This is a genomic window from Vibrio sp. dhg (assembly GCF_003443775.1).
Taxonomy (GTDB): domain Bacteria; phylum Pseudomonadota; class Gammaproteobacteria; order Enterobacterales; family Vibrionaceae; genus Vibrio; species Vibrio natriegens.
On record NZ_CP028944.1, the window covers coordinates 115,343 to 173,013 of the forward strand.

51 protein-coding genes (2 of these 51 running past the window's edge) are annotated in these 57,671 nt (G+C 43.8%); 22 read left to right on the plus strand and 29 right to left on the minus strand.

All coding sequences use genetic code 11. The features are described from left to right. Positions 1 to 65, minus strand: partial view of a branched-chain amino acid aminotransferase gene (locus DBX26_RS16200; RefSeq protein WP_014234314.1) — the beginning only. 934 nt of this gene lie to the left of the window's left edge; only the first 65 of its 999 coding nucleotides appear in the window; it begins with the start codon at positions 63 to 65; its stop codon lies off the left edge, out of view. Between the two features lie 455 nt (positions 66 to 520). On the opposite strand from DBX26_RS16200, the gene DBX26_RS16205 reads away from it, so the two are divergent. Continuing rightward, positions 521 to 2,092, plus strand: a complete 1,572-nt coding sequence (locus DBX26_RS16205; protein ID WP_118119979.1) for a DUF2235 domain-containing protein — start codon at positions 521 to 523, stop codon at positions 2,090 to 2,092. Positions 2,093 to 2,504: 412 nt separating this feature from the next. Then, positions 2,505 to 3,248, plus strand: a complete 744-nt coding sequence (locus DBX26_RS16210; protein ID WP_118119981.1) for a peptidoglycan-binding protein — start codon at positions 2,505 to 2,507, stop codon at positions 3,246 to 3,248. A gap of 95 nt (positions 3,249 to 3,343) precedes the next feature. Here the strand turns inward: DBX26_RS16210 and DBX26_RS16215 are convergent, their stop codons facing one another. Together DBX26_RS16215 and DBX26_RS16220 are read right to left on the minus strand one after the other, a co-directional pair. Then, the gene (locus DBX26_RS16215) at positions 3,344 to 3,754 is read right to left on the minus strand and encodes a PPC domain-containing DNA-binding protein (protein WP_118119983.1); all 411 of its coding nucleotides are present in this window, start codon (positions 3,752 to 3,754) and stop codon (positions 3,344 to 3,346) included. 1 nt (position 3,755) lies between these two features. Further along, positions 3,756 to 4,331, minus strand: a complete 576-nt coding sequence (locus DBX26_RS16220) for a TetR/AcrR family transcriptional regulator (RefSeq protein WP_065301213.1) — start codon at positions 4,329 to 4,331, stop codon at positions 3,756 to 3,758. A 142-nt stretch (positions 4,332 to 4,473) separates the two neighbouring features. Here DBX26_RS16220 and DBX26_RS16225 point away from each other — a divergent pair, with 142 nt between their 5' ends. Then, positions 4,474 to 5,088 carry a glutathione S-transferase gene (locus DBX26_RS16225; RefSeq protein WP_014234309.1) on the plus strand — a complete coding sequence of 205 codons (615 nt, stop codon included), beginning with the start codon at positions 4,474 to 4,476 and terminating at the stop codon, positions 5,086 to 5,088. Positions 5,089 to 5,329: 241 nt separating this feature from the next. Next, positions 5,330 to 5,593: a hypothetical protein gene (locus DBX26_RS16230; protein ID WP_014234308.1), complete on the plus strand. Its 264-nt coding sequence runs from the start codon at positions 5,330 to 5,332 to the stop codon at positions 5,591 to 5,593. A 168-nt stretch (positions 5,594 to 5,761) separates the two neighbouring features. Here DBX26_RS16230 and DBX26_RS16235 read toward each other — a convergent pair whose 3' ends face one another. The 6 genes from DBX26_RS16235 to DBX26_RS16260 all read right to left on the minus strand — a co-directional run bounded on the left by DBX26_RS16235 (position 5,762) and on the right by DBX26_RS16260 (position 11,914). After that, entirely contained in the window at positions 5,762 to 5,953 is a 192-nt protein-coding gene (locus DBX26_RS16235; RefSeq protein WP_014234307.1) for a hypothetical protein, read from the minus strand. A 25-nt stretch (positions 5,954 to 5,978) separates the two neighbouring features. Further along, the gene (locus DBX26_RS16240; protein ID WP_014234306.1) at positions 5,979 to 6,326 is read right to left on the minus strand and encodes an Hpt domain-containing protein; all 348 of its coding nucleotides are present in this window, start codon (positions 6,324 to 6,326) and stop codon (positions 5,979 to 5,981) included. Positions 6,327 to 6,356: 30 nt separating this feature from the next. After that, positions 6,357 to 6,878 (minus strand): hypothetical protein, encoded by a 522-nt coding sequence (locus DBX26_RS16245; RefSeq protein WP_254063598.1) that lies wholly within the window; start codon positions 6,876 to 6,878, stop codon positions 6,357 to 6,359. Between the two features lie 346 nt (positions 6,879 to 7,224). After that, positions 7,225 to 10,089: an aminomethyl-transferring glycine dehydrogenase gene (gcvP, locus tag DBX26_RS16250; RefSeq protein ID WP_118119985.1), complete on the minus strand. Its 2,865-nt coding sequence runs from the start codon at positions 10,087 to 10,089 to the stop codon at positions 7,225 to 7,227. Positions 10,090 to 10,201: 112 nt separating this feature from the next. Further along, positions 10,202 to 10,582, minus strand: a complete 381-nt coding sequence (gene gcvH / locus DBX26_RS16255; protein WP_014234303.1) for a glycine cleavage system protein GcvH — start codon at positions 10,580 to 10,582, stop codon at positions 10,202 to 10,204. 36 nt (positions 10,583 to 10,618) lie between these two features. Next, positions 10,619 to 11,914, minus strand: a complete 1,296-nt coding sequence (locus tag DBX26_RS16260) for a serine hydroxymethyltransferase (RefSeq protein WP_020334946.1) — start codon at positions 11,912 to 11,914, stop codon at positions 10,619 to 10,621. Positions 11,915 to 12,305: 391 nt separating this feature from the next. Here DBX26_RS16260 and DBX26_RS16265 point away from each other — a divergent pair, with 391 nt between their 5' ends. After that, positions 12,306 to 12,929: a helix-turn-helix domain-containing protein gene (locus DBX26_RS16265; protein ID WP_014234301.1), complete on the plus strand. Its 624-nt coding sequence runs from the start codon at positions 12,306 to 12,308 to the stop codon at positions 12,927 to 12,929. 263 nt (positions 12,930 to 13,192) lie between these two features. Continuing rightward, the gene (gcvT, locus tag DBX26_RS16270; protein ID WP_020334943.1) at positions 13,193 to 14,311 is read left to right on the plus strand and encodes a glycine cleavage system aminomethyltransferase GcvT; all 1,119 of its coding nucleotides are present in this window, start codon (positions 13,193 to 13,195) and stop codon (positions 14,309 to 14,311) included. 105 nt (positions 14,312 to 14,416) lie between these two features. Here gcvT and DBX26_RS16275 read toward each other — a convergent pair whose 3' ends face one another. Next, complete coding sequence (locus DBX26_RS16275; RefSeq protein WP_118119987.1) at positions 14,417 to 15,154, minus strand: TetR/AcrR family transcriptional regulator; 738 nt, start codon at positions 15,152 to 15,154, stop codon at positions 14,417 to 14,419. Positions 15,155 to 15,313: 159 nt separating this feature from the next. Between DBX26_RS16275 and DBX26_RS16280 the strand changes: the two genes are divergently transcribed. The 3 genes from DBX26_RS16280 to DBX26_RS16290 are packed head-to-tail and all read left to right on the plus strand — an operon-like array spanning position 15,314 to position 20,507. Next, entirely contained in the window at positions 15,314 to 16,387 is a 1,074-nt protein-coding gene (locus DBX26_RS16280) for an efflux RND transporter periplasmic adaptor subunit (RefSeq protein WP_065303650.1), read from the plus strand. After that, positions 16,387 to 17,448, plus strand: coding sequence for an efflux RND transporter periplasmic adaptor subunit (locus DBX26_RS16285; protein WP_118119989.1), 1,062 nt, complete (start codon positions 16,387 to 16,389; stop codon positions 17,446 to 17,448). The genes DBX26_RS16280 and DBX26_RS16285 overlap by 1 nt, the downstream gene beginning before the upstream one ends. After that, a complete protein-coding gene (locus DBX26_RS16290) occupies positions 17,448 to 20,507 on the plus strand; it encodes an efflux RND transporter permease subunit (protein ID WP_118119991.1) in 3,060 nt (1,019 codons plus the stop codon). Before DBX26_RS16285 ends, DBX26_RS16290 begins: the two co-directional genes overlap by 1 nt. 147 nt (positions 20,508 to 20,654) lie before the next feature. Here the strand turns inward: DBX26_RS16290 and fruA are convergent, their stop codons facing one another. From fruA to fruB, 3 genes are read right to left on the minus strand one after another with little or no spacing between them, the layout of a single operon-like run. Beyond that, positions 20,655 to 22,388: a PTS fructose transporter subunit IIBC gene (fruA, locus tag DBX26_RS16295; RefSeq protein ID WP_118119993.1), complete on the minus strand. Its 1,734-nt coding sequence runs from the start codon at positions 22,386 to 22,388 to the stop codon at positions 20,655 to 20,657. A gap of 19 nt (positions 22,389 to 22,407) precedes the next feature. Beyond that, entirely contained in the window at positions 22,408 to 23,382 is a 975-nt protein-coding gene (gene pfkB, locus DBX26_RS16300; RefSeq protein WP_014234294.1) for a 1-phosphofructokinase, read from the minus strand. Positions 23,383 to 23,391: 9 nt separating this feature from the next. Further along, entirely contained in the window at positions 23,392 to 24,525 is a 1,134-nt protein-coding gene (gene fruB / locus DBX26_RS16305) for a fused PTS fructose transporter subunit IIA/HPr protein (protein ID WP_065298543.1), read from the minus strand. A gap of 377 nt (positions 24,526 to 24,902) precedes the next feature. On the opposite strand from fruB, the gene cra reads away from it, so the two are divergent. Further along, on the plus strand, positions 24,903 to 25,883 hold the full coding sequence (gene cra, locus DBX26_RS16310; RefSeq protein WP_014234292.1) for a catabolite repressor/activator: 981 nt from the start codon (positions 24,903 to 24,905) through the stop codon (positions 25,881 to 25,883). A 15-nt stretch (positions 25,884 to 25,898) separates the two neighbouring features. Here the strand turns inward: cra and DBX26_RS16315 are convergent, their stop codons facing one another. Continuing rightward, positions 25,899 to 26,852 carry an endonuclease/exonuclease/phosphatase family protein gene (locus tag DBX26_RS16315; protein ID WP_118119995.1) on the minus strand — a complete coding sequence of 318 codons (954 nt, stop codon included), beginning with the start codon at positions 26,850 to 26,852 and terminating at the stop codon, positions 25,899 to 25,901. A gap of 192 nt (positions 26,853 to 27,044) precedes the next feature. Here DBX26_RS16315 and DBX26_RS16320 point away from each other — a divergent pair, with 192 nt between their 5' ends. Beyond that, positions 27,045 to 27,566, plus strand: coding sequence for an RNA-binding S4 domain-containing protein (locus DBX26_RS16320; protein WP_020334935.1), 522 nt, complete (start codon positions 27,045 to 27,047; stop codon positions 27,564 to 27,566). A gap of 64 nt (positions 27,567 to 27,630) precedes the next feature. Here the strand turns inward: DBX26_RS16320 and DBX26_RS16325 are convergent, their stop codons facing one another. The 6 genes from DBX26_RS16325 to DBX26_RS16350 all read right to left on the minus strand — a co-directional run bounded on the left by DBX26_RS16325 (position 27,631) and on the right by DBX26_RS16350 (position 33,220). Then, positions 27,631 to 28,551 carry an amino acid ABC transporter permease gene (locus tag DBX26_RS16325; RefSeq protein ID WP_118119997.1) on the minus strand — a complete coding sequence of 307 codons (921 nt, stop codon included), beginning with the start codon at positions 28,549 to 28,551 and terminating at the stop codon, positions 27,631 to 27,633. Positions 28,552 to 28,627: 76 nt separating this feature from the next. Continuing rightward, the gene (locus DBX26_RS16330) at positions 28,628 to 29,446 is read right to left on the minus strand and encodes a transporter substrate-binding domain-containing protein (protein WP_020334933.1); all 819 of its coding nucleotides are present in this window, start codon (positions 29,444 to 29,446) and stop codon (positions 28,628 to 28,630) included. Positions 29,447 to 29,455: 9 nt separating this feature from the next. Further along, positions 29,456 to 30,253: an amino acid ABC transporter permease gene (locus tag DBX26_RS16335; RefSeq protein WP_065301197.1), complete on the minus strand. Its 798-nt coding sequence runs from the start codon at positions 30,251 to 30,253 to the stop codon at positions 29,456 to 29,458. After that, positions 30,253 to 30,987, minus strand: a complete 735-nt coding sequence (locus DBX26_RS16340; RefSeq protein WP_118119999.1) for an amino acid ABC transporter ATP-binding protein — start codon at positions 30,985 to 30,987, stop codon at positions 30,253 to 30,255. The genes DBX26_RS16335 and DBX26_RS16340 overlap by 1 nt, the downstream gene beginning before the upstream one ends. A gap of 131 nt (positions 30,988 to 31,118) precedes the next feature. Continuing rightward, positions 31,119 to 31,778 (minus strand): lysoplasmalogenase, encoded by a 660-nt coding sequence (locus DBX26_RS16345; RefSeq protein WP_014234285.1) that lies wholly within the window; start codon positions 31,776 to 31,778, stop codon positions 31,119 to 31,121. A 293-nt stretch (positions 31,779 to 32,071) separates the two neighbouring features. Further along, entirely contained in the window at positions 32,072 to 33,220 is a 1,149-nt protein-coding gene (locus tag DBX26_RS16350) for an iron-containing alcohol dehydrogenase (protein WP_118120001.1), read from the minus strand. Between the two features lie 206 nt (positions 33,221 to 33,426). Here DBX26_RS16350 and DBX26_RS16355 point away from each other — a divergent pair, with 206 nt between their 5' ends. Both DBX26_RS16355 and DBX26_RS16360 read left to right on the plus strand, forming a co-directional pair. Further along, positions 33,427 to 34,308: an AraC family transcriptional regulator gene (locus DBX26_RS16355; RefSeq protein WP_118120003.1), complete on the plus strand. Its 882-nt coding sequence runs from the start codon at positions 33,427 to 33,429 to the stop codon at positions 34,306 to 34,308. A 276-nt stretch (positions 34,309 to 34,584) separates the two neighbouring features. Further along, positions 34,585 to 37,752, plus strand: coding sequence for a glycosyl hydrolase family 18 protein (locus DBX26_RS16360; RefSeq protein ID WP_118120005.1), 3,168 nt, complete (start codon positions 34,585 to 34,587; stop codon positions 37,750 to 37,752). Positions 37,753 to 37,831: 79 nt separating this feature from the next. Here DBX26_RS16360 and glgC read toward each other — a convergent pair whose 3' ends face one another. The 4 genes from glgC to DBX26_RS16380 form a co-directional block, all read right to left on the minus strand. Continuing rightward, entirely contained in the window at positions 37,832 to 39,046 is a 1,215-nt protein-coding gene (gene glgC / locus DBX26_RS16365) for a glucose-1-phosphate adenylyltransferase (RefSeq protein WP_020334926.1), read from the minus strand. Between the two features lie 359 nt (positions 39,047 to 39,405). Beyond that, positions 39,406 to 41,154 carry a formate--tetrahydrofolate ligase gene (locus tag DBX26_RS16370; protein WP_118120007.1) on the minus strand — a complete coding sequence of 583 codons (1,749 nt, stop codon included), beginning with the start codon at positions 41,152 to 41,154 and terminating at the stop codon, positions 39,406 to 39,408. 221 nt (positions 41,155 to 41,375) lie between these two features. Further along, positions 41,376 to 42,680 carry an inosine/guanosine kinase gene (locus DBX26_RS16375; protein ID WP_014234279.1) on the minus strand — a complete coding sequence of 435 codons (1,305 nt, stop codon included), beginning with the start codon at positions 42,678 to 42,680 and terminating at the stop codon, positions 41,376 to 41,378. A gap of 130 nt (positions 42,681 to 42,810) precedes the next feature. Then, positions 42,811 to 43,284: a CreA family protein gene (locus tag DBX26_RS16380; protein ID WP_014234278.1), complete on the minus strand. Its 474-nt coding sequence runs from the start codon at positions 43,282 to 43,284 to the stop codon at positions 42,811 to 42,813. 260 nt (positions 43,285 to 43,544) lie between these two features. Here DBX26_RS16380 and DBX26_RS16385 point away from each other — a divergent pair, with 260 nt between their 5' ends. Together DBX26_RS16385 and DBX26_RS16390 are read left to right on the plus strand one after the other, a co-directional pair. Continuing rightward, entirely contained in the window at positions 43,545 to 44,054 is a 510-nt protein-coding gene (locus tag DBX26_RS16385; RefSeq protein WP_118120009.1) for a flavodoxin, read from the plus strand. 355 nt (positions 44,055 to 44,409) lie between these two features. Then, the gene (locus tag DBX26_RS16390) at positions 44,410 to 45,078 is read left to right on the plus strand and encodes an HAD-IA family hydrolase (RefSeq protein ID WP_118120010.1); all 669 of its coding nucleotides are present in this window, start codon (positions 44,410 to 44,412) and stop codon (positions 45,076 to 45,078) included. A 452-nt stretch (positions 45,079 to 45,530) separates the two neighbouring features. Here the strand turns inward: DBX26_RS16390 and DBX26_RS16400 are convergent, their stop codons facing one another. After that, complete coding sequence (locus tag DBX26_RS16400) at positions 45,531 to 46,961, minus strand: methyl-accepting chemotaxis protein (RefSeq protein ID WP_118120014.1); 1,431 nt, start codon at positions 46,959 to 46,961, stop codon at positions 45,531 to 45,533. Positions 46,962 to 47,511: 550 nt separating this feature from the next. Between DBX26_RS16400 and DBX26_RS16410 the strand changes: the two genes are divergently transcribed. Then, positions 47,512 to 48,108 carry an ACP phosphodiesterase gene (locus DBX26_RS16410; RefSeq protein ID WP_118120016.1) on the plus strand — a complete coding sequence of 199 codons (597 nt, stop codon included), beginning with the start codon at positions 47,512 to 47,514 and terminating at the stop codon, positions 48,106 to 48,108. Positions 48,109 to 48,175: 67 nt separating this feature from the next. Further along, positions 48,176 to 49,429, plus strand: a complete 1,254-nt coding sequence (locus DBX26_RS16415; RefSeq protein WP_162889734.1) for a DEAD/DEAH box helicase — start codon at positions 48,176 to 48,178, stop codon at positions 49,427 to 49,429. A gap of 87 nt (positions 49,430 to 49,516) precedes the next feature. On the opposite strand, the gene DBX26_RS16420 is transcribed toward DBX26_RS16415, so the two are convergent. Both DBX26_RS16420 and DBX26_RS16425 read right to left on the minus strand, forming a co-directional pair. Further along, positions 49,517 to 50,305 carry an EAL domain-containing protein gene (locus tag DBX26_RS16420; RefSeq protein WP_065301188.1) on the minus strand — a complete coding sequence of 263 codons (789 nt, stop codon included), beginning with the start codon at positions 50,303 to 50,305 and terminating at the stop codon, positions 49,517 to 49,519. Positions 50,306 to 50,485: 180 nt separating this feature from the next. Continuing rightward, positions 50,486 to 51,118, minus strand: coding sequence for a hypothetical protein (locus tag DBX26_RS16425; RefSeq protein ID WP_014234270.1), 633 nt, complete (start codon positions 51,116 to 51,118; stop codon positions 50,486 to 50,488). A 207-nt stretch (positions 51,119 to 51,325) separates the two neighbouring features. On the opposite strand from DBX26_RS16425, the gene DBX26_RS16430 reads away from it, so the two are divergent. From DBX26_RS16430 to DBX26_RS16440, 3 genes are all read left to right on the plus strand, one after another. After that, positions 51,326 to 51,568 (plus strand): DUF2164 domain-containing protein, encoded by a 243-nt coding sequence (locus DBX26_RS16430; RefSeq protein WP_014234269.1) that lies wholly within the window; start codon positions 51,326 to 51,328, stop codon positions 51,566 to 51,568. A gap of 169 nt (positions 51,569 to 51,737) precedes the next feature. Then, positions 51,738 to 52,277: a cytochrome b gene (locus DBX26_RS16435; protein WP_118120020.1), complete on the plus strand. Its 540-nt coding sequence runs from the start codon at positions 51,738 to 51,740 to the stop codon at positions 52,275 to 52,277. Further along, positions 52,274 to 52,843 (plus strand): YceI family protein, encoded by a 570-nt coding sequence (locus tag DBX26_RS16440; RefSeq protein WP_014234267.1) that lies wholly within the window; start codon positions 52,274 to 52,276, stop codon positions 52,841 to 52,843. The genes DBX26_RS16435 and DBX26_RS16440 overlap by 4 nt, the downstream gene beginning before the upstream one ends. Positions 52,844 to 52,932: 89 nt before the next feature. Here DBX26_RS16440 and focA read toward each other — a convergent pair whose 3' ends face one another. Continuing rightward, positions 52,933 to 54,384, minus strand: coding sequence for a formate transporter FocA (focA, locus tag DBX26_RS16445; protein WP_118120022.1), 1,452 nt, complete (start codon positions 54,382 to 54,384; stop codon positions 52,933 to 52,935). Between the two features lie 257 nt (positions 54,385 to 54,641). Between focA and DBX26_RS16450 the strand changes: the two genes are divergently transcribed. Together DBX26_RS16450 and DBX26_RS16455 are read left to right on the plus strand one after the other, a co-directional pair. After that, positions 54,642 to 55,547 carry a LysR substrate-binding domain-containing protein gene (locus tag DBX26_RS16450; protein WP_014234265.1) on the plus strand — a complete coding sequence of 302 codons (906 nt, stop codon included), beginning with the start codon at positions 54,642 to 54,644 and terminating at the stop codon, positions 55,545 to 55,547. A gap of 226 nt (positions 55,548 to 55,773) precedes the next feature. After that, entirely contained in the window at positions 55,774 to 56,259 is a 486-nt protein-coding gene (locus DBX26_RS16455; protein ID WP_020334913.1) for a DUF1097 domain-containing protein, read from the plus strand. 126 nt (positions 56,260 to 56,385) lie between these two features. Here the strand turns inward: DBX26_RS16455 and DBX26_RS16460 are convergent, their stop codons facing one another. Beyond that, on the minus strand, positions 56,386 to 57,671 hold the 3' portion of the coding sequence (locus DBX26_RS16460) for an ATP-dependent endonuclease (protein WP_014234263.1). 349 nt of this gene lie beyond the right edge of the window; 1,286 of the gene's 1,635 nt are visible here — the last part of the coding sequence; the start codon falls outside the window, past its right edge; it ends in the stop codon at positions 56,386 to 56,388.

Here is a 57,671-nt window from a genome sequence, read left to right on the forward strand (position 1 = left end):
CATTGATTATTTTCAAATGTTGCTAATGCCATCCTAGGCATAAACTCAGTACCAAAAGCCGCCATTATGACTCCTTTCTTATTCAAATTATCAAGCAGATAGCTCTGCCTTGTTCAATATGCGTGTTTGCATTATATGTTTTTCAACTTTGTGCGTTAACAAACAAGTAACGATTGTATGCGTTCTGGAGTGCTAAGACTTAGAGCAGAGTGGCATAAATTAGCATAAAGATAGTTTCAATCAGAATGTTATCTGTATCGCACAAAGTTAGTTTGTAAAACCATGATGAATGGAAAATGTGATAACAGCAAGCAGAATGTCGCATGCGATACGGATAGATATTAAATTACCTCGATCTCGGGTTAATCAAAGCTGAACCACCCAAAATTCATATTCTGGTATTGCTTCCTTATCACCCATTCAGGTGATTTTTGAGTGATTGAATTCCTCGTCGCAAGATAAGCTTATTAATAGATCTATAGTTAAGTCGGTTCCCCTATAAAAAGTAAGGAGAAGGCTTATGGGATCGTTTCTCATTTTTAATTTCGACGGAACAGGCAATGAACCGGAAGATGCGAAGCAAGAGGTAAAATATAAAGCGAAACAAGAAGATGACAACATCAGTAATGTTCTCAAGCTTCATTTGATGATGGGAGGTAATCTTTTCCTGAGCGGAGAGCAATATGGACAATGTGATCAAAACACCGTCGATCATTGCTTTTATTATCAGGGTGTTGGTACAAATGGTAGTTGGGTCAAACGCGCAATAAATCAAGGGTTAGCGTTGGAGAGCTGCGATGTGGCTTCGATACTTAACAAAGCCAAAGCCGATTTTAATAAACACTATAAACAAGGCGATATTGTGCTAGCCACTGGGTTTTCTCGCGGGGCGGCATTGGCACGCCGTTTCGTTGGTCTGATAGCGAAAGAGCATCCTAGCGTGACCGATAACACCAAGCCATTCGTTTTTCTCTGCGTGTTTGATACGGTCGCAAGCATTGGGTTACCCAACTTGAGTACCGCAAGCAGACCTGACTATGATGTTGTATTTGAATATGGATGCACCTTATCACACATCGTCAAACAAGCGATCCATATGGTTAGCCTGGATGATAAACGTCGGGCATTTCAGCCAACTTTAATGAACCACGATCCGAAGAGGATCCATGAAATTTGGTTTGCTGGTGCACATTCGGACGTTGGTGGTGGCTATTACCGCGACGGTCTGTCGGACATTACGCTAAGTCACGCGATGAAATGGCTTGAGTATATGACCAGATATCATTCTCTCCCTGCAATTCAGTTTAAATTTCCGAGCCAAGCCGATATCGACAGGGCTTGTCCAAAGAGACTAAAAGGGATGATCGGCCTTGATGATTTACAGCGAAATCCAAATTCTTTAGGAAAAAACCACCAGCAAGATAGGTGGCCAATCATTGATTGGGTGACTTTAGATGATCGACGTTGTTGCGTGATCGATAGAGATAAAATCAATGATGATTTGTATCCTGTCATTCATTACGCTGTTGCGGAGCGCTTACATCGGGATGACGACTACCGTCCTAAGTCTCTAATGAATAAACGCCATTATCTTTGGTATGACTTTATCAATCCTCCTGTGGACTGCCCTAGCTATACACAGCACATTCATTATGCAGCGGTGAACTGGGAAGAGTTGAGCGTCTCTCAATCGGTTGAGCGTATGATCGACGCTGACCGATTTTACAACTTTACCGGCATAGTGGTTAAACAAGGAGAGGAGTACGAGATTTCGGTTCGAGAAGGAGATAGCTGGCATGATGGAAAAGAGATCAGTTGTGACGGAGATGGTTGGAACTTAAACCATGTACAACTGGGATTAGCTGAGCTGCCGATTCGAGCGATGAAAGGATTACGTAGAGTGCCGAGTTCTGACTGGTTTACGCTTTGTGCAGTGGTTGATAGTGATGACGATAGCGCAAGAGCGGTTGGACAGAGGGGCGTTTATCGAGTTACCAAAACAGGGGAGTTGCAGTTCTTTGCAAACGATCTGAAGTTTAAGTACGGCAATAACAGTGGCAGCCTTCGAGTTCGAATAGAAAGAATTAAATAAATTATCTGAATTTATACGCGAAAACGCCATAGGGCTCAGATGCTTATATTTGATTGGTGGTAAATGAGTCCTATTGCTGATTTTTTAGATAAAAGTATTCAAGTTTGAACAGTTAACATTAACATTAATTTTTTAAATGTTTCATCCCTCTTTATTTATCAGTATGTTGTTACTTATTTCATGGTAATTACATAGCCGCACAATTAACAATGCGTACTACCAGGTCAGGCATTTTTCTTAAATGAGTTATTAATCATCACTGGTCAATGCGTTATTTATATGCATTTTTATTTATATAAATATCAACAATTGATCTAGAATAGTAGATACCATTTCCTTATTACTTAGTTAAATATATTTAAGCTGTTTACTTTTAAATACATTTCTAGTTAGGTACTAGAGGGTTAATACAATGAAAATTACAGAGTTGTTAACCATTAAAACGCCACTTCCCGTCAGTGAATTAGTTGAAAAACAAGTAGAAGAGTTACAAAAGGCGCTATGTATTCTCGGCTACCCGGTAGGTACAGTCGATGGACTCATAGGGCCTAAAACTCGCAACGCATGGGCCGAGTTCAAAACCGATGAACTACCAGGAAACCCTGGCCTAATCGGCAAGGAGTCGATTGAGCGTTTACAAGTGAGGTTAGATGGCATTACCGCAAATGATACTTATGACTTTACTTGTAGAGAAGGCGTGATAGACGCAATCAAACATGAATGTGTAGAGCAAGGCTTAGTACTCGACACACAGAAAGCATACGTACTCGCGACAACTCAGTGGGAAACCAATCAAACGTTCATGCCTGTTCGTGAAGCCTATTGGCTTAGCGAAAACTGGCGAAAGAAAAATCTCAGATATTTTCCGTTTTACGGTAGGGGATTTGTACAACTTACTTGGAAGAATAACTACGAGAAGTATTCACAGTTACTGGATATAGATATGACTAATCAACCAGATATTGCCATGCAGCCTAATATTGCTTTATTTGTTCTTATACATGGTTTTAAAACCGGCACCTTCACTGGTAGAAAAATATCTGATTATATTAATGATAATAATACAGACTTCATTGGTGCAAGACGGTGTATTAATGGCTCTGATAGAGCTCATGAAATATCCGAGATTGCAAAGGGCTTTCTAAGGAAGTTTTAATTAAACAAATCAAATCGGCAACTTATTGATTGGGCGATGAAATTATTAAAATAAATATTATCGTCCCATTATACTTACTTTGTCAGGTATATTACTTAATTAGTTGAAGTAGTGTTTACCTGTAATTCTGTATATCCGGTGCTTTCATCCATCTCACGGCTAAAGGTGAGTTTAGGGTAACTATGGATGATTAACTCAGCTGTCGTATCTATGATTGTGCCTTCCATTAAGTGTCCACCCCAAACGTGCCCGTGCTCATCGGAAAGCGAAATATGTACATGTTGATGCTCGGGTGTCAACGTACCCATTACCGATACAATTTCTAAAGATTCTTGTTTGATTAAAGTTGATTTGGCACCCGCGAGACGAAGCTGGAGTTGTGACACACAGCCGACGCAAGAAGCGATTGAGCCTGCTTTAATGCCTTGTTCCAGCACAATCTGCGCGAGGCATTGTTTAAGATCCATGCCTTTGGTTAGCCTAACTACGATGATGTTTAATGACATATTATTTCCTTATTAAGGTGAGTAAACACGATAACGCTGTGTCTAAATCGTCATAACGCTTGGCCTTACCAAGTACCCGCATTCCTTGCATATTGTTGAGAATAAAACAGGCTAGTTCTTTTGGTTTGAGCGTTTTAGGAATTAATGTTTCCCTTTGTGCGTTTTTTATTGCTTCAGTCATGATTTCGATGAGATGGTCAAACAAAAAGTGCCCCATACGTAATACATCGTTATCTTCACCAGCGTGTTCTACCAACGCATTTTGAACAAAACATCCGTAGCTACTTTTGCGCTGTAGTTTGGCAAAAGACGTCAAAAACGCTTCGATTTCACGCAGGGAAGCGTCATCTTTACTCAAATTCTCCAGAGAGGGTAACGAGACTTTTTTCAGGTATGCGTCTAACGCCTCGTAATAAAGCTGCTGTTTGTCGCCATAGGTATTGTAAAGGCTGAAACGGTTAATGTTCAGCTCGTCTGTGAGATCGGAGATAGAGGTATTTGAAAAACCTTTGCGCCAGAACAGGTTCATGGCGACCAAGAGCTTCTCATCTCGGTCAAAGTTAGCTTTTCTTGCCATATAGGTACCCACTTAAAAATCGTTGCTTTGATAGATTTTTCAATCTTATGAAGTGACGAGTAATTATATTCTTGACTGATCGTTTATAAACTGGCTACAGTATAACCTAACCGAACAGTTAGATAAAGGAATAGGGTGTTACATGAAGCTATATGAAACCGCGATGACGCCAAGTTGCAAGCGCGTTAACATTTTTCTTAAAGAAATCGGTGGAGATGTCGAACGAGTCGCAATAAATGTACGTGACGGCGATAACCTTACGGATTCTTTCAAACAAAAGAGTGTGAATGGAAAAGTTCCGGTTTTAGAGTTCGATGACGGCACCACAATTTGTGAAAGTGTGGCGATTTGTCGCTATTTCGATGAAGAGTTCAGTAACGATCTCAACTTATTTGGTGGAAATCAACGTGAACGTGCTCAGGTTGAAATGTGGCATCGTGTTGTTGAGTTTCAGGGGCTATACGCAGCATTTCAGGCATTCCGTAACATCAGCGCTATCTATAAGGATCGCGAAAACTGCGTAAAAGAGTGGGGCGAGGAGTCAAAATCTCGCGTATTGGAATTTTTACCGGTTTTGGATAAACGTTTAGCGGAAAGTGAGTTTATCGCGACTGATCGATTTACTATTGTAGATATTACTGGTTACCTGTTCGTTGGATTTGCAATTAATGCACTTCAGATTGATGTGCTTTCAACGGCTCCAAATATCGCTCGTTGGTTTGAGAAAATCTCAGCTCGAGAAGCCTTTCAAAGCTAAAATACGCTGATCGTCATCGGGTCATAGAAAGCAGTAAGGATAAAGTGGATCTTGCTGCTTTTGACTTCTATGGTATGAAACACGTTCAAATTGTTGAGTATTTCTCTTCTTTTGTAGTCACTCACCTATAATTAAATGTGTCACTGCTAGATTCGCTTTCTGAACGTATAGAATCCCTTGTTCAGGGGGCGTTGAGCATGGGCTTTAATTGGTAAAGTGCGATAGAGACAAGGAGAGGTTTATGCATATTCAACCTAAAACCATCAATAATGTCCTGATTGCAATGTTGATGATTTCTATCTTCGGATTGATTGCAATGTATAACAACAATACCCAGCAGAATCAGGAGATTGAACAGCTGCGTGGTCAACTGATTGAGAAAGAAAATCAGATTGTTGTCTCTAACGAAGCGTTATCGTATACGCGTTACCAACATCAGTTATTAGCAGAAGATTACAATCGCTATAGAGATGAGCAATCAATGAGTAACGTGTTAAGCCAGTAAACCAAAGGTTCTATTGAGGGGAAGGGGAATCACTTTGGATTGCTGTGGGAGCGTATAACACTTAACTCGTTCTATTGTTTCGCACAAACATGTCTAACCTGATAAAAAATCTAAAAACCAAGTAAAGCGTTTCTGCTCTACCTGGTTCCTAGCGCTGACGAGCTGTCACTATTTTGATTCTGTTGTTTGTGTTGGAGTAAGCAAAGCTGCCAACTCTTCTTGTGTAAGTAAATCATCAGTTCTGAACATACCGTTTTCGTCATCTAACGACATTTTTGTTCGGCTAATGAGGTACCTTTTCTGAGTTGGCGTTAAATCTTTGAGTGAATCAATAAGCTCTCTAAAGTTGCTGCTGTTCATTGCCATATATCCCCCCGCTTTAAGCCTATACAGATTTGCCATTCATATTGTCTAAGTAAGCAAAAATCTGCTGATTAATCGTTAATAGCTCCCTATTAACTATAGTGATATCTGACACATCTGGTGCAATATTGTTGCGTGTATCCTCTTCAATTTCTTGTAATGCTGTGACGGCGGTGTCTTCGCCGAAGCTTTCTAGTACTCCTTTTAAGCTTTGCGCTAACAAGTGTAGTTCCGGCCAATTTTCATTGGCATATAACTCATTAATGCGTTCCAACCCATTAACGTGTTCTTCTAAGTAGGTCGAAAACACGGTGATAATGATCTCTACATCGTTATCCATAGCTTTGTTTAACACGTCAAAATTGATCATTTATTAATCCCTGTAAAGAATACGTTGGTTCTATGATGCAGGCAGTCGATTGGTGTAAAAATCCGCGAGATAGCTTTCTAACCAATGAGAACAGTTAGGAGGTATTGCTCGTTGTACTAAGTGTTTGACTCTATGATCGTTTGATGCGTTTGTTACTTCGGCGGTATCAATTGAACTCAGTTTGGGTGTTTGCCCAACTGAATACGTGTGCTTTTTCAGAGTAAAAAGAAGTTTCTGACGCCGATTCCACGATGCTGATTGTTGTTGTGGAATGCTTTGAGCCAGTTTAACTGAGGGGTGTTCAAGTATCTTAGCGTCAGAAGATTGGAATAAAATACAGTATAAACAGGGTAATGCAGAGTCGAGATGAAAAGAGAAGAAAACGAAGCTCCCTTGTGCACTTATTTCACAAGTTGGATTTGATGCCTTTGCACCTAATGGGATGAGTTGGTTAACCATCAAAATTGAAGTCGTTAAACATTGATCAACGACTAACACATTCATCCCATCAAGTGCGACTTCACCCTCAGTCAATGTACGTTTTCCTTGCATAGTATTACTTTTAAACTAGTAACCTGAATAGATAAATTCAAGGTGGCAAGGGTAAAACAAGATATCGCCCAAACTTTAAGGTCTTTCGTATGGTTAAGCGTAGTTGCTTAATGTGATCTAATAGAAAATTCTAGATTTGGTTTGAATATTCTACGCAACAAGCAGATTTGAGGTGATAAGTCGTCGGTCGTTAAATTGGGTGGAAGGCGTAGATCAGAAAGATTAGTCTAAGCGCTTTTTAAGCATTTCGAAGAGCAACGTGGTTTCGAAACACAAAAAAATAGACAAACCGAAGTTTGTCTATTTTGTAGTTTTTTCCAAGTTTTAACTCAGAGATACAACGAAATTAGTCTTCGTAGTTCTCAATGCTTGGGCACGAGCAGATTAGGTTACGGTCGCCGTAAACATTATCTACGCGGTTCACTGTTGGCCAGTATTTCCAAGACTTAGTCGCTTTCGATGGGAAACAGCCTAGCTCACGAGAGTAAGGGCGATCCCATTCTGCTGCTGAAAGATCAACTTGAGTGTGTGGAGCGTTAACTAGAGGGTTGTTCTCTAGTGGCCACTCACCATTTTTCACTTTTGTCATCTCTTCGCGGATTGCGATCATTGCCTCACAGAAGCGGTCTAGCTCTTCCAAATCTTCTGATTCAGTTGGTTCAACCATCAGTGTACCAGCAACTGGGAATGACATTGTAGGCGCGTGGAAACCGTAGTCCATTAGACGCTTCGCGATGTCTTCTTCGCTGATGCCTGTTTCTTCTTTAAGCGGACGAATATCAACGATACATTCGTGCGCTACACGGCCGTTTTTACCACGGTAAAGAATAGGGTAGTGTGGACGCAAACGCTCCATCACGTAGTTGGCGTTAAGAATGGCAACTTTAGTCGCTTCTTGTAGGCCAGCTTCACCCATCATCGCGATGTAAGCCCAAGAAATAGGTAGAATAGATGCGCTACCCATATCTGCTGCAGAAACCGCTAGCTCTTTACCTTCAACACCGTTCTCGATGTGACCTGGTAGGAAAGGTGCCAGGTGAGATTTAACACCGATAGGACCCATACCTGGACCACCACCACCGTGAGGGATACAGAAGGTTTTGTGTAGGTTCAAGTGAGAAACGTCAGAGCCGATGAAACCTGGAGAGGTTAGGGCAACCTGTGCGTTCATGTTAGCGCCGTCCAGGTAAACCTGACCACCTGCTGCATGAACCATTTCACATACTTCTTTCACGTGCTCTTCGTATACGCCGTGCGTAGAAGGGTAAGTGATCATGATGCTTGATAGGTTGTCTTTGTGTTTCTCAATTTTCGCTGCTAGGTCAGTCATGTCGATGTTGCCATCTTCATCACATTTAACCACAACGACTTTCATTGATACCATTGACGCTGTCGCTGGGTTAGTACCGTGCGCAGAGCTTGGGATCAAACATACGTTACGGTGACCTTCGCCACGGCTGTCGTGGTAGCGTTGAATCGCGATAAGGCCAGCGTATTCACCAGACGCACCAGAGTTTGGCTGTAGAGAGAAATCATCGTAACCAGTGATTTCACATAGCTTCTCTTTCAGATCTTTCGCTAGCGCAGAGTAACCTGCCGCTTGCTCTATAGGAGCGAATGGGTGGATAGAACCAAACTCAGGCCAAGTAACAGGGATCATCTCTGCTGCTGCGTTCAGTTTCATCGTACAGCTGCCCAGCGGGATCATACCGTGAGTCAGTGAGAAGTCTTTGTTCTCTAGCTGTTTCAGGTAACGCATCATTTGCGTTTCGCTGTGGTGCGTGTTGAATACTGGGTGAGTCAGGAACTTAGACGTACGACGTAGCGCTTCAGGAATAGCAGCAAACTCGTTGGTTGCGATTTCAGAAGACAGAGCGTTAACATCTTGTTGAACACCAAACACGTCAAATAGAGCGTTGATGTCGTCAGTAGTTGTTGTTTCGTCGAAGCTGATACCTAGTTTGCCGTCAAGCTTACGTAGGTTGATGTCTGCCGCTTGTGCTTTCGCGAAAAGCTCTTCAGTTTTGCCATCAGTATTGATAGTGATGGTGTCAAAGAAGCTATTATGAGCAAGCTCGTAGCCAGACTTAGTCAGACCAGCAGCCAGAATCGCAGTCATGTGGTGAGTGCGACGAGCGATAGTGCGTAGACCTTCTGCGCCGTGGAATACCGCGTAGAAAGATGCCATGTTCGCTAGTAGTGCTTGCGCAGTACAGATGTTTGATGTCGCTTTTTCACGGCGGATGTGCTGTTCACGCGTTTGCATCGCCATACGCAGTGCTTGGTTGCCGTTTACATCGATAGAAACACCGATTACACGACCAGGCATTGTACGCTTATGCTTATCACGAGTTGCCATGAATGCTGCGTGTGGACCGCCGTAACCCATAGGTACGCCGAAACGCTGAGCTGAACCAATAACCACGTCTGCACCCATTTCACCTGCTGGTTTCAGCAGAGTAGAAGCAAGTAGGTCAGTAGCAACCGTTACTAATGTTTTGTTAGCTTGTGCTTTCGCGATGATGTCCGTTAGATCTCGTACTTCACCTGTTGTACCTGGGTACTGAACTAGCGCACCAAATACGTCTTGTTCTGGTAGTGATTCAAGTGAACCAACGAGTACTTCAAAGCCAATGTATTTAGCACGAGTTTTTACAACTTCTAGAGTTTGTGGGTGAACATCGTCAGCCACGAAGAATACGTTACTTTTGCTCTTACCTGCACGCTTACATAGCGTCATCGCTTCAGCTGCTGCTGTTGCTTCGTCAAGAAGAGAAGCGTTCGCGATTTCCATACCAGTTAGGTCCATGACCATTTGTTGGTAGTTAAGAAGCGCTTCCAGACGACCTTGAGAGATCTCTGGTTGGTAAGGAGTGTAAGCTGTGTACCAGCCTGGGTTTTCTAGTACGTTACGTAGAATGACATTTGGCGTGAAGGTGTTGTAGTAACCTTGGCCGATGAACGTACGTTTAATTTGGTTTTGGTCAGCGAATTTACGCATCGCAACCAGCATGTCTGCTTCGCTTTTCGCTTCTGCTAGTGCTAGTGGCTTTTCTAGGCGAATTTGTGCTGGAACCGTTTCTTCGATAAGTGCGTCAAGGTTAGCAACATTGATCGCATCCAACATTTTTTGTTGGTCAGATTTGTTTGGGCCGTTGTGGCGAGCAACGAACTCATTTTGTGTGCTGAGGCTTTGAAGTAATTCAGTCATTGTCCTTTACCTACTCCATCGTTCGGGTAACGTATCGGGTCGTTACTGATATGGTCCGAACATTGAAAAAAAGCTGCCTTCCAGGCGGGGGCAGCTTTGCAAATCTTCCTAATTACTCTTCTTCAATTGAGTTTAGGTATTCTTCTGCGTCTTTTAGGTTGTCTAGTTCTGATGGATCAGACATCTTAACTTTAACAATCCAGCCGCCTTCATATGGTTCTTCGTTGATTAGCTCTGGGCTATCTTCAAGCTCTTCGTTGATTTCTACAACTTCACCGCTGATAGGTGCGTAGATATCTGAAGCTGCTTTTACAGACTCAACAAGAGAGAAGCTATCGCCAGCTTCAATTTCGTCTTCCACGTCTGGTAGGTCAACGAATACTACGTCACCAAGCATTTCTTGTGCGTGCTCAGAAATACCGATAGTTACTGTGCCATCGCCATTATCACGTACCCACTCGTGGCTATCTGCAAACTTCAATGTGTTGTCCATTGCTTAATCTCCAAAAAATAACTGCGTTTAAATTGTTTATTGGTAAAGAGGGAATCGGCCGCACAGTGCTTTCACTTCTTTGCGAACGCGCTGTTCTACTTCTGCGTTACCTTCAGGGCTTTCTACTAACCCATCCAATACATCGCCAATCCAATTACCGATGAGCTTGAATTCTTCTGCGCCAAAGCCGCGGCTTGTGCCAGCTGGTGTACCCAAACGGATACCCGATGTAATCATAGGCTTCTCTGAGTCAAATGGGATGCCATTTTTATTACATGTGATTCCCGCACGCTCGAGAGCTTCTTCTGCTTTGTTACCTTTCAAACCCTTAGGACGAAGGTCAACCAGCATTAGGTGAGTATCGGTTCCGCCAGTCACAATGTCGCAACCGCGAGTCTGCAATACTTCAGCTAATACTTTTGCGTTATTGATCACTGAATTGATATAAGTTTTGAACTCAGGGCCAAGCGCTTCACCAAATGCGACGGCTTTTGCAGCAATAACGTGCATTAGCGGGCCACCTTGAAGGCCAGGGAATACCGCTGAGTTGATTTTCTTAATAATGTCTTCGTGGTTGGTTAAGATCATGCCGCCACGTGGACCACGCAATGTTTTGTGCGTTGTTGTCGTTACAACGTGTGCGTGTGGTAGTGGGCTTGGGTGAGCACCAGTCGCGATAAGACCTGCGATGTGCGCCATATCAACCATTAGAATCGCTTCAACTTCGTCTGCAATTTCGCGGAACTTAGCGAAGTCGATAGTACGTGGAATAGCACTGCCACCAGCGATGATCATTTTTGGTTTGTGCTCAAGCGCAAGAGCACGAACATCTTCGTAATTAATTTCTAGTGTTTCGCGGTCAACACCGTACTGAACGGCATTGAACCATTTACCTGATAGAGCAGGGCGTGCACCGTGAGTAAGATGGCCACCCGCGTCTAATGACATACCTAAAATGGTGTCGCCTGGCTGAAGAAGAGCCAGTTTTACTGCGCCGTTCGCCTGAGCACCTGAGTGAGGTTGAACGTTTGCGTATTCGCAACTAAAAAGTTTTTTCGCACGTTCGATAGCGATTGCCTCAACCGTATCAACGTGTTCACAACCACCGTAGTAACGACGGCCAGGGTAACCTTCAGCGTATTTATTTGTTAGGCAAGTGCCTTGAGCTTGCATTACCGCTTTAGACACAATGTTCTCAGAAGCGATAAGTTCGATTTGTTCGTTTTGGCGAGCGAATTCCGCCTGAATTCCAGCAAAGACAGCATCATCTGTCGCAGAGAGGTTGGTAGAGAAAAAGTTTTCCAAGCTGTGGTTAGGGTAACTCTTGTTCATGGTAGTTGACCTTCCAAATCTGAAAATGAACCCGCATAGATTGAATTATTGGTTTGCGGTTAGGTTCATTTGTCCTCAAAACAGCTGAACTGCATAGCAGAACAGAGCGAACATCCAGCCCTAAAAGTGGGCAAAAACTCCGTCGAATCGTGCGTTACTAATCCAATCTCTCACGCCTAATCGTTTACGGAAAAGTGCATCTCTACATCTAACAAGGCTGTAACATAACGCTTGGGGCGGGAACAATCAACAAAAAATTTCCTATAGGAAACACGTTTGCGATTTTTGTTAACGAGAGCACACTTTAATTAACCTGGTGGACTTTTATCCATTATACGGTTCATGCACAATGCATATAGGGAGAGAGATAAGAACAATTACAGAGGGAATTATGGCAGGAAGTATTTATGATGAGTACCCATCGATGACGCTTGCGAAAGACAATCATGATGAGAGTATCGAGCCTTTAAAGCTTGGGCAGCGTATTAAAGATATTCGCTCAAAGCTGGGTATTACACTTGAAGAGGCGAGCCAAAGAACCGGTCTGGCACGTTCTACACTTAGTAAAATAGAGAACGAGCAGATTTCTCCTACCTTTCAGGCGATGCAAAAATTGGCGCTTGGTTTGCAAATAGATATGCCTCAACTGTTTGAACCACCAAGAAAAAAAGTCGCAACAGGGCGTAGGGATGTTACTCGTAAGAATGAAGGTAAACCTCACCCGACTCAAACCTATGAGCACGAACTACTTGCTACTCAACTTTCCAATAAGAAAATGATGCCCTTCAAAAGCCAGATCCGCGCCCGACACTTTGATGAGTACAAAGACTGGGTTCGTCATGACGGTGAAGAGTTCCTGCTTATCTTATCTGGCGAAGTAAAGTTCTACTCTGAGTTCTATGAACCTGTGGTTCTGTGTGAAGGCGACAGTGTTTACTATGATGCGAACATGGGACACATGTTGACCAGTGTTAGTGAAGAAGATGCACAAATATTGTGGGTCACCGCTAAGTAGTGATAAAAAATTGTAAATTTCCTATAGTGAAAGCAAACGATTGCTATCGGTTGTAAATTCGTTAAAATGGCGCTCAGTTGATGATCTATCACTCAATTGAGCGCCTTTTTTAGCCTTTTGTTGTGATTAAAATGTTAAAAGTCACACTTTTGAAAGCCAACAGTCGTCTTGTTCGTGCAAAATTGGATCAAGCGTGTTTATTATTGGAAACATAGAAAGCGAATGCTGACAGCATTCTCGGGTCTATCTAAATGGAGACGAAAATGACTCAAGAACTTCTGAAAACACCACTGCATGCACTTCATATTGAAGTTGGCGCAAAAATGGTCCCGTTCGCGGGTTACGATATGCCTGTCCAGTACCCACTAGGCGTTAAGAAGGAACACTTACATACGCGTGATGCCGCCGGTCTGTTTGATGTTTCTCACATGGGACAACTTCGTTTGATTGGTGAGGGTGCAGCAGCATTCCTAGAGACATTGGTTCCTGTAGATATCATTGACTTGCCGCAAGGTAACCAACGCTATGCTTTCTTTACCAATGAGCAAGGCGGAATCATGGATGACCTAATGGTAGCAAACCAGGGTGATCATCTGTTCGTTGTGGTTAACGCTGCTTGTAAAGAGCAAGATATTGCTCACCTTAAAGCTCACCTTCCTGCTGATGTTGAACTTGAAATCATCGAAGATCGCGCTCTACTAGCACTTCAAGGTCCAAAAGCGGCTGAAGTACTTAAACGCTTTAATGCTGAAGTAGCAGATATGCTGTTTATGGACGTGAAGAAACTCGAAATCCTTGGCGTTGAATGTATCGTAAGCCGTAGCGGTTACACGGGCGAAGATGGTTATGAAATCTCAGTACCAAACTCTCACGCTGAAGAGCTAGCTCGTAAACTTACAGCGGAAGCTGAAGTTGAGTGGATTGGTCTTGGCGCACGTGATTCACTGCGTTTGGAATGTGGCCTATGTCTATACGGTCACGACCTAGATACAACGACAACTCCTGTAGAAGCAAGCCTACTTTGGGGTATTCAAAAAGTTCGTCGTACTGGTGGTGAACGTGAAGGTGGTTTCCCTGGCGCAGACATCATTCTTAAGCAAATTGAGACCAAAGATGTCGCACGCAAACGTGTTGGCCTAGTTGGTCAAACTAAAGCACCAGTTCGTGAAGGCGCGGAGCTATTTGATGCTGATGGAAATCAAATCGGTGTAGTGACCAGCGGTACAGCAGGCCCTAACGCGGGTAAACCAGTTTCAATGGGCTATGTGCGTGCAGATTTATCTGCTATTGGTACAGAGTTGTTCGCTGAAGTTCGTGGCAAAATGCTACCGATGACGGTAGAAAAAATGCCGTTTGTTCCTCAGCGTTACTACCGTGGCTAATTAGATTAGATAAAAAAATGCCGGGCTGTTTAGTCCGGCATTTTTTTAACTATTAACGAAGGTTTGAGTTTAATCGCCAGCCAGGGCTGAATTCATTCTTATTCGTCAGCAAATTGTTTCGCTCGCGGCTTCATCAATGTTACAACACATGTCGATAACGATATCTTCCAATCTAGTCGGGTGAAGCATGTCTTCTTTCTTAATGCTGAACTGGCTTGCGATGATCGTGTTGAATAGTTCCCAGTGCTTTAACACCATTTTTTCTCTGTCATCAGCAATTTCTGGCCATGTTTGCTGCATCATTGGTGCTAGTGAAGTGGCACCATGAGCAAACAAGAGCATTTGCCATTTAGATTCCCAGTGATCGACCTGCGCGTCAGGGTATTCGCGGTTGTACTCTTCAAAAATGCCAGAGAAAATCGCGCCAAACTCTTCCTTTGATCGCAAGAAATAATCAAACAGCGCATTGTCATCTTGACGGATAGCATCCGCGATCATTTGTATAGGATGTGGGTTGACTAACGTAAACGCCAACATACGCACCGTAAATAGGTAAATCTTTTTGTTAGAAGGGGTGTCTTCGGGCATTTGGTTGAGCAGTTCGGCCATGTAGTCTTGCAAGTACTCATCCATCGCATCACTAACTGCTTGCCAGATTTTTTCTTTACTGCCGAAATGATGTCGGATCAAGCTATGTGAGACCCCCGCTTTTTCACTGATGTTTCTTAGCGAAACTCGCGAGTAACCAAGTTCGCAAAACATATCTGCAGCAACCTTCAGAATGACACATTTCGTGTGTTCCGCTGCTTCAGCACTTCGTCTGCCTTGCTTTCTCTCATTCATAGTTCGACATTTCCCGAATAATAATCAACGCGTTACTTTTACCAGAAACTTGCCTATTTGACTAATTTATTTACTGCACAAATGGAAAATATGTTGATCTATATCTAAATGAGAATATACTGCACAACTGTGTAGTAAATTTGAATTTGGAGATAACGGGTGCGTAAACAATATCTAAAACGCATTTTGGTTGGCGCAGTAATGACTATAAGTCTTTCTGGACTGCTGACTGGATGCAATAAAGCCATATCAGAGCCGTCAGAACCTTTGATTAAACCCGTGAAGTTGCTGGCGGTTAAGGATTTGTCTGTGGCTGATTCCGATGCTTTTCTCGCTCAAATAGATGCAACACATCGTGCACAGTTGTCGTTTCAGGTCGGTGGTGAAGTTGAACAGTTGCTAGTCAGAATGGGTCACGATGTCAAAAAAGGCGACGTGTTAGCAACGTTGGATCCGAAAGACCTTCAATTGGCGCTGAATTCCGCCCAAGCACAATTCTCACTTGCACAAACGCAGTGGCAACGCGCTAAGAGTCTATATAAGAAAAAGCTGATCAGTACTGACGAGTACGACCAAAAAGAAACGCAATATAAAGCGGCTTTAGCGAACTTCGAACAGGCAAAAACCGATTTAAGCTATACAAAGATTCATGCACCGTTCGATGGTGTTGTCTCTTATACGTATGTGAAACCTTTTCAGGTTGTAGGTGAGAAACAGGAAATTCTGAACCTGATTGACAACAGTACCTTGGATGTCTCTTTTACATTACCGGTAACTTACGCAGAGTCTGTATCGCTTGCTTCTTTAAAGGAAGCACACATGTGGGTGACGATGGATAGCGAACCGAACAAACGCATTCCGGGTAAATTCAAAGAAATTTCAACGCAACCAAATTCCGATACCAATAGCTATGAAGCGATTGTGACCATCACTCGTCCTTCTGAGCGCAACTTGCTTACAGGTATGACAGGCCAAGTGCATATCGCGAAACAGAATGTCTCTGACTCAGTGATATTACCTCAGTCAGCATGGGTGAGTAAGGGCATTGACCAAGGTGAGGTTTGGGTAATGGACGGTGAAACACAACAAGTAAGCAAGGTGACATTGTCACTTGGCGACAGTGGTAGCGTTGAATCCGGACTAAAAAGTGATGATTACGTTGTTATTGCTGGTGTTGAACACTTAGTCGAAGGTCAGGTAGTTAAAGCTTGGGTTCGAGAGGGAGGTATTTAATGAAAGGTAAGTTGTTTACGGTTTCTGCTATCGCGCTTGCGGTCCTAACTGGTTGCCAACGCGATACCCAAAAGGCTTCTGAACATTCGCTGTATGTTTCATCCGTATCAGTCGGTGCGCCAGTGAAAAGCCAATTCAGAGCTTTTAAAGGGATTGTGGTTCCGGCCGAACAGACTCCAATTGCGTTCCGGCTCGCGGGTGAAATTCAGCATGTTCTCGTAAAAGCGGGTGATGTGGTTAAACAAGGCCAAATGCTCGCCAAGCTCGATGACAGTCAAGAAAAGCAAGCAATCAACGATGCGGAAGCTCAATACACGTTGGCCATTCGCCAATTGAAGCGTGGTACAGATTTATATGATCGCCAAATGATTTCAAAAGCGGAACTGGACGAACTGACCGCGAATAAAGAATTAGCAGAAGCCAATTTCTATAGTGCGACCAACCAGTTGAACTACACGCGTCTTTTTGCGCCGTTTTCGGGCAAGGTATCTGACGTTTATAAAGAACGTTTCGAGCAAGTTGGTGCGGGAGAAACAGTACTTAATCTTTATCAATACAACATGGTGTATGTACGCATAGAACTCTCTGACAACGTTCTGGCGCTTGTAAATCCGAACACTGAGAATGTGAATTACAAACCTAGTGCGACATTCTCTGGCGATACGAAATCTTACTTGTTGGATTACCTGGAGTACACGAGTGAGCCGAACGCCAATACTCAGACTTATGAAATGTATCTCACGATGCCTCAACCAGAAAAAGAAATCTTACCAGGTACAAGCGTTAGCGTAATGGTTGATATGGTCGAAGCGGGCATCACGTCGATTGATGGTTACAGTATTCCCGTTACGGCGCTGCAAGCAGGCAGTCACAGCAATGAGTTTTTTGTGTGGAAAATGAAGGAAGGCAACGTCACTAAGGTGCCTGTTGCTGTTTCACAAGTAAACGGTCAAGGAGCCATTGTCTCATCCGGCGTCAGCAGCGGTGATGTATTGGTTAACTCAAACTTACGTAAATTACGTGAAGGCAAACATGTGGAAGTGGTGGAGAAGGGACAATAATGAACATTGCTGAGTATTCCATAAAAAATAAAGTCATCAGTTGGCTGTTCATTGTTATTCTCGCCATTGGTGGCATCACCTCATTCCTTGAGCTTGGCCGACTGGAAGATCCAGCGTTCACCATCAAAGAAGCGATGATCATCTCCACTTATCCAGGGGCAACATCTAAGGAAGTGGAAGAAGAACTCACTTATCCGCTGGAAAAAGAGATTCGCAAACTCCCGTATATCGACTTTATTACCTCAACGTCGTCGGATGGCATGTCACAAATAATGGTCAGCATGAAGATGGACTATGGTCCAGACGAGCTGCCACAAATTTGGGACGAAATGCGCCGTAAGATTAATGATCTGCAACCAAATTTACCGCAAGGGGTGCAATCTCTTCAGATCATTGATGACTTCGGTGACGTGTACGGTGTGATGCTGATGTTAACGGGTGACGACTATAACTATGTCGAACTCAAACGCTATGCTGACCACCTAACCCGTGAATTAGAGTTGATCGAAGGGGTCGGTAAAGTTGATATTAGTGGCGACCAACAGGAGATGTTTTTTGTCGAGATTTCGTTAGATCGCCTTGCGTCTTTAAACATTGATATGAACGTGGTCGCGAACTTGCTGAACCAGCAAAATAGTGTGGTGTCTGCAGGTGAGGTGATGGTTAATGGCGAAAGCCTTATTATCCGTCCGAGCGGTGCACTAAATACCGTAGAAGCTCTGGGAAATCTGATTATTCATGGCCGAGATACTGGCAACCTGATCCGCTTAAAGGATGTCGCGACGATTTCACGTGGCATTCAGGAAAAACCAAGCAACGTGATCTTGTTTAACGGGAAGAAAGCGATAAACATCGCTATCTCTTTTGCGTCCGGTGTCAATGTGGTCGAAGTCGGAGAGCGTATTGATGCTGAGCTAAGCAACCTAGAGACCATTAAGCCGGCTGGCATTGATTTGAGCTACTTCTACAATCAGGCACAAGAGGTGGATCAGTCCGTTAAAGCTTTCGTCATTAGTTTGGCCGAAGCGGTTGCGATCGTCATCATCGTTCTGCTGTTTACCATGGGGTTACGTAGCGGTGTCATCATCGGTGCCGTACTTCTATTGACGGTGTTTGGTACGTTTATCCTTATGAATTACTACAACATCGAGCTTCATCGGATTTCTCTCGGTGCTTTGATCATTGCGTTGGGTATGCTGGTTGATAATGCGATTGTTGTTGTTGAAGGTATTCTCGTTGGTCTAAAGAAAGGGCGCTCAAAGGTTCAGTCTGCCGTAGATATTGTAAAGCAGACTCAGTGGCCGCTGTTAGGGGCAACCGTAATCGCCATTACGGCATTCGCACCAATCGGGCTTTCGCAAGATGCGACGGGTGAGTTCATGGGCTCGTTGTTTTGGGTGCTTTGCTTCTCGTTGTTCCTGAGCTGGGTAACGGCTATTACGCTGACTCCGTTTTTAGCCAACCTTTTATTAAAAGAAGAAGATAAAGAAGTCGGTGATGAAGACCAAGACCCTTACAAAGGTTGGTTGTTTGTCGCATTCGGAGCGTTACTCAAAGTTGCTCTGCGTTTTAGATGGTTGACCGTAGCCGCTATGGTGGCATTACTCGTTGGTGCAGTTTTGGCGTTTGGCAATGTTAAACAGCAATTCTTCCCGCCATCTAACACGCCGATGTTTTACGTGGATATGTGGATGCCTGAAGGCACTGATATTCGCGAAACAACGAAAAAAGCAGAAATAGTTGAAAGTTACATTCGAGAACAAGACGATATAGATTTTGTGTCGGTATCAATTGGTCAAGGTATGCAGCGCTTTGTGTTGACTTACCAGCCCGAGAGAAGCTACGAAGCTTATGCTCAGTTCCAGGTTAGGGCAACGGATCGCGAGAATATGTTCAAGCTTTTGGATACGTTGGATGCCAACTTAGCCAAGAAGTTTAACGAGCCGACATTCCAGTTTAAGTTGATGGAGTTTGGTCCATCGCCAGCGTCTAAAATTGAGGCGAGAATTACTGGCCCAGATCCACAGGTACTTAGAGATTTGGCGGTCAAAGTAGAAGACATTTTACATACCGACCCTGGTGCGAGAAACATTCGTCATGACTGGCGTGAGCGCACTAAAGAGCTCGTTCCGGCATTTAATGAGTCGAAGGCGCGTCGATTGGGTATTTCGAAAGAAGATCTGTCAGGCACATTACAGATGGCATTTGGTGGTCGCGCATTAGGTTATTTACGAGACGGAACACACACTCTGCCAATTCTAACCCGACTTCCGGAAGAAGAGCGTGTGGATTTCGAATCTCTGCAAAATGTGAACATTTGGAGCCCATCGCTGCAAACTTACATCCCCGTTGACCAAATCATCGACGGCGTGAAGTTAGATTGGAATGAGCCATTGATTCAACGTCGTGACCGCAAACGTACTCTAACGGTATTGGCTGACCATGATGTGCTGAGTGAAGATACCGCAGCAAGTTTGTTTGCTCGTGTACAACCTAAAGTGATGGCTTTACATCTGCCTGATGGCTACGAAATTACATGGGGTGGGGAATACGAGTCATCGAAAGATGCACAAGATGCCTTGTTCGGCTCACTGCCGATGGGTTATTTGCTGATGTTCATCATTACCATCTTACTGTTTAACTCGGTCAAAAAGCCGCTGGTTATTTGGTTTACGGTGCCGTTATCCATTATTGGTGTGTCATTCGGCTTGTTGGCGACAAATATGCCTTTCAGCTTCACCGCTTTCTTGGGCTTATTAAGTTTGAGCGGGATGATACTGAAAAACGGTATTGTATTGCTTGACCAAATTAACCTTGAATTGGCATCAGGAAAAGATCCTTATCTCGCTATTGTAGATAGTGCGATCAGCCGTGTACGCCCGGTAAGCATGGCGGCGGTGACGACCATTTTAGGTATGATTCCCCTCGTCTTTGATGCCTTCTTTGGCTCAATGGCGATAACGATTATGGCAGGGCTTGGTTTTGCTACTGTACTGACACTGATAGTAGTGCCAGTGATGTTTGCAATTCTTTTTAGGATAAACTCGACCGCTGCATAAGGACTCCTGACTAATATTTAGTCAGACTCCTGCCTAGCCCTGAGAGATTTTCTCAGGGCTTTTTTTGTATCAAAGCCAGATAAAAAAACGCCTCTCTCAACCGGAACATGAGAGAGGCGTAAGATGCCGGGGGGCTTTAAAAGAATATTAAGCAGTAACTTCTTGCTTTGCTTCTGCTTTGTTTTTTAGGAATGCGTATGTGAAACCTGTTACCGCAGTACCTGCAGCAATCGCAACCAGATACATTAGTACTGGAGTGATTGCGTTAGGGATAAGCAGTACAAACAGGCCACCGTGTGGTGCCATAAGTTTTGCACCAAACAGCATAGAAAGTGCACCTGTTAACGCACCACCTGCCATACAAGCAGGGATAACGCGCATTGGATCTTTTGCTGCGAACGGAATAGCACCTTCAGAGATGAAGCATAAGCCCAGTACAAATGATGCTTTACCCGCTTCGCGCTCACTCTCTTCAAATTTATTCTTAGCCAGGAATGTAGCCAGACCCATACCCAGAGCCGGAACCATACCAGCAGCCATAATTGCCGCCATTGGTGCGTAAGTTTGAGAAGCCAGTAGACCAACACCGAATGCATAAGCTGCTTTGTTTACCGGGCCACCCAAGTCGAAACACATCATTGCGCCAAGGATAATACCTAGCAGAACTGCGCGGTCTGAGCCCATGTTGTTTAGGAATTCAGTCAAACCGTTCATGATCCCTGCAACCGGACCACCAACGATGTAGATCATTACTAAACCAGTAAACAGGGTAGCAACGAAAGGAATGATAAGAATCGGTTTTAGTGCTTCCATAGATTGTGGCAGTGATACTTTATCAGCCAGTAGTTTCGCCGAGTAACCGGCAATGAAACCTGCTGCGATACCGCCTAAGAAACCTGAACCGATAGAACTAGCTAGCATACCGCCAACCAAACCTGGAGCCAGGCCCGGGCGGTCTGCAATTGAGAAGGCAATGAAACCTGCAAGAACCGGAATCATAAGCGCGAACGCAGAACCACCACCGATATTCATCAGTGCAGCGGCCATAGTACCTTCTTCTTTAAAGGCTTCGATACCGAACACGAAGGATAGGGCAATGATCAAACCACCTGCAACTACCACAGGAAGCATGTGCGATACACCCGTCATCAGGTGTTTGTACACGCCTTTTTTCTCTTCCGTTGCAGACTCACTAGAAGAGCCAGAGTGCTGGTAAACCGTCGCCTGTTCGAAGGCTTTGTCCATCTCTTCCGCTGTTTTCTTAAGTGCTGGACCAGTCTTAGTACGGTACATTTTCTTACCGTTAAAGCGATCTAGTGGCACTTCGATATCTGCTGCGATGATTACTAAATCCGCTTCTTCGATCTCTTGTGCGGTTAGCTGGTTTTTAGCACCTACAGAGCCACGAGTTTCCACTTTGATTTGGTGTCCACGACGTTTGCCTTCTTCATCCAGCGCTTCTGCTGCCATAAAGGTATGAGCAACACCTGTCGGACAAGCTGTGATAGCAACAATTTTCTTCACAGAGGACGCGGTGCTTTCTGCCGGCGCTAAAACGGTTGTCGCTTGCTCCAGAACACTTGCGCTCTCTACAGCAGTTTGCAGAAATGCCTCGGCATCTTTGGCTACTGCACCTATCTCGGCTTGATAGACTTTTTTGCCTACGAAACGAGAAGTATCTACCGGCGTATTCGCGGCGATGATGATAGCTTCAGCCTGTTCAATGTCAGCGTCTGTAAGTAAATTAGGTTCGATGATGCTCGATTGACATTCAATCTTTGCATTCCATCCCAGTTTAGTCGCTGCTTGATCGAGTAGTCCTGCTGCCAGGATGCTGTTTGCAACACCACTTGGACAGGCTGTAATAATGGCAATATTCATACTGATAACCTTCTGTTCCTTAGTTATTGTCTAAGTTTGTATTAGAGTTAAGCTCGCTCACTTGAGTTTGTAGCTTAATGTTCTCCAGTTCTTCCTGACTGGTAAGTCCAACGCCCACCTGACTCACTGCTAAAGCAGAAAGTGCCGTGGCGAAGCGTAATAATTCGTTCTTTGGCATGACTTGCATGTGGCCCCAACACAGCCCGGCAACAAGTGTGTCACCTGCGCCTACGGTACTGACCACATTCATTCTCGGTGGTTGTGCGCGTAGCCACTCACCTTGATTGAGCCACATCACACCATTCGCTCCCATAGAAACGACGATGTTTTCAATTCCTTTATCAGCCAGCGATTGTGCCGCTTGTTGACATTGTTCTGGCGTTTCGAGGTGCTGACCAACAAAGTCACTCAGCTCTTCGTCGTTAGGCTTGATAAGCCAAGGGTGCGCATCAATGCCCGCACTCAAAGCCGCTTTACTGCTATCAAACAGAACTTTTTTTCCAAGCTGGTGCAGTTTTTCGATCCAAGCGGCGCATAGTTCAGGAGTCACGCCACCCGGAAGGCTACCTGCGAGTACAAAGTAGTCGTGCGTCTCTGCAAGTCGGAAAAGCGTATCTTCGAAACGAGCGATGTCTTCAGCTGTAACCTGAACGCCCGGGAAGTTGATGTCACTGACTTCGCCGTTTGATTCAACGAGTTTTACGTTGATTCGGGTAGAGCCTTCAACTTCGATAAACTCGTCTTTAACGTCAATCTCTGCAAATAGCTGGTGGAAAAGCTCTGGATTATCTTTACCCAAGAATCCGGTTACGGTTACGTCTGCGCCTAAATCACTCAGCACTTTCGCCACGTTCACACCTTTACCGGCAGCATGGAGGTTGCTTTGTTTCACTAGGCTTACTGAGCCCACTTTTAACGCCTCAACCGAGCCTGTAAGGTCTAGCGCTGGATTCAGTGTGATCGTGACGACTTTGTTTGTTTTTGTGCTAGTCATAACCGCCCCTTAACCTTCACCAAGGCCAGATGCGATTGCGTTACCGATTGATTCAAGTGCTTGAGCGGCATCTGGGCCTTCAGCAGAGAACTGAAGTTGGTGGCCGTGTTTCACACCCAAGGCGATAACTTTCATTAAGCTTTTCGCGTTTACTGTTTTACCGTCACCGTCTAGGTTAGACACTTGAATTTTTGATTCGAATTTTTTAGCTTCTGCAACCAGCATTGCACCTGGACGAGCGTGCAGACCATGCGAGTTTTTGATTTTGAACACTGCTGTGTTTCCGTCTCCAGAAGCAGCTGGCGCCATTTCCTCACCTTTAAACAGAGCAAGAACCTGTTCTGCAGATGCGTCGAGTAGTTTGCCGTGCTCTTTGTTGAACACAAGCTGAGAAAGCGTATTTAGCATAGGCTGGTGAGCGTTGTTGCAAGCGGCAAAAGCAACCAATGCTCGTACTGGTTGACCTTCGTAGTTACAATCGTTCGCCGTTGAAACAAAAGAAACACCTGTACGGGTTACTTGTTTGTTGCTTCCTACTAGCCATAGGCCATTACCAAGGTGAGTTGGCGCTTTAGTTACAAGGTCCGCAACAAATTCTTTGTCCGCACAACCTGTGTTTTTAAGTAGGCCGCCAGCGACTGCGCTCATTTGAACCATATCGCTAGCAGGGAAATTGAGCTGAATAAGTGACGCGTCGAAGTCCGCTTCTAGCTGAACATCGCCATGAAGTAGGGCGATAATGTCATCTTCGCTTTTTGCTGTGCGCAGGCGTTCTTCGACACCATCAGCACCCAGAACTTTTGTAAGTTGTTTTAGGATACCAAGGTGTTCATCTGACTTGGCCGCGATACCAATGGCAACGAATACGGTATTACCGTCTCCCCATTCAACGCCTTCAGGGAAGTGATGTACCGCGACACCAGTGGTTTTAACCATTGAGCGAGTGTCGGTCGTTCCGTGCGGTATCGCAATGCCATTGCCTAAAAAGGTAGAGTTTTGGTTTTCGCGATTAAGCATGCCTTCTACATAACCTTGCTCAACCAAACCTTTTTCAGTCAGGCTCTGGGCAATGCTTTTGATTGCTTCAAACTTATCTGTTGCAGATTGCGATAGGGTAATGTCGTTCTTACTTAGCTTAAGCATGGTGCTCTCCAGCATTAAGGTGTCAATTTAAAATTCATTTCGGTTGTGCTGCTTTACGTCGTCTTAAAGATAATGGCGTTAGCGCCCAACATTTCTTGTCTAATTTATTTGTTTTTATGTTTTACTGAAACGATTCAGCAGTGCGTTAAATTTTTTAAGAACTTCAGCAAAACTATTTAAATCAATCGTTAATTTTCGTTCTTATAATCCTAGACCATGTGGCTGATAATTGCCGTGTTTTGGTGATTTAGGTCAATTTTTAGGTTTTTGCTGAATCCTTTCAGCTTTTATACTGAATCGGTTCAGCATATAATTCAACTTATCGTCGGATCATTGATGTATTAATATGATCACGCGCACAGAATAAGGTTAACAATATGACACTGGATGAAATAGCCAAACTGGCAGGCGTTTCGAAAACAACTGCGAGCTATGTAATCAACGGGAAAGCGCAGAAATACCGAATAAGCGAAAAAACGCAAAAGCGAGTCATGGCGGTTGTCGATGAACACAACTACAAGCCAGATCATGCGGCTTCCGCTTTACGAGCGGGTAACTCACGTTCGTTTGGGCTTATCATTCCAGATTTGGAAAACACCAGTTACGCTCGTTTAGCAAAACTTATCGAACAAAACTCGCGTAAAGCGGGGTACCAAATTTTAATCGGCTGTTCTGATGATGATCCGGAAACGGAGCAAAAGGTTGCTGAAGCGTTGATCAGTCGTCGGATTGATGCGCTGTTTGTTGCGAGCGGTATGCCAAATGCCAACGAGTTTTATCTCAAATTGCAAAACTCAGGGACACCAGTGATTGCACTCGACCGTCCCATGGATGACGAGCATTTTTGCTGCATACTGAGTGAAGATTTTGATGCAGCGCTGGAGCTAACCGAATCGGTACTGTCAAACGAGATAAACTCTGTCGGATTGATCGGTGCATTGCCTGATTTACAAATCTCTAAGGAGCGTGAATTAGGTTTCCGCTCAGCATGCCAGCAAGGAAATAAAACGGTTCAGGTCGGCTATGGCCAGCAGTTCTCTCGAGAAGAAGGTAAAAAGGTGTTAGAGAAATGGTTGGCTGACGATCATCTTCCTGATGCTATTGTCACCACGTCTTACACCTTACTTGAAGGTGTTTTAGACATGATGCTGGAACAGCCAGATTTAATGAGCAAAGTGCGTTTAGCGACGTTTGGTGATAATCGTCTACTGGACTTTCTCTCTGTAAAAATTAACTCCTTGCCTCAGCAATTCGAAGTCATTGCGGACAGTGCAATGGAACTCGCATTGAATGCTTCTGCAAAACGTTATAAGCCTGGAGTGGAGCTGATTCCTCGTAAGATAGTGAAGCGCCAGTAATAATTGATTTGCTAACTACAATTTAACCTCTACCGTCAGTGCGACAAATGCATGGTCGCTGGCGTACTTATCCCTCTCAAAAGAGGGATTAACCAAATGCTGATCTAACACTTGATAGTCAACCACGTCGGCGACTGAGACATCAGAATGTTCATCAAACTCTTGTGACAGCAGTATGTAGTCGAGCACATTGCCTTTAGAAAAATGATAGTGGGTTGCAGGGCGATCGTTGAGCGTCGGTGACACTTGTAAATCCCACCCATCTCTGATTTGCAACTCAGTGACGCTGTCACTAAAAATTTCAGTTAATACGCTGTTTACGCCGTTGTTTGTGATGGGTTGGTTCATATCACCCATTAAAACCGTTGGCATCGGTGCGTTTTTGTATTGATTCTGCATTGAATCTCGAAGCATGGCGGCTTCCCATCCCCGTTGCTGTGTTGATAACCAGCGCGCAAGGACACGGCTTGTGTCTTCAGCGTTATTTGAATCTGCAGGACGTTGCGACTTCAAATGAACAACGTAGACCGCGATATGACCAAGTGTCGGATGCACAATCTGCGCGTAAATTGGCTTACGGCTAAATTCTGGTGAAGCATTCATCTCAAATGGGATGAGAGAGCTTCGATCAAACGTGACGGGTTGAACTTGTTCTATCGGAAAGCGAGAAGCGATCGCGACTACCGGATGGGTGTAAATGTATTCGTCTTCTACTTGAGGTGTATCGACAGTGGCAAAGTAGGGGTACCCAATGCTTTTAAAAAATGACTTCGTTTCTTCGATACTGAACACTTCTTGCAAGCCAATGATGTCAGGTTCGAGTTTTTCAATTTGATTTTGCGTCCAGGCAAGCTTTCCTTGCCATTGTTCATGAGAATAAATGTTCTCAAAGTCGTAATAGGCATTAGGTGGAGCAATAAAATTAAATAGGTTCGCCGTAACAAAAGTTATCTGGCTTGGTCTGGACAAAATGCGTTCTCGTTTTACAAATTATCTGGACAGTATATACATAAGACTTTGTCTGTTGCAGGTTTAATCCGCGAAGTTAACACAAACAGCACGTTAAAATTTAGTCTGTGACTCCTGCAAAATTACGCTGAGGTATCTATTTCCCGGCAATCCGTTTAAACTCCCGATCAACAAGTTAAATGAGTAAACGACATGACCCAAGACTACGAACGCGAAGCCTATTTAGATAACGAAGAGTTAGAAGGCGAAGAGATAGAAATCGAAGCGATAGGTATCGAAGTTGATGCCCACCCAATCGAGTTGTATAAGCTTTTCAAAATCGCAAACTTGGTAAGTGGTGGCGGTGAAGCGAAGCACATCATTGATGAAGGTTATGTCGCAGTCAACGGTGAGCTTGAAACGAGAAAGCGCCGCAAAATGTACGATGGCGATTTTTTCGAGTTCAATCAAGAGTACTACGTTGTTGTTTGCGACGCGCCAGTCACGGAACCTGAAGCGAAAGAAGCAAAGCCTAAGCAAGCTCCGCAAAAGCAGCAAAGTAAACCTCAGCCTTCGTCAAACAAGCCAAAAGCGGCAAGCAAGCCGAATAAATCGAATCAGAATAAAGGCAATAAGGCGACTAAACCGAAAAATAGCAAGAAAGCCGCTACGGAAAACAAGCCAAAACCAAGCCGCGATCCGAAAAGCGGACGTAACTCTATCGATTTCTTCTGATAAGGTTTCGATGATGATGACAAGCGCCGACATTACGTTCGGCGCTTTTTCGTTGTGTGTTTGATTAGTAAGAATATGACTTTGATTTTTTCTCTACATAGCGAAAAAACAGCGAAAGCCCAAAGCAGACGATGAAGTAGGTAAAACCTACGAACAACCAAATCTCAAATATATAACCTGACGAATTCGCCATCTCAGTTCCAACAAACGTCATCTCCTGGATAGAAATAAGAGAGACAATTGAGGTGTCTTTGACTAACGAGATGGTTTGACCGGCGAGTGCAGGGGTGATTGCTTTAAGCACTTGCGGGGCGATGACAAAGCGGTATTTTATCCAGCGTGACAGGCCCAAAGAGTCTGCGGCTTCCCATTGACCTTGTTCGATACTCTGCAAGCCCGCACGAACGACTTCCGCGATGTATGCCGATGAGAGTAATCCAACACAAAGTACGCCAGATGCGAGATTTTCCCACAGCTGTGCGGGACCAAATAAAAAGTGTTGGAGTGAATTAGGCTCACCTTGATAGTTGCGTAAGAGCGAATCTAAACCAAGCAGCGGGATCAATTGGTTAGAAATAAAAAAGTAGAAGATAAATACAAACACTAAAGGTGGAATATTTCTAACTAGCTGGATAAACGCGTTGGCTGGCGTGCGTAGCCAAACAGCATTTGAGAAGCGAGCCAATCCAAGCAGCGTTCCCAGCACTAATGCAAAGGTAAGGCCCCAAAGGCTCAGCCTTAGTGTAGAGATCAAACCCTGAAAAAAGTAAGGGAGACTGCCATCAGCTCTTGGGGTAAAGAGTAGATTGAATGCTTCCGACCAGTGCCAAATGTAGTTGATACCAATGGTTGAGCGATAGTAGAGCCAGAAACCGACGATTGCACAAATAGCCACTAACACCACGTCGAGCAAGTGAAAGCGTGCCAATATCGAACCTGATCGAGTTTTGCCTGGTGCCAGTCGAGTGCTCGTTTGTCCGCTCAAATTTATTGTCTCCAATTCTTTTTTATTTTTAGACCGAGGCTCGTTTCATAGTGAGCCTCGTTTCAGCCATGCAAAGTTATTGACCTTGTGCGACTTGATCCTGCCAATCTAGTGTTGAGAACCAGTACTCATAACGTTCTTTCAACCAACCATCTTGAGTACGTGCTTCTATCCATTTATTAAAGAAGGCTTTCTTATCGTCTTCACCTAAGCGGACAGCAAAGGCTTCGTTTCCTTTTGAAAGACGCTCAGAAAATGGCAGGAATAACTTGTCGCTGTGCTTAACGGTTTCGTGCTCAGGTTTAGGGCTTGAGGCGATTACCGCGTGAGCGTTACCATTTAGTACTTCCTGAAACGCCTGTGCATCATCATCAAACTGCAAAAGCTTTGCTTTAGGGAAATTTTCTCGTGCAACTTGAACGGTAAATGCTCCGCGACGAACCGCGATATTGACTCGGCGAGAGTCAAAGTCAGACAGCTGAGTAAAACCAGACGCGAGCTCTTTGTTTGCCGCTACCTGTACGCCAGAGTGGGAATACGGTTCAGTAAATAACACGCTTTTTGAGCGCTCAGGTGTGATTGACATACCACCGATAATGACATCAAACTTTTTAGCAAGAAGTGCGGGGATGATGCCATCCCAGGCAGTAGGGACAAACTCGACGTTCAAATCAGAATCGGCAGCCAGTCGTTTTGCTACGTCAATTTCAAAGCCGATGAGCTCCCCTTGTTTATTGCGCATTGCCCAAGGTACGAAAGTCGACATGCCAACGCGTAGCGTTCCTCTTTCTTTGATTTGATCTAAATTTGCAGTTGTAGATTCTTCACTTGCTAACGAAGGTAAAGAGAGAGCAAGCCCCAATATCGCAGTGATGGTCGCTTTGAATAACGTCATGTTATCTCCTTATAATTTGCGCCAACTGGCTCCTAATTTGTGTTCCAGCAACGCGGATAGGCCGGATAATGAGAGTGTGAGAGCAAGGTAAATCGCTGCCACGGTAAACCAAATTTCAAACGGCATTGCCGTCTCTGAGACAATATTTCTCGCTTCGGTTGTGAGGTCGAAAATAGCCATCACGCTGACGATGGAAGAGTTTTTTATCAGCGACACCACTTCGTTGGTTAATGGCGGCAATGTACGTTGCAGTACCTGAGGCAAGATAACGTCTTTATAACTATAGAATGATGAAAGGCCGAGCGTCTTTGCTGCTTCAAACTGGCCTTTGGGAATACTGTTTAACCCCGCACGGAAGATCTCTGCGGTGTAAGCGCCTTGAAAAAGTGATAGCGCTAAAACGGCGGTGCTAAATCTGTCTAGCCCGATAACCGGGCCAAACACAAAGTAAAGCAGATAGATTTGAACTAATAATGGTGTGTTACGGATCAGCTCAACGTATGCGCTGCCAATGACATTCCCGATTTTTGAATCACTTAGCCGGAGTAGCGCTGTGACTAAACCGAAGACTAAAGTGAAAAACAGACTGATGGCTGAGATTTTTAGTGTGACAACTAGACCGCTGATCAGCTCTGCAGACCACCATTCACCGTCTTCATAAAACGCGATGTAATCCGGCACGCGATCCCATTGCCACTCATAACCCATGGCTTGTGCGCCGGAGTCGAGTACCCAGACAATTGCAACAAACAGAATCACCATTTGCATGAGCGCTTGTAATGCTGGTTTAAATACTCGTCGTATCATCAATAACTTAAAATCTGGTTTAGAAACGCACGCGTTCTCGGGTGCTGAGGGCTATTAAATAAGGCCGCAGGGGAGTTGATTTCTACGATTTCGCCTTCATCCATAAACACGACTCGGTTTGCTACTTTTTTAGCAAATCCCATTTCGTGAGTCACACAAATCATGGTCACGCCGGTTTGCGCAAGCTCTACCATTACATCAAGCACCTCGTTGATCATTTCGGGATCTAGTGCTGAGGTTGGCTCATCAAATAATAGCAGGTCTGGTTCCATACAAAGGGAGCGTGCAATCGCAACTCTTTGTTGTTGCCCTCCTGACAATTGAATTGGGTACTTCTCTGCTTGCTCTTCAATATCGACACGTTTGAGATAGTGACGTGCGCGCTGTTCCGCTTGTTGTTTTGAAAGTTTTAGTGTTCGCATGGGCGCGAGCATAAGGTTTTCGAGTACGGTCAGATGTGGAAAAAGGTGAAAGTGCTGAAACACCATGCCTATTTTTCCTGGCTTGATCCCTTTGTTGCGTGCGGGTTGTCCAAAAACGTAAAGCTGACCCTCTTGTATCGACTCTAAGTCGTTAATACAGCGAATAAGCGTTGATTTCCCTGACCCTGACGGTCCACACACAACAACGATTTCACCTGAGTGGACAGAAAAGTTGATATCTTTGAGAGCGTGGTAATCACCATACCATTTGTTTACGTTGTTAAACTCAACGACGGGAGTAGTCTCTTTCAAAAGTTCACGCTTTTAGGGTAACGATGACTTAAACATAGCAAGTCATGAGCTTGATTTCAGTTAGTGTGAACACATATTTGAATAAGAATGGAACGAAAGGGCTTTCTACACACTGCGTCTAACAATGCCGATTATGCATTGATAACGGTTAGATAAGGGGTACGAATCACAATGGCGATTACCGACATCGTAATAAGAGTTTGCGCTGAGTAATAGGTCACCATGACTACCTGACGGGAAAAAATGGATTGACCGTCAAAGCGTCCGAACGCCAATACCATTCCGGAAATAACGAAGAGTAAACATCCCAATATAGCAAAGGATGAAGATTGAGTCTGACCACTTAAATAGTATTCCAGTGCCATCCAACTCATCGCCATCAAAACCAGTATATAGATTGCTACGGGTAATTTCTGTTTTCCCAGACTCGGTCTAAAAAACATATAAATACAACCACCTAAACCAAAGATGGCGATGGGTAACCAGGGTGTGATATGCCAAGCGGAGATGAGTGCAAAACTAAAACAGTAGGATAAATGGGCTAAGCAGAATGCACTGAATCCTAGCAGTGACTTGTTTCTGTGTGACATAAGCAAAATGTCTCCAAACAGGGAGAGCGACAGACCTAATAAAATCCATTGGGTGTAGGGTAGATGGGTAGCTTCGGATGTGATCAAAATGCCAATCATTAAGAGAAGCGGGAGCGGTTTTGATGCGTAAAACAGCCACTTCGGACCGTTACGAATACTCATAATATGCAAGGACGCCAATACGACAACGACTAGCCACATAGATTGTTCTCTTGAATAGACAAACTAAGCAGCATGGTGCTATCGCTCGAGCAAGATATCCAAGTAGGACACTAACTCTTTCATATTTTTGTTTACGCTAAGCTGCCGCTTTAAAATTAAATTATTTTTAGTATTTTCGAGCTCTTAAGGAGTATTGCTTTTATTAACGTTACATTTAGCCTTAAAAGCCTAGATATCAAAACTCATATTTTTAAAGCGTAGCATAAAAAACGGTATTGTGACTTTGTATGCACAATACCGTAACGCTATATCAGTCGGTGTGAAAAACGCTCTTACGCGATGGCTAAATCAAGAATTTCGCGGCTAGTAGCAAGGTCAATGGCCTGGTTTTCACCAAGGACAGTCATTCCGTGTTTTTCTAATTGCTCGATAACCGTATCAATTGCCTGCTGACGGTTATCACCGTAATTTTCAAGTTTGGTTGCAACACCTAATTGGTGATAAAAATCTTCAATCAACTGAACAGTGCGCTCAGCAAGATCATCACTCGCTTCTAACGCAAATACATTTCGGCCCATTTGTTCTAGCTTCGCTCGCTTGAACTTCATTTGGTTGCGAAGTAGAGATGGTTGAATGATCGCAAGTGATCGCGCGTGATCGACGCCCCAAACTGCAGTCAATTCGTGACCGATCATGTGTGTCGCCCAATCGTGAGGCACACCGCTACCAATGAGACCGTTCAGCGCCTGATTCGCTGACCACATAAGGTTTGCTCGCCATTTGTCATCATCGCGCTCGGCAAATTGTTCACCTAGTGCTTTTAGCGTTTTTAGCAAGGTCTCTGCGTACCCGTCTTGTACCATTGCACCCGTTGGTAACGTTAAGTACTGTTCACAAACGTGTACCCAAGCATCCACAATACCGTTGATTAACTGGCGTTCTGGCAGTGTTTTCATCACATCTGGGTCAAGAACGGCAAATTTTGGTTGTACCGCCGGTGACATGAACGGAAGTTTATCTTGAGTTTCTGCTTTGGTGATAACAGCACCCATGTTGGATTCAGAGCCCGTTGCAGGTAGTGTTAAAATCGCTGCTAACGGTAGCGCTTCTTCCACTTGATGTTGACCAATCAGGATATCCCAACCGTCACCATCATATTTAGACGCTGCTGCCACGTACTTCGAACCATCAATAACAGAACCACCACCCACGGCAAGAATAAAGTCGACGTTTTGTGCTTTTACAATCTCTACGGCTTTGTCTAGCGTTTCTTTGGTCGGGTTTGGCTCTACGCCAGAGAACTCTAACCACTCATGGCCTTGTAGCGCATCCGCTACTTGATCATAAACACCATTCTTCTTGATAGAACCACCACCGTATATGACCAGTACTTTTTGGTCTGCAGGGATGGCTTCTTTAATTGAAGCGATTTGGTTCTGACCAAAGTAAATTTTGGTCGGGTTGACATAAGAAAAGTTCATTACAGGCCTCTTGTTTCTTTGTTGAGGAGATTGAATACGTGCATATTAGTACTGTGTGGTGGGAAGTAGTAGGCTCATTTCTGGAAATAACTTGCCTATTTCTACAAAATTAATCGTTGCCTGATAGAATATATTGCTTAAGTGAGTGTATATTACTCAATATCACCGCAAAATGAGAAAAGTATGGTTACTTGTGGAGGTTTTGGATGAGTTCATTAGCGGAAATTATGAAGCAGTATGTTGATCAGCATGATTTACATGAACTGGAAGGGATCAAACGAACCGCGATTGAAGGGGTATGGTTTTATCGCAGTAGTAAGGGAAACAACCGGCAGCCTTTTGTTTATCAATCTGGGATCATTGTTTTAGGCCAAGGACACAAAAACATCCATATAGGTTCGACACCTGTTCAATATGGTCCAGATGACTATCTTGTCGTTGGTGTACCGATGCCATTGGAGTGTGAAGCGTTTGCATCCAACGACGAGCCATTGTTGGGAATCTCAATTGACATCTCACCAGCGCTACTGAACAAACTCGTCAAAAAACTAGAAGCTCAAAATTACAGTAATACCTGCTCAGATAGCTCTCTATGTGGACTTAAATCCGTCAAAATGAACTCGAGTATGCTGGATGCGTGTAAAAGATTGATGAGTGCACTTTGCAATGAGCTGGACGTGGCAATTTTAGGTGATCTTCTACTCGAGGAAATCGTGTATCGCACCTTAGTCAGCAAGGAAGGGTATGTGTTATTTGAGCTCGCGCATCAGGAGGGCTCCTATGCAAGGGTGGCAAAAGCGCTAACCCGTGTTCATCAGGCATACCATGAACAACTCAACGTACAGACGCTCGCGGAAGAAGCGAACATGAGTATTTCTGCATTTCATCAGGCATTTCGTAGCGTGACGCTTGAATCTCCTCTGCAATACATCAAAAAAGTGCGACTTAATAAAGCTCGTGACTTAATTCAATTAGAAGGACGGAGAGTGAATGATGCGGCTCGACTGGTGGGTTACAGCAGTCCGTCCCAGTTCAGTCGTGAGTACAAGCGCCACTTTAATGAAACGCCAAGAGCAACAAAGTCTTAGTGATCTTGAGTCAAAAATTATAACTTTTTTCGCCTGTTTTATTAATTTGCGACGGACTTATTTATTTGAGCTAAAAAATTAGCGATTGCTGCCAAGTAATTGATACATATTTGCAACATTGTAGTGGATTGTTGAGAAGTGACACCGAAAATTGATCACAGTGAGAGGTGATTTTTAAAAACTGTACTTAAGTTATTTTACTTCGAAATAAAAGTGTAAATGCGTGCTACAAGCACGTTTGTTTATTTTTTAACAATAACTTAAGGAAAAGGGAAAATGCACCTTAAAAACGGGAAAGCAGTGAAAAGTGTTTTTACGCTTAGTACGCTGACGGCTTCTTGTCTCATGGCTTTCAACAGTTATGCTGCCGTTGATTGCTCTCCATTGGAGGTTTGGGAGTCATCAACAATTTATACAGGTGGTGAGCAGGTTAAGTTCGAAGGTAATGGATACGAAGCGCGCCATTGGACACAGAATAATAACCCTTCACAGTCTGGTGAGTGGGGGGAATGGGAAAACTTGGGGGCTTGTGAAAATACAGACCAGGTTGAACCACCACAAAACACCGCCCCAACGATTGCCTTGACTTCACCTTCTGCGTCAGACACCGTTTTCGTAGGGGAAGTTGTAACTTTATCTGCTGATGCGGCAGACTCAGACGGCACAATAAGTAAAGTAGAATTCCTTGTCGATGGTGTCATTGTTGGACAGTCCAATTCAGCGCCTTTCTCAGCCTCTTGGACTGCCACAGAAGGGCAACATAATTTCTCCACATTGGCATATGATGATGCTGGTGCGGTGAGTTCAGCAAGCAGTGTCACCCTCACTGTTCAAAATTCTCAAGCGAGTAACGAAGCACCAACCGTTGATCTCACGCTTTCAACATCCTCAATAGAGCTAGGTGGTAGTGTAACGTTGACTGCTAATGCAGCCGATACCGATGGTACCGTGACTAAAGTCGATTTTTACATTGCAGGCGTATTAGCAGGAACCGCGACAAGTGCACCATACTCTTTAGACGTTACTCCTTCACAATCGGGTTCTCTGGCCGTCTATGCAAAAGCGACAGATGATGTTGGTGCCGCTACAGATTCTTCATTACTCACTCTGACTGTGGATGGTGGCTCAGTGGGATCTAACTGTCGTCCTGATGGGTTATACCAAACTTCTGGTGTCGACGTTCCATATTGTACGATCTACGACGAAGAAGGGCGTGAGAAGATGGGCGCAGATCATCCTCGTCGTGTGATTGGTTACTTCACCAGTTGGCGTAGTGGTGATGACCCACAGTCTACGTATCTTGTAAAAGACATTCCATGGGAGCAATTAACTCATATTAACTACGCGTTCGTCAGTATTGGCTCTGATGGCAAGGTTAATGTGGGTGATGTCAATGATCCAGCCAACCCTGCAACCGGAAAAACGTGGCCTGGTGTAGAAGTCGATCCTACTTTGGGTTTCCAAGGTCACTTTGGTGCACTGGCAACCTATAAGCAAAAACATGATGTTAAGACGTTAATCTCAATCGGTGGTTGGGCAGAAACCGGTGGCCATTTTGATACCACTGGTGAGCGTGTTGCAGACGGTGGTTTCTACACTATGACAACCAATGCTGACGGCTCAGTTAATCACGCAGGCATTGAAAAGTTTGCGTCGTCTGCTGTGGAAATGATGCGTAAGTATAAATTCGATGGATTGGATATTGATTACGAATACCCAACATCGATGGCTGGCGCTGGCAACCCTTATGATACAGATTTTATGGAGCCAAGACGTGCGTACCTTTGGGCCTCTTACCAAGAGTTGATGAAAGTACTGCGCGAGAAGTTAGATGCGGCTTCGGCTCAGGATGGTGTTCATTACATGTTGACCATTGCCGCACCGTCATCAGGCTACTTACTGCGCGGCATGGAAACGTTCGACGTAACTAAGTATCTGGACTACGTAAACATTATGTCGTACGACTTACATGGAGCCTGGAACGACCATGTCGGTCACAACGCTGCACTGTTTGATACCGGGAAAGACTCGGAGCTTGCTCAGTGGAATGTGTATGGTACGGCAGCTTATGGTGGCATCGGTTACCTGAACACGGATTGGGCTTACCATTACTTCCGTGGATCTATGCCAGCAGGCCGGATTAACATTGGTGTTCCTTACTACACTCGTGGCTGGCAAGGCGTCACTGGCGGTGAAAATGGTTTATGGGGCCGTGCTGCGCTACCTAACCAGTCTGAATGTGCGGCAGGTACAGGCGAAGGTGAAAGCAACAATTGTGGTCATGGTGCGATGGGTATTGACAACATGTGGCATGATCTAGACCCAGCCGGAAACGAAATGGGGGCCGGTTCTAACCCTATGTGGCATGCGAAGAACTTGGAGAAAGGTATCTGGGGTTCTTATGCTGAGGCATACGGTCTTGATCCTGTAAATGATCCTACTGACCAGCTCGTCGGCACGTACACTCGTCATTATGATGACGTAGCGGTAGCCCCGTGGTTGTGGAATGCAGATAAGAGTGTATTCCTGTCTACGGAAGATAAAGCATCCATCGAAGTTAAAGCGGACTACGTTATCGACAAAGAGATCGGTGGCATTATGTTCTGGGAACTGGCAGGTGACTACAACTGTTATCTACTTGATGAAAACGGTAACCGAACTTCTGTCGATGCAACCGAGCAGGCGTGTGCAGCAGGGAATGGTGAATATCACATGGGTAACACCATGACAAAAGCCATTTACGACAAGTTTAAATCCGCAACACCATACGGTAAAAAAGTTGCTACGGGTGCGCTTCCGACAGAAGCCGTCGATATCACAGTAAGCGTTGGCGGCTTTAAAGTTGGTGACCAAAACTACCCAATTAACCCTAAAATTACCTTTACCAACAATACTGGCCAAGCTATTCCCGGAGGTACCGAGTTCCAGTTTGATGTTCCTGTTTCCGCACCGGACAATGCGAAAGGCCAGTCTGGTGGTGGTTTGAAAGTTATCGCTTCTGGCCATACTCGTGCAAACAACATTGGCGGTTTGGATGGCGTAATGCATCGTGTCTCTTTCTCACTACCTACGTGGGAAGAACTTCCTGCAGGCGGAACCTATGAGTTAGACATGGTTTATTACCTGCCAATTTCGGGGCCAGCGAACTATACGGTTATTTCCGGCGGTAAAGAGTTTGCGTTTAAATTCGAGCAGCCAGACTTGCCAATTGGTGATTTAACCTCGGGCACGGGTGGGGATGGCGGTACGACAGAGCCAGGAACTTGTGACACTGCCGGTCTGGTAACATACCCAGACCTTCCTCAAACGGATTGGGCTGGTAATCCAAGCCATGCTAATCAAGGTGATAAGGTGATTTACGACGGTGTGGTATACCAAGCAAACTGGTGGACGTCTTCTGTGCCGGGAAGTGATGGTAGCTGGTCTACGGTATGTAATATCTAAGATTTTATCTGACAACTAACACAAAAGCGCACGATATCAATCGTGCGCTTTTTTTGACTAAGCAGAAAGAGTCGATGAATTAAAACGTATAACTTTCAGGAACAACGACAATCCCTTTCTCTGAAATTCGGAACCTTTTCGCGTCTTCTACTTTATTTAGTCCAATTTGAGTGTTCGGTGGGATTCGAACGTGCTTGTCGATGATGCAGTTAACTAGCTGGCAACCTTCACCAACTTCAACATCATCAAAAAGAATGCTGTCTACGACGGTCGCGCTGTCTTTTATGCGAACGTTGGAGGAAATAATGGAGTGCTGGACTGAGCCACCAGAATTGACCACACCATTGGCAATGATAGAGTTGATGAAAATGCCTTCATTACCTGTTGCGGATGATACTGTTCGTGCTGGTGGAAATTGTGGCTCATAAGTACGAATGGCCCAGTTCGACTGGTATAAGTTCATTGGCGGAACGGGTTCTAATAAGTCCATATTGGCTTCAAAGAACGAGTCAATCGTACCAACATCTCGCCAGTAGCAGTCCTTATCAACACGTCCTTTGCTGCCGCAAAACTTGTAAGCGTATACCGATTCTGAATCAATTAATTTCGGAATGATGTCTTTACCAAAGTCATGGCTTGAGTTTTCATTATTTGCATCTTCGCGAAGCGCTTCTTTAAGTACGTCCATATCAAAAATGTAAATGCCCATAGACGCAAGACTCTTAGAAGGATCTTCAGGCAGCGTAGGCGGATTTGATGGTTTTTCTATAAAGGACTTAACCAGCCCATTTTCCGCAGTACCAATCACGCCAAACGCCGTCGCTTCTTCTACTGGTACATCCATACAAGCGACGGTAAGTTTAGCGCCTTTCTCTTTGTGCTCTTCCAGCATGGCCGCGTAATCCATTCGGTAGATGTGGTCGCCAGATAATACAACAACGTATTTTGCATCATTTCGGGACAACAACCACAAGTTGTGATAGATGGCGTCTGCGGTACCTTCATACCATGCACCACCTTTGCGCATTTGAGGAGGGACGGCGGTGATGTATTCACCAAGCTCTGGGTTAAAGATCGACCAACCATCACGAAGGTGCTTCTGTAGCGAATGAGACTTGTATTGTGTTAGGACTAAGATTTTTCTTAAACCTGAATTTAGACAGTTAGTTAGAGTGAAGTCGATGATGCGATATTTACCACCAAATGGTACAGCCGGCTTGGCGCGGTCATCAGTCAGTGGGCTAAGTCTGGAGCCCACACCTCCAGCTAAAATTACGGCGAGTGCGTCTTGCATAATGTTCCCTTTCCCTTGTAATACATGACCCAAAATAGTGCTGAACCGGGGAGAGTTGGTTCCAAGCAAACGGCATTTTGAATGACAGGTATTAGTGTGTTTATGTTCTAATGCAACTTTAGTACAAGAATCGAGCCATAGAATAAATTTTTATAAATCAATAAGATTAATTTAAACACAGACAAATAATGCCCTATTTTAGGGAAGGGTAAAAATAGTGTGCACCATATTGATGCACTTGAAAGAGTGTTTAAAAGTATGAAGAATTTACAATGTAAAGTAATGCCGAAACAATGAGATAGAGAGCGATATACGCTCTCTATAATGAGGTTTAATTTAAATGACAGGACGTAGTGTTGTTATGACAAACCAATAATGTTGCCTTCCTCATCTAAATCCAAGTTCATAAATGCAGGTTTGTCCGGAAGCCCTGGCATCGTCATCACACTGCCTGATAGTGCATAAATGAACCCTGCGCCAGCGCATAAACGTAATTCACGTATTGGAACCGTAAATCCACGTGGAGCCCCTTTGACGCTGGAGTCGGTAGTGATAGAAAGTGGTGTTTTTGCAATACACACAGCGAGGTCATTAAAACCTAAAGCTTCAAACCTCTTAAGCTGTGAAATGCTCAGTTCACTCAATTCGACATTTGACGCGCCATACCCAGCTTCACAAACTGACATTAATTTCTCTTCCAGCTTTTGTTCTTTTGTATAAATCGGGCGGAAATCTGTTTGAGTATTACATGCTTCTACCACAAATTGAGCGAGCTCTACGGTACCTTCACCACCGTTTGAGAAAGCGGTACTGATGGCCACATTGACACTTGGGTCATAGTCACGAATCATCTGACGCAGTACGGATAGTTCCTGTTCGCAGTCTTGCGGAAACTGGTTGATCGCGACAACGGCAGGAAGACCGTATTTCTTAACGTTATTGATATGCCACTTCAGGTTTTCAAATCCGGCTTCTAGCGCTGGCTTATCAGGATTAAATATCGATTCAGGAATAGCAGCACCCGGACGAAGATCATAATGCCCCGAATTCGCTTTTAGGCCACGTAAGGTGGCAACAATCACCACACAATCAGGAGCGTGGTTTGAGGCTGCTGCTTTTATATTGCATGCTTTCTCCAGCCCCATATCCGAGCCAAAACCGGCTTCAGTTACAGTGTAACTAGAAAGTTTTAGTGCAATTTCATCAGCGATGATAGAAGAGTTGCCGTGAGCAATATTCGCAAAGGGACCAGCGTGAATAAGAGTAGGGACACCTTCTAAAGTCTGCATTAGTGTAGGCGCAATGGCTTCTTTCAACGTTACAGCCATAGCCCCCGCCACTTGAAGGTCTTCAGTCGTCACCGGATGGCCATCTAAATCATAAGCAACAACAATTCGTCCGATTCGTTTACGCAGGTCTGCTAAATCTTTGGCGAGTGCAATGATTGCCATGAGTTCTGATGCGGCAGAAATGTCGAAACCTTCACTTCTGTCGATGCCATTAATGGTTTTACCTGGCTCGTTTAGACCAATTTTTACCATGCGTAGTGCGCGATCATTATGATCCATTACGCGCTTCCACGTGATACTGTCGACATCTATTTTTAACGCTTTTAAACCAGTACGTGCTTCGAATGCGTCGTAGCCTTCACGTTGCTCGTGGTATAGACGAGCATCTAGCGCGGCTGATGCAAGGTTATGAGCAGCGGTAACGGCGTGAATATCGCCAGTTAAATGTAAGTTTAACTCTTCCATCGGTGCGACTTGAGAGTAACCACCGCCGGCCGCACCACCTTTGATTCCGAATACTGGTCCCATTGAAGGCTGTCTGATGCAGGCCATCACGGATTGGTTTAACTTTGCTAACCCTTGTGCAAGGCCGATAGTTGTGACCGTCTTACCTTCGCCGAGTGGCGTTGGTGTTATGGCCGTGACTAATACTAATTTACCGTCTTTGTTTTCTTTGAGACGGTTTAAACATCTTGGATGAACTTTGGCTTTGTGTTTGCCGTGCGTATCATATTCATCAGGCTGTAAACCTGCATTCGCGGCAATAGTATCGATTGAGGATAGAGGGGTGTTTCGGCAAATTTCAATGTCGGACTGCATGGATGCTCCCAAAGTGACTAAACCGTAGTGCATAAAGCGAAGGCATTGCTGTTACGCAATCGTTTGCGCGAGAATAATACTGGTAAAAAAACAACTGTAAAGAATTTAATGCGAATCTTTGCGGTGCATATTAGCAAAAACAACTAAACACTGCTCTAGATCAAAACAAAAAGGCCACCAAAAGGTGACCTAAGTGAATTTTTACACTGAAAATCAGGCTATTAGCGATCCCAGTATGCCTCTTCTAAACTGTCTTCGCGTTCAGGAAGTGCACGAGACAGGCGAGGAGAGTGCTGTGTTAATACTTCATAGCTCACTCGGTTTGCGTATTTACAAATTTGGGAAAGCGAAGAGTATGTTAAGCAGCGTACTTCGTGCTTTTCTGAACCTGGCACTTCTTTCTGGTGGAATGAGTTTGCTGCCATATCATGCAGAAGTGCGGAAAGTGCTGCATCGCCAGCACCATTGGTATTCTTAATTTCCAGAGGTCCGCCTAAGTATGGGCCAATGTGAGAGTACACTTTCATCGCATTTTTACAGTCAGATTTGCGCATTGCTCGGCTAAATTCGTATTGATTGAATTCACCAATGCTGCTTTCCAAAATGTCATGCGTGGTTTCACGCTTCACTGTTTCGTCAGTGTAGCCCGCCATGTACAATCCATTTGGACCTGCGGTGCACAGAACTAGGTCGACCCAATCAAGCGTTTTGTCGGCTGCTGCTAGTGGATCGGTTAATCCAGTTAGAGCCGCGCCTTCTTCTTCATTCATAGCAACTACAGATACATTCTCACGAATGTATTCCTGCCACCATTCAGCGTTGCCTTCGATCACGTATTTCGTCCCTAAAGTAAGTACAACCGGAACATCGTGCTTTTTAGCAAAATCGATCGCTTTCTGTACCGCTTGTGGCATTGGATCTTCTTTTTTGCCACGCATTAGATAAGAAGAGACGACCAAAGCGGATGCCTTGCTGAATACTTCTTCTGGGATACTTTCTGGTAGAAGTTGGTTCATGTGACCTTCGTTTATCGCAAAGGTACGCTCGCCATCTTGAGAAATAAGGGTATAGCATCGACCAATAGGGCCATCTACTGTTTGTAGATGATTAAGGTTCATGCGAGAAGAAGTCTTACATAGGTATCGGTATGCAAATGAACCTACTTGAATGTTTCTAGACATGACACCCAATAGCACTGATTTACTGTCTGCAAGTACTGAGTAGTTGTGCAGCGTATTACCAATGGTATCTCCAGGATATTGGTGCGTAATCAGGCCTTGTTCAACCAGCTCTTCGTACAGTGCATCGGCTTTGTTCTCTTCAAGAACGAGAGAGTGTCCTTTACTTAAGTTGTACTTCTCTAAAAACGCATCGTCTACACGCGCTTCGATATCGACGATGGTTTGGCCTACACCGACAATCGTTGGACGATATAACTTTGGTGTTTGTCGAATTTGGTTAACGATTGGATCACGAGCGTGAGTTGGAAAGTAGTGTTTAGATTTACGCTGGCCAGGAAACTTCATGCTTGTTCTTGAGTGAGAAAAAAAGAGGCGGGATTGTATCACATAAAAATGAAATTAAACTGGTTTTGTTGCAAGAAAACTTGCCCACCAACACATTATGGTGGGCTTTCGAAGGATAATTGAGGAGGTATTAATTGGTTTTTGCTTGTGTCGGCTCGACGTAAGCTTTTGTTCCCCAGAGTGGCACAGTTGATAGACTGTGTTTGAAGCTCCCTGACGTCTCCTTTGTAGAGTATGAAAGGTACATCAGCGTTTGATTTTCTGGGTCATAAATGCGTCGAATCTTCATCGACTTAAAGAAGATACTCTTTGACTTCTTAAAGACGACATCACCAGATTTACTCTTATCAATCCTGGCTAGCATTTCAGGTGTGATTTCACCGGTTTGGCGACAAGAGATAGAGCTATCACTTGGGTCAGCAAGACTGAAATCCGCTTCAATACTGGCAACGTGACAAGTCACCCCCGGTACTTCGGGATCGACAAGCGTATTGAGTTTGATGTCTTTCATAGTAAACATGCCCAGTGATACATCACCAACTTCATCACTACCACAGCCGGCAAGCAGGGTTAGTAAGCTTAAAGCAAGTATGCGTTTTTTCATTATTTTGGCCTTCATGAGAAAAGTTTGTGGATTTAATCTATCAGACGTTAGCGAGTAAAACAAAATTTGGCGTTACCTCAGGACTTTAGCTAGGTTTGTTATAGGCTTCATGCTAAGGTACAGCCTCAAAACGAAGCTACGCGATACGACTTTTAAGTTCAGAGGTATCCCACACGGATTTTGTTGTCGGTACAAGACGCAATTTGCTTTCGCTTTTGACTTGCTACTACTTTGTAGCCTGTGATTGTTAAGGTATGTAAATGAATGAAATACAGTTAGCCAGCATAGAGCGCAAGAACGCGTGGCTGCATGATCTGGTCGAAGTCGAGTTTCCTACACCCGAAAGTTTGAAAGGGCGAGACATCTACTTTCAAACGCTAAAACAGCAACAATACCAAATCGTTGATAAAGACTCGTTGTTGGCCGGTGAGGCGGAGTGCAAAATTGACGATATATTCCTCGTAGATTTCCATCGATTGACCATTATGTTTTCACTTCTTCAATCGCAGCGCTGGGATAAGCAATACGATAAAGACATGGTGGTTGAATACCTGACTCAAATCATTTTGACACCAGATTTTGAACTGTATGTCGGTTTTAAAGACGGAAGTCCTATTGGCGCTGCTATCACTAGCCATTTTGAAGGCAATACACTCATTTCAGATGTCGCTGTTTCTGATGTAATAGAGAAAAGCCAATTTGAGTCTGATCTAGCGAAGCGATTAGATAACGAAGCAAAACTTTGTGAGACAGTAATTATCGAGCGTTAACACATTCATCGCCATCTCTATAACGCGGCATCGCTAACCCTTTAATAACTGACGAAACTTTGCAATCAAGTGCCAAATTCTAACGTTATACGTGTTGCTGCGTTCGAACATTTTCCCCCTTCTCTACAGCTCTGGTCATTGGCTCTCGCAATATATTGAACATCCTATTAAAAAGTTCACACTTTTAACGGTAACTAGATAGAAATCGGTGATCTTGATTTAAAAAAAGATAATTGTTCGAATTCATTTTTGCGAAATGCAGAGTTCATCGTTTAAACAATCCTAAACTCAAATATTATTGTTCTACAAAACAAAATAAGCTCAGCAATATTTTTAACGTGTTTGGGGGAAGGTAATGGCAATTAATAATGTTAAGTGCGTGATTTTTGATTGTGATGGAACACTGGTCGATAGTGAGCGTTTGTGTTGTCAGGCTTTAGTTCATGTATTCAACCAGTACGGTGCTGAACTCACTATCGATGAATGCGTGTCTCACTTCAAAGGTGGCAAACTCGCCGACATTTTAAGAGATACCAAAGCGTTAATGAATATTAATGTGCCGATTGACGTACTCGAACCCGAATATCGCCAGGAACTACATAAGCTTTTCGTCCGTCACTTACAACCTATGGATGGTGCCAAACAACTGCTGAGCTTTTTTGATTCGCATAACATTGAATATTGCGTCGCATCTAATGGTCCGAAAGACAAAATAGAATATGCTCTGGAACTGACAGGGTTACTGGATTCTTTTAAAGGCAAAGTGTTTTCCGCGTTCGATGCAAATAGCTGGAAGCCTGAGCCTGATTTGCTGATGTACTCAGCAATGAATATGGGATTTTTACCCAGCGATTGTCTCTATATAGATGACACGCCTAAAGGTGTAGAAGCTGGAATAAATGCTGGTATCAAAACAGTGCATCTATTTAATGGTGAAGACATTAACCGTGTCGACGACGAACGCGTAATAAAAATTCAGCATTTTGATGAATTAAAAGAGCAGTTGTTATGCTGCTCTATATAAGACATACATCGTAATCAAACCAGTAGTTAGTGACATATGCGACTTAAGCTGTGGATGTGTTTAACTTTGGATTGTAAGTAAGGCGTTTGATGTAAACATTGGATTGAAGAAAAGCTTTTCGTATGAAAACCGCAAGCCGCGCAAGTGAACTTTTCGCCATCCGCAGAAATTAAATATTCATCGCATTGGCATAGTGGACAGGTAAGGTTTTCGTTATTGTTTGTATCTTTGTAATTATTCATATTGTTTTTCCAGCAGCAAATGGAATCTACATGTTCAAGCATAGCGGAACACAATCTTGATGAACATTCTTTCATCAGGTACTAATTGAACTTTCGATTCACTTCAAATATTTCAATTAGGTCGACAGTTTGTAAATGTTGGGTTAACAAAATCGAAATGAAAATAAGCCAGATAAACACACTGGGCTCTTTTTAGGAGCCCAGTCATTATTACTTGGTACGATAACGAAGAAGTACCTCTCCCAAATCAACAGACGCTTTGGTTAAATTCGCAACCCCAATTGTTGACTGTTGCGCCACTTCTCTAATCGTGCTGGATTGTGAGCGAATGTCTGTGAGCTCCGATGCAATGTCGTTGGCGACAGCACTTTGCTCTTCTGCTGAAGTAGAAATTTGGATACTCATGTCCATTAATGAACGCGCTGAATCAGCAATTGAAGATATGTCATGACCAATTTCATCAATTAGTTGGCTACTGGTTTGCGCCTGTTTAACTGTACGTTCAGTGATAGATGCGATGTTTTGGCTTTCAGTATGCAGCTTCTCTATCATTGCCTGAATCTCTACAGTAGCTTGCTGCGTGCGGCTGGCTAGTGTGCGTACTTCATCCGCGACAACGGCAAAACCACGGCCCTGTTCACCCGCTCGAGCGGCTTCGATAGCTGCATTAAGCGCAAGTAGATTAGTTTGTTCAGAAATCGCATTAATGGTTGTGATTACCTCATTAATTTGCGTTGTGTTCTCATTTAAATGGGTAACAGAATTCGCTGCTTGCTCAATGAAAGAAGATAAGGTTTCTATCTCGCCAATAACATTTTGTACGCGGCCACGACTTTGTTCAATTTTGTGCGCATCCTGATCGGATTGTGAGGTCGCTTGTTGCGAAATACTTGAAACTTCTTTTGCAGAAGCCGTCATTTCTTCCATCGCGGTCGCGACAGAATCGAGCGTTTGATACTGATGAGATATCTGAGTTTCGCTCAATAGCATGTCTTTTTCGAAAGCTGAAGACGTTTCACTTAACGTGTACGCGTTATTTTTAACACTATTAACTAGCTCCGTCAGCGTATCCATTGATTTATCGAGTGCGCAACCAATGGTACCGAATTCGTCTCGGCCCGGATGAAAGCCTAAGCGAGACGTCAGATCACCTTCACCAATTTTTTGAGTCGTAGTGTAAAGCACCCAAAGTGCACCTCCGATGAAAGTGGCAACCCAGTAACAGAACAAGGCAAATGGAAGAACCCAAATAAAGCTAAGTAGCAGCGAGGTTAGGGCATTAGACTTAACTTGTTGATATTCTTTACTTCTATCTTCGGTTAATTTAATCACTTCCCCGTTGTCAGTGTGTGAATAAACAGTGACAGACCCGTCTATGAATAGACTCTGCTGTTGGCTATTGGCTTCTGTGATGCCATCGACTTGATAGATATTGCTTGGTTTTACGTCGATGATCGCCGAAAGTTTCGCCTGTGCAGAAATGATTGCTTGATGTTCAAACTGGTTGATTTCGTTGTAGTAACGGCTCCCTGCAACCGAAGTTAGAGCAAGCAGAAACAGTAGGAAGATAACCCAGACTTTGTCATTTATAGACATCTTAATAAAGAGTCGATCTATAGTTCTAAACTCAACTTCTCTCATTTAACACTCCGTTTGAGATATAAGGTATTTCATCTCGTTATCGTCAGTGTTGAGGAAAACATGAGAGCCAAATCATTAAAAAATGTAATGTCTATAACGTTAATTTAATTATATGTGACATAAGTCAACTTATATGGCGGCGCTAGACATTGGCTTTGAGTCATTTGTCCGTTAAAAACAAGTAGTGAGCTGCGAGCTTACCGATATGCAAACGATTACCTTTGATGTTGCTCATAGGAAATTAAATCTTTACTTTTCGCTGTCATGAATGTGTCATATAAAGATTATAAAAAGGATTCACTGACATAGATTGTCAGTAGGAAGAAGCAAGTACGCTTCAAAATAAAACAAAGGAGGTCACAATGAGCGACCAATACCAAAACGATGAGAACCTAGAGCTACTAGATGCAATGGAAATTGGCATCATCTTGTCGGATTACTTTGGCTCAGAAAACGAATCTGAGTAGAGTGTCACTTAATTATCAACGTAGTGCTCAAGACGTTATACTAAGTTCATGTTACATCAAGCCTAACGGCAATATGGCGTCTAATGAACTTTCTTGCCCATCTACACATCGCAGATCACTGTAACAGCCATTTATTGGGGAATTTGCTTGGAGACTTCGTGAAAGGGGATCCAAGCAAACAGTATCAAACTGATATTTCGAATGGCATCAAGCTCCATCGGTTTGTCGATCGCATAACAGACCATCATCCTATCGTTGAAGCGTGCAAGCCTCACTTTACTGGTGTTTCGCGACGCTTCGCTCCCATTGCTCTTGATATGTTTTGGGATCACTGTTTAGCTAAACAGTGGTCTGCGTTTCACCACCATTCTCTGGATAAATTTGTAAATGCTGCCTACCAGCGCGTTGACAGAGACGTTGGCGAGCAATTGCCAGAGCGTTTTCTTGTCCTACATAGCAGGATGTGGACGGGTGGATGGCTCCAGTCCTATCAGGATTTAGAAAACATCGAGTTTGCTCTGCATCGTATGTCCCAAAGAAGTCCTAGAATGTCAGATCTGACGACTACTTTCGCAGTATTAGATGAACAATATGAGACCTTAGCGGCTAAGTTTCCGCTTCTATACCACGATGTGCTTCGACAAGCCTTTGAGTTCCACCAGCAATTAATCAGTGTATAGAGTGTAAAGGTAGTATGGTCTGGAGTGCTCTGGTAAACTCTGCGCTCCAAAAATTATGAGGTTTATCATGTCCGTTAATTTTGCTGACCTTGGCATTGAACAAAATCTGGTGGAAACTCTGAGTACATTAAACATCGTGACTCCGACACCGGTGCAAGAAAAGTCGATTCCCCATGTTCTGGAAGGAAAAAACCTGCTCGCTGCTGCACAAACGGGTACTGGTAAAACGGCTGCGTTTGGACTGCCTATTATTCAAAGCGTACAGCAAGAAAAACTGAACGGAACGCCAAAAGCTCTAATTTTGGTACCTACGCGTGAACTCGCTCAACAAGTCTTCGAAAGTTTGTCTCAGTACGCGTCACAGACGGCATTACGCATTGTTTGTGTATATGGTGGTATCAGTATTGGTGTTCAGAAGAAAAAACTTGAGGATGGCGCGGACATTCTGATTGCGACACCTGGACGCTTGCTGGATCATTTGTTTAACGGCAATGTAAACATCTCAAAGACGAATACGCTTGTACTCGATGAAGCTGATCGTATGTTAGATATGGGATTTTGGCCTGATTTGCAAAGAATTCTGCGCCGCTTGCCAGATGAAAAACAGATCATGCTATTTTCCGCAACGTTTGAAAAGCGCATTAAAACCATTGCTTATAAGCTGATGGATTCTCCGGTTGAAATTGAAGTTACTCCAGCAAACACGACCGCTGAAACGGTTACACAGATCGTTTATCCCGTCGACAAGAAGCGTAAACGTGAATTACTCGCCTATTTAATTGGTTCAAAAAACTGGCAACAAGTGCTGGTGTTTACCAAAACAAAACAGGGTAGTGACGAACTGGCGAAAGAGTTAAAGCTAGATGGCATAAAAGCTGTGTCTATTAATGGTGATAAATCACAAGGCGCTCGTCAACGCGCATTGGACGAATTTAAACAGGGTAAAGTACGTGCATTGATTGCGACTGATGTTGCAGCCCGAGGGCTTGATATTCAGGAACTAGAGCAAGTAATTAACTTTGATATGCCGTTTAAAGCTGAAGATTACGTACACCGTATTGGTCGTACAGGACGAGCGGGTAATTCTGGACTTGCCGTATCCTTAATGAGCCGAGACGAAGAGTATCTGTTGCATGCGATTGAAAACTTACTGGATCAGCGATTACCACAAGAATGGCTGGCGGGTTTTGAACCTAGTTTAATCGAAGAGGTCGAGCCTGAACGTCACGGTGGTGGTGGCCGTAAAAGTCGCTCGGCAGAAAAACGAAAACTTAAAGCCAAGTTAGCTATCCATAAAAATCGTGGTAAAAACCGTCGATAACTTAGTTTTTGGTGGGTTAAGTTTATTGATGACTTAGATTCGTTGATAAACTTAAGTAATTGGTTCATTTGGTAAATATCAAATGAACTAGGCTGTTTTCGCTTGATCATAAACGGCTAACGTTTCTGGAAGTGCAAGGTAATAGCCTTGATACATATCGAAGCCGAGTTTCTTCATTAAATTAAGTTGATGCTCGGTTTCAATTCCTTCGATAACGGTTTTCGCGCGTAAGTTTTTTGCCAATAAAAGCGCACTTGTCAGTGCAGACAGGTCGCCATGTTCGTATTTAACCAGTAATGAACGGTCCATCTTAATGATGTAAGGTTGAACAGATTCAACTCGCTCTATTGTCGATGCATTAACCCCATAATCGTCTATCGCAAGCTTAAAGCCGCACTTGCTGAGTTCTTGCGTTGATTGATAAAAACAGGATTCATCGTTCGCATCCAACTCGATTAACTCCAGCACAATCTGCTCTGTTTTCAAATGAGACTGACTAATGGTTTGCTTGAGCGCCTGACAGTATGACATGTCCTGTAACATCATTTCTGCTGCTTTAGGAAGCACATTGAGGAAGAGCTTCTTATGTTGGTAGCGCGATTGGCCAAAGTTCTTTATGTGTATCAAGCGACTTAAACGTTCGACATTAAATTGGTCTGAAACCGGAATGCTTTCTGACTGGAAAAAATAGTCAGGGCGGATCATCGAGCCGTCAATATCGGTGATTCTTACCAGAGCTTCCAGACCAACAATAGAATGATCCTTTTGATAAATGGGTTGAAATACGCTTTTCAGTGTTAAATTTTTATATTTTGCGATGTACTGTCCATCTGCCTGTTTAGAAATGCAGCAAGTAAGCTGCGAGATACTCATCATTATTACAACCTAAATTAATGCTTATCATCGATGCGAGTACATCAAGCTTCATTGATTATAAGAATCTAAGCGCGCGCGACCTGATGAGGCAAGCTAGTTAGTTAGTGTTAATAAGATTTATCGAGCGGTATCAAACAAATGTATAGATAGATTGATAAGGTACGTATTCCCATCTTTAAGCTACCACTGCAATACGGCGTATAGCTGGAGATATTTTCGAACAAGTTGCTGTTTGTTTGATCGGCGTAATGGGTGGCCAAACTTGATATAGCATGGGTTGATATCAAAGCGAGAATTGAGCGATTGCGTAAGCTGCGACTCACTGGTGTATAAAGTAATACCTTGTTCAGTATATTCATTTATTGGGTCTGGTAACTCACCCATCCACCAATGCAGTAGCTCCCTGCTAGTTTTACTTCTACTTATCCAGTGATCACAAACCAGGAATAGTAAATCGTTGGGCTGTAACGCGTAGCCATATTCACTTTGCCACTCGGTTATCGAAGCAAGCATTTTTTCGCGACAAGGTTTACCCGCACTGACCATGTGATAACTCAAAACCCATACCGTGCCGATCTCTGAAGTAATGCGGTAATGGTGGGGAAGGTCGGGAGCATTAAGTACTTCAAGTGATTTAATGACACTGCTGTGGCCAAAGTGACGAAGCGTATGCTCCATCCGCCTTGAAAACGCGAGACCTAAATGATGTTCACTCATCCCTTGGTTGTGAACCGCAGGGTAGTGCTTTTCGCAGATCTTGAGGCAGTCTTCCTGAAAATCATTAACACTTTGTATTACTAAGTCGAGTAGCAAAGAAAATCCCTTAACGGTTATAAAAAACGATGAGCAAAAATTAGCATAGTCTTTTTAGCATAGACTAAGTTGAATCGGCAACTTCTTGATCTAAACATCAAAATTAGGAATTCTATCCATCAATATCTTAGATAGTCCTAGTGATTGTTGGATAGAGTAGGTTGTCGTGAGGTCGATAATTGGATGATGAAATTTAGAGAGCAGTAAATGATTAAATTAGACAGAACACAAAAAGAAACATTATCAACGGCGATTCAAGATTATATGGAAGACGAACTAAGTATTGAAATCGGTCAGTTTGATTGCGAATTTCTCATTGATTTTATCACTGAAAAGCTAGGGGCAGTGTACTACAACAAAGGAGTTGAAGATGCTAAAGCCTTATTCGAGCGCCGTATGCTAGAAGTTTCCGACGAACTTTATGAGATAGAACAGGAAGTGAAACTCTAAAATTCATGAATTCTTACATTTAACTTATTCAAAAAATTCGAACAGGTTGGTAGATGTGCTGTAATTGGCTAGATGTAAATAATGGTAAATAATCTGTTTCATATAAAGTAAATCGGTTAATGTGTTGTTTCTTATTCAATATCAACACAGAAAATTCTTGGGAATTGAGATGGATACATCCGTAAAAAACTACAACCTTCTGACCCGCGCGATGCACTGGTTATCAGCCATCGTTATTGTTGGCTTATTTGCGGTCGGCTTATGGATGGTCGATTTGAGTTACTACAGCGAGTGGTATCGTACCGCACCTCATTACCATCGCTCTATCGGTATCTTGCTTGCGATAGTTACGTTATTCCGATTCGTTTGGAAGCACATTACTGCATCTCCTAAGCCAGAAGGTAAAACTTATGAAATCATCGCAGCTAAGTTAGCGCATGGTGCGATGTATTTGTTACTTATTACCATTTTCGTAACGGGTTACCTGATTTCAACCTCGGATGGTCGAGGTATCGAAGTATTCGAGTGGTTTACCGTACCTGGCGCAGGCGAGTTGTTCCCAAATCAATCTGATTTGGCGGGTGAAATTCACTTTTACGCAGCTTGGGCTATCGTCCTAATTGCTGGTTTACATGCCGTTGCTGCACTTAAACATCACTTTATCGATAAAGACAACACATTAAGAAAAATGTTAGGAGCTTCAAAATGAAAAAGTCACTATTTGCTACAGGATTAGCGATCGCTATGGCACTTCCGTTTGGTGCGCAAGCAGCAGACTACGTTATTGATACGAAAGGGGCTCACGCTTCGATTAACTTCAAAGTAAGTCACTTGGGTTACAGCTTCATCAAAGGTCGTTTTAATACATTTTCTGGTGACTTTTCTTTTGATGAGAACAACGTTGCTGACGCTAAAGTGAATGTTGTTGTTGACACCACAAGTCTGGATTCAAACCATGCAGAGCGTGATAAGCACATCCGTAGCGGTGATTTCATCGATGCAGGTAAATTTGGTCAAGCAACGTTTACTAGTACAAAAGTAACGGATAAAGGCGACGGCAAACTTGATGTAACTGGTGATTTGACACTTCACGGTGTAACCAAGCCTATCACTATTGAAGCGGAATTCGTTGGCGCAGGTAACGACCCATGGGGTGGTGAGCGTGCTGGTTTCGTTGGTACTACTCGTCTAGAGCTAGCAGATTTTGATATCCCTGTAATGGGTTCTTCTAGCTATGTGGATATGGAACTTCATATCGAAGGCGTTAAGAAGTAATTCATTGTCACTCGTATAATAATATTAAAGCGCTCTTCAAACGAAGAGCGCTTTTTTAGTGCCAACTAACAAAAGTTAGTGTTTTATTGTTATGCGGTTTCTAATTCGTCTTGTTCTACTAGATTCAAACGCTCACCGTAAACGGTACGTAATGCATTCATTATTTCGACACGTGTTACTACGCCGACCAAGAGTCCATTCTCTAATACCGGAAGCACTTGCGGTTTACTGACGTTCATACTCTTGGCACGCTCTTCCAAAGAAAGAGAAGTTAAGCGTGTTGCAATGCCCATATTGCTTGTAGGGAAGAGCTTTTCTTTGTCGATACACATAAACTCCACCACATCGACTAAACGGTCACCAGCATCAATAGCGACAATGTCACGGCTCATCAAATCAACCACTTTCTGACCGTTAACTGGAATGTAATCCTCGCACCAAAGATCGACCATAATATCGTGCGCCGACAGGAAGCCCACTAAACGATTATGAACATCAACGACAGGGGCGCTGGTTAAGTGATGATCAAGTAAGGTATCAAGTGCTGAGACTACCGGAGTTTCTGCGCTGATAGTCACTGGAGCAGGGTTCATAATGTCCTTAACAAAAGAGCTATTTTTCATGTTGGATTCCTTAACTGACATGAGTGGTGTTGTTTTAGTGATGGTTTGAATGTTGGCGGCTTTTAGCTCAGGTCGACGGAAAATACACCAGTTTGATAAGCCAACTAATACAGCGCCGCCTACTATATTTCCTAGTGTTACCGGGATTAAGTTTGCAGTGACAAAGTGAAACACATTGAGGTCTGCGTATTGGGATGCAGGAACGCCGACAGACAGCCAGAACGACTCTGGCGCAAAGTTAGCGATAACAATGCCAAGCGGGACCATGAACATGTTGGCGACACAGTGCTCGAAGCCACTGCTTACGAACATAGCGACAGGTAAAATCGTCATTGCCGCTTTTGTCATCGCATTTGCAGAACTAAAGGTTAGCCAGATTGCTAGACACACCAAAAGGTTACATAGAATACCGAGTGCAAACGCCTGAACTAACGTGTGATGCAGTTTGTGCTGTGCGATGTTAAGCGCATTCAATCCCCATTGACCGCCGTCCATTTGGTATAAGCCTGCTGCTGTAACCAGTGCGAGCAACAGCATTGCTCCAATAAAGTTACCCACATAGACCTTGCCCCAAATTGATAGCATTTTTCCAAAAGATATCTGCTTGTTCGCCCAGGATATGCTTGAGAGCACTGAGCTAGTGAACAGTTCGCCTCCACAGATAACGATCAGGATCAAACCCATACTGAAAGCTATTCCGCCTGCAAGACGACTCAATCCCCAACCTGCACCTGCGCTACCCGTTGTCACGGTGATATAGAACAAGAATGCCAAACCGATAAATGCGCCAGCCATTGCGGCAAGACTGAGTGTCATCGAGCTCGTTTTTTGGGCTTTGCTCAGTGCAAACTTCTCTGCTTCAGCCATCATTTCTTTCGGAGAAAAATACTGGTGATTGTCAGAGTTGATCACCGCCATACTGACTCCTTAGTTTTTGATGCCATAAAAACTCCTTGATTTATAAACTCATAACTATTGTTTTTGTATTTAGAACAGCGGTATTCCTGAACCGCACAATCAGGCTAATAGGAAAATTCCGACAGGGAAAATTGATATTGTTTAAGGTTCACATCAATTCAATTGATAACTAATCTAAGATGAGTAAAATGAATGCCGTTGCTTATGTTTTTAATCAGGTGAGGGTATGGGAATACTCGCTCGTAAAGGAGGACACATTGCGCTATTCACTAAAGCAATTAGCGGTTTTTAATGCAGTTGCCGATTCAGGAAGTGTAAGCCAGGCTGCAGACAAGCTGGCTCTGACACAATCGGCGACAAGTATGTCGCTCTCACAATTGGAAAAAATGCTTGGTCGGCCATTATTTGAAAGACAGGGCAAGCAAATGGCGTTAACCCATTGGGGAGTGTGGCTGAGGCCAAAAGCAAAACGCTTGCTGCAAGATGCTTTACAGATTGAAATGGGCTTTTATGAGCAACATTTGTTGAGTGGGGAAGTTCGCATTTGTGCGAGTCAAACTCCTGCAGAACACTTAGTCCCTGATCTTATCAGTATTATTGATAATGACTTTCCTGAGATGCGTATCTCTTTGAATGTGAAAAGTACCAGAAGCGTCCTTGAAGGCGTATTGGATTACAAGTACGACTTGGGAATCATTGAAGGCCGATGTGATGACAACCGTTTGCACCAGGAAGTCTGGTGTCGCGACCATCTGACGGTTGTCGCGGCTTCACATCATCCTTTTGCCAAGCGCCAAACCGTAAGTTTAGCCCAGTTAGAACAAGCAAAGTGGGTATTGCGCGAAGATGGTTCTGGTACACGAAAAACCTTCGATAGTTCGATCAGTAAACTTATCGAGGATCTTGATGTTTGGCGTGAATACGAACATGTGCCAGTACTTCGTAGCTTAGTGGCTAATGGCCAGTACTTGACCTGCTTACCTTATTTGGATGTCGAGCGGTATATCCAAGCTGGTTTGCTGGTTGCCTTAGATGTTCCAGAGCTAAAAATGGAACGCACGCTTTCATTCATCTGGCGAGCGGATATGGCAGAAAACCCATTAGTAGACTGCATTAAGCGCGAAGGCTTACGCATGATGAAAGGCAAGCCGACGATTCTATAGCGCTTGGTAATATCGCATGAATGACGGTATTTGTTATTTACCAAATCTGTTGATTTATCGTTTACGTCAAATTTATAGTGCAATGTATGAAACAAAAGTGAGTTATTTGTGATCGATATCACCGATAAGCGGAGGGAATACTTCTAGTATCGGTTCTTGATTTCAATGTTTAAAGCCAGTTATCAAACCAGAAGGGTCTGATACTAGCTAAGCAGGTACGAATACCATGACGACACTATTAGCGATTTCTATTACTACTGGGATTTTGTCCGGCGTTTGGGGATGGATAGCTATCTCTTTAGGCCTACTATCCTGGGCGGGGTTTTTAGGTTGTACTAGTTACTTTGCCTCCCCGACAAGTGGCCTGAAAGGATTGGCAACCAGCCTTATTACAAATTTAACCGGCGTGTTCTGGGCTATGGTCATTATCTATGGTTCAACCTACGTAGGGTTAGAAATTCTGGGCTACGTAATAACGGCAATTGTGGCTTTCTTTATGTGTATTCAAGCTAAGCAAGCTTGGTTATCTTACATTCCTGGTACATTTATCGGCTCATGTGCAACCTTTGCAGCGGATGGTAACTGGCAACTTGTTGTACCGTCGCTGGTATTAGGTGGTGTATTTGGTTATCTAATGAAAGCGACAGGTCTTTGGTTACACTCGAAATCAAATACTACTTCAACTTCTTCGCTCGCAGAGCAAGTGCAGTAGTGACCCCCGATCTAATTGGTATCCACTGAGCACTGAGAGTACTTTTCTTCTCAATGCTATTCATCAAAGTTATTGATATTTGATACAAGCACACTTTAATAGTGTGCTTTTTTTACTTTTTTCGCCCTAAGTATTACCACTTGCCATAGTAACGATACGTTTTAGGGTCCAGCGCAATAGAACAGGGATACATTCCACGCCGTTCTCTTCACAATGCGAAACAATCGCTAGGGCTAAATCAGGCTTGGCATGTTTTTTTAGCACTCGGTTGACCACTTTTTTCGCAGGAATTTGATGATCGTGAGGAACCTTTATCATGTCTTTAAAGAAAACTTCAAATCCATGGTTGTAAAGGAAATGCTCAATATCTCGATCAGGCAACTCGGTTAAACGGTGGCGCTCCTGGTCATGCTCTAATTGTGAACGAACCGTATGAGCGTACTTTTTACCAGCGGCATCGCCGTCGGTTACTACGTGCCAGTCAATACCAAACTCTTTTGCGACTTTAATTATTGAACGCAAGCCAGACTGAGCAAACTCGACTATCTGAACACCTTCAGCCGCTAAATCATAACCACATTGACGCGCTAACTCATTAAAAAGCCAGACTTCGGTTTCACCTTCCACTAACAACCAGCAACGAGCAAAAAGCGCACCTGCTCGGTGAAAGCGTATGTGGAAACCAATACGCCTTAGTTCATCTCGCCCGAATTTAGAAGGATTAAGGCTCTTTGCGATGGTGCGATCAGACAGGCGGTACAGACGCCGGATCGAATAAAGCGGAACGGAACCGAGCAAACTCCCACTGTTAGTGGTCAGAATTTTTTGCATCGGCAGTAGTTGAAGCAAGGACCAGGCTCTCGCTAAATGAGTAGGGTGTAAGCGACCTTCAGGATCTTCAATGATTAAGATTGGCCGTGCACAACGCCTTAGCTCGGTTGGTCCTTTCGCTTGCAGGTACGTGTTAAGCAAGCCCATCAGAAGCAAGCGACTCTGCTTATCGTTAGTTTCTTTTAAATATTGGCTCAGGCCCTTATCGGAAGGGTGGCTATTATAAAACAGTCCGTCTCTAGGCTTCCTTGGGTTCCCTCTGCTGGTACTTCGGAACGCGAAATAGTGATCGATCAACGTTTGCATAGAAGAAAGGCTACTGCGAATTTCCCCCTTGTTGACTTGACCTGGCATGGCTAATAGCCGTCTACAAGTGTTGTCTATGCGCTTTTCAATCCGTGAATTTCTATTGTCACCGTTGATATGAGATGGGTGAGGGAAACGACGGGAGTCTCTTAAGCGAATGACAGGATGTAGCGTCATTAATTCAATAGCAAGTTTTTCAGAATGATGGATCTTTATTGTTTTCCCTTCATTATCGAGAAACGTATACTGAGTCGTGATGTCATGATCGACACGAG

What these genes read in the sequence shown, in the direction of transcription:
- DBX26_RS16205 (WP_118119979.1), top strand. Translation starts at nt 521, where the DNA reads ATGGGATCGTTTCTCATTTTTAATTTCGACGGAACAGGCAATGAACCG.
- DBX26_RS16210 (WP_118119981.1), top strand. Translation starts at nt 2,505, where the DNA reads ATGAAAATTACAGAGTTGTTAACCATTAAAACGCCACTTCCCGTCAGT.
- DBX26_RS16215 (WP_118119983.1), bottom strand. Translation starts at nt 3,754, where the DNA reads ATGTCATTAAACATCATCGTAGTTAGGCTAACCAAAGGCATGGATCTT.
- DBX26_RS16220 (WP_065301213.1), bottom strand. Translation starts at nt 4,331, where the DNA reads ATGGCAAGAAAAGCTAACTTTGACCGAGATGAGAAGCTCTTGGTCGCC.
- DBX26_RS16225 (WP_014234309.1), top strand. Translation starts at nt 4,474, where the DNA reads ATGAAGCTATATGAAACCGCGATGACGCCAAGTTGCAAGCGCGTTAAC.
- DBX26_RS16230 (WP_014234308.1), top strand. Translation starts at nt 5,330, where the DNA reads ATGCATATTCAACCTAAAACCATCAATAATGTCCTGATTGCAATGTTG.
- DBX26_RS16235 (WP_014234307.1), bottom strand. Translation starts at nt 5,953, where the DNA reads ATGAACAGCAGCAACTTTAGAGAGCTTATTGATTCACTCAAAGATTTA.
- DBX26_RS16240 (WP_014234306.1), bottom strand. Translation starts at nt 6,326, where the DNA reads ATGATCAATTTTGACGTGTTAAACAAAGCTATGGATAACGATGTAGAG.
- DBX26_RS16245 (WP_254063598.1), bottom strand. Translation starts at nt 6,878, where the DNA reads ATGCAAGGAAAACGTACATTGACTGAGGGTGAAGTCGCACTTGATGGG.
- gcvP (WP_118119985.1), bottom strand. Translation starts at nt 10,089, where the DNA reads ATGACTGAATTACTTCAAAGCCTCAGCACACAAAATGAGTTCGTTGCT.
- gcvH (WP_014234303.1), bottom strand. Translation starts at nt 10,582, where the DNA reads ATGGACAACACATTGAAGTTTGCAGATAGCCACGAGTGGGTACGTGAT.
- DBX26_RS16260 (WP_020334946.1), bottom strand. Translation starts at nt 11,914, where the DNA reads ATGAACAAGAGTTACCCTAACCACAGCTTGGAAAACTTTTTCTCTACC.
- DBX26_RS16265 (WP_014234301.1), top strand. Translation starts at nt 12,306, where the DNA reads ATGGCAGGAAGTATTTATGATGAGTACCCATCGATGACGCTTGCGAAA.
- gcvT (WP_020334943.1), top strand. Translation starts at nt 13,193, where the DNA reads ATGACTCAAGAACTTCTGAAAACACCACTGCATGCACTTCATATTGAA.
- DBX26_RS16275 (WP_118119987.1), bottom strand. Translation starts at nt 15,154, where the DNA reads ATGAATGAGAGAAAGCAAGGCAGACGAAGTGCTGAAGCAGCGGAACAC.
- DBX26_RS16285 (WP_118119989.1), top strand. Translation starts at nt 16,387, where the DNA reads ATGAAAGGTAAGTTGTTTACGGTTTCTGCTATCGCGCTTGCGGTCCTA.
- DBX26_RS16290 (WP_118119991.1), top strand. Translation starts at nt 17,448, where the DNA reads ATGAACATTGCTGAGTATTCCATAAAAAATAAAGTCATCAGTTGGCTG.
- fruA (WP_118119993.1), bottom strand. Translation starts at nt 22,388, where the DNA reads ATGAATATTGCCATTATTACAGCCTGTCCAAGTGGTGTTGCAAACAGC.
- pfkB (WP_014234294.1), bottom strand. Translation starts at nt 23,382, where the DNA reads ATGACTAGCACAAAAACAAACAAAGTCGTCACGATCACACTGAATCCA.
- fruB (WP_065298543.1), bottom strand. Translation starts at nt 24,525, where the DNA reads ATGCTTAAGCTAAGTAAGAACGACATTACCCTATCGCAATCTGCAACA.
- cra (WP_014234292.1), top strand. Translation starts at nt 24,903, where the DNA reads ATGACACTGGATGAAATAGCCAAACTGGCAGGCGTTTCGAAAACAACT.
- DBX26_RS16320 (WP_020334935.1), top strand. Translation starts at nt 27,045, where the DNA reads ATGACCCAAGACTACGAACGCGAAGCCTATTTAGATAACGAAGAGTTA.
- DBX26_RS16330 (WP_020334933.1), bottom strand. Translation starts at nt 29,446, where the DNA reads ATGACGTTATTCAAAGCGACCATCACTGCGATATTGGGGCTTGCTCTC.
- DBX26_RS16335 (WP_065301197.1), bottom strand. Translation starts at nt 30,253, where the DNA reads ATGATACGACGAGTATTTAAACCAGCATTACAAGCGCTCATGCAAATG.
- DBX26_RS16345 (WP_014234285.1), bottom strand. Translation starts at nt 31,778, where the DNA reads ATGTGGCTAGTCGTTGTCGTATTGGCGTCCTTGCATATTATGAGTATT.
- DBX26_RS16350 (WP_118120001.1), bottom strand. Translation starts at nt 33,220, where the DNA reads ATGAACTTTTCTTATGTCAACCCGACCAAAATTTACTTTGGTCAGAAC.
- DBX26_RS16355 (WP_118120003.1), top strand. Translation starts at nt 33,427, where the DNA reads ATGAGTTCATTAGCGGAAATTATGAAGCAGTATGTTGATCAGCATGAT.
- DBX26_RS16360 (WP_118120005.1), top strand. Translation starts at nt 34,585, where the DNA reads ATGCACCTTAAAAACGGGAAAGCAGTGAAAAGTGTTTTTACGCTTAGT.
- glgC (WP_020334926.1), bottom strand. Translation starts at nt 39,046, where the DNA reads ATGCAAGACGCACTCGCCGTAATTTTAGCTGGAGGTGTGGGCTCCAGA.
- DBX26_RS16370 (WP_118120007.1), bottom strand. Translation starts at nt 41,154, where the DNA reads ATGCAGTCCGACATTGAAATTTGCCGAAACACCCCTCTATCCTCAATC.
- DBX26_RS16375 (WP_014234279.1), bottom strand. Translation starts at nt 42,680, where the DNA reads ATGAAGTTTCCTGGCCAGCGTAAATCTAAACACTACTTTCCAACTCAC.
- DBX26_RS16380 (WP_014234278.1), bottom strand. Translation starts at nt 43,284, where the DNA reads ATGAAAAAACGCATACTTGCTTTAAGCTTACTAACCCTGCTTGCCGGC.
- DBX26_RS16385 (WP_118120009.1), top strand. Translation starts at nt 43,545, where the DNA reads ATGAATGAAATACAGTTAGCCAGCATAGAGCGCAAGAACGCGTGGCTG.
- DBX26_RS16390 (WP_118120010.1), top strand. Translation starts at nt 44,410, where the DNA reads ATGGCAATTAATAATGTTAAGTGCGTGATTTTTGATTGTGATGGAACA.
- DBX26_RS16400 (WP_118120014.1), bottom strand. Translation starts at nt 46,961, where the DNA reads ATGAGAGAAGTTGAGTTTAGAACTATAGATCGACTCTTTATTAAGATG.
- DBX26_RS16410 (WP_118120016.1), top strand. Translation starts at nt 47,512, where the DNA reads ATGAACTTTCTTGCCCATCTACACATCGCAGATCACTGTAACAGCCAT.
- DBX26_RS16415 (WP_162889734.1), top strand. Translation starts at nt 48,176, where the DNA reads ATGTCCGTTAATTTTGCTGACCTTGGCATTGAACAAAATCTGGTGGAA.
- DBX26_RS16420 (WP_065301188.1), bottom strand. Translation starts at nt 50,305, where the DNA reads ATGATGAGTATCTCGCAGCTTACTTGCTGCATTTCTAAACAGGCAGAT.
- DBX26_RS16430 (WP_014234269.1), top strand. Translation starts at nt 51,326, where the DNA reads ATGATTAAATTAGACAGAACACAAAAAGAAACATTATCAACGGCGATT.
- DBX26_RS16435 (WP_118120020.1), top strand. Translation starts at nt 51,738, where the DNA reads ATGGATACATCCGTAAAAAACTACAACCTTCTGACCCGCGCGATGCAC.
- DBX26_RS16440 (WP_014234267.1), top strand. Translation starts at nt 52,274, where the DNA reads ATGAAAAAGTCACTATTTGCTACAGGATTAGCGATCGCTATGGCACTT.
- focA (WP_118120022.1), bottom strand. Translation starts at nt 54,384, where the DNA reads ATGGCGGTGATCAACTCTGACAATCACCAGTATTTTTCTCCGAAAGAA.
- DBX26_RS16455 (WP_020334913.1), top strand. Translation starts at nt 55,774, where the DNA reads ATGACGACACTATTAGCGATTTCTATTACTACTGGGATTTTGTCCGGC.